The 57,671-nt window shown below is 38.1% G+C and carries 54 protein-coding genes, 2 pseudogenes, 1 riboswitch and 1 other annotated feature (1 of these 58 running past the window's edge); of the genes and pseudogenes, 23 read left to right on the top strand and 33 right to left on the bottom strand.

Annotated features, from left to right (window positions below; translation table 11 throughout):
* The 16 genes and pseudogenes from ACEN3Z_RS04580 to ACEN3Z_RS04505 all read right to left on the bottom strand — a co-directional run.
* Positions 1–380: the beginning of a glycoside hydrolase family 30 beta sandwich domain-containing protein gene (locus ACEN3Z_RS04580; RefSeq protein WP_235888748.1), read on the bottom strand. 946 nt of this gene lie to the left of the window's left edge; 380 of the gene's 1,326 nt are visible here — the first part of the coding sequence; its start codon is at positions 378–380; its stop codon lies off the left edge, out of view.
* The gene (locus ACEN3Z_RS04575) at positions 377–988 is read right to left on the bottom strand and encodes a DUF624 domain-containing protein (RefSeq protein WP_138403839.1); all 612 of its coding nucleotides are present in this window, start codon (positions 986–988) and stop codon (positions 377–379) included. The genes ACEN3Z_RS04580 and ACEN3Z_RS04575 overlap by 4 nt, the downstream gene beginning before the upstream one ends.
* 37 nt (positions 989–1,025) lie before the next feature.
* Positions 1,026–2,648 (bottom strand): sugar ABC transporter substrate-binding protein, encoded by a 1,623-nt coding sequence (locus ACEN3Z_RS04570; RefSeq protein WP_407089820.1) that lies wholly within the window; start codon positions 2,646–2,648, stop codon positions 1,026–1,028.
* A gap of 18 nt (positions 2,649–2,666) precedes the next feature.
* Entirely contained in the window at positions 2,667–3,536 is an 870-nt protein-coding gene (locus ACEN3Z_RS04565) for a carbohydrate ABC transporter permease (RefSeq protein WP_407089831.1), read from the bottom strand.
* A 29-nt stretch (positions 3,537–3,565) separates the two neighbouring features.
* Positions 3,566–4,429 (bottom strand): ABC transporter permease, encoded by an 864-nt coding sequence (locus ACEN3Z_RS04560; protein WP_407089830.1) that lies wholly within the window; start codon positions 4,427–4,429, stop codon positions 3,566–3,568.
* Between the two features lie 103 nt (positions 4,430–4,532).
* The gene (locus ACEN3Z_RS04555) at positions 4,533–5,471 is read right to left on the bottom strand and encodes an ROK family protein (protein ID WP_407089818.1); all 939 of its coding nucleotides are present in this window, start codon (positions 5,469–5,471) and stop codon (positions 4,533–4,535) included.
* 3 nt (positions 5,472–5,474) lie between these two features.
* The gene (locus ACEN3Z_RS04550; RefSeq protein ID WP_138403842.1) at positions 5,475–6,485 is read right to left on the bottom strand and encodes a LacI family DNA-binding transcriptional regulator; all 1,011 of its coding nucleotides are present in this window, start codon (positions 6,483–6,485) and stop codon (positions 5,475–5,477) included.
* Between the two features lie 178 nt (positions 6,486–6,663).
* Positions 6,664–8,808, bottom strand: a complete 2,145-nt coding sequence (locus ACEN3Z_RS04545) for a glycoside hydrolase family 3 N-terminal domain-containing protein (RefSeq protein WP_407089816.1) — start codon at positions 8,806–8,808, stop codon at positions 6,664–6,666.
* 1 nt (position 8,809) lies between these two features.
* Positions 8,810–10,249 (bottom strand): 6-phospho-beta-glucosidase, encoded by a 1,440-nt coding sequence (locus ACEN3Z_RS04540; protein WP_407089814.1) that lies wholly within the window; start codon positions 10,247–10,249, stop codon positions 8,810–8,812.
* A gap of 467 nt (positions 10,250–10,716) precedes the next feature.
* Entirely contained in the window at positions 10,717–12,009 is a 1,293-nt protein-coding gene (locus ACEN3Z_RS04535) for an FGGY family carbohydrate kinase (protein WP_407089829.1), read from the bottom strand.
* Positions 12,009–12,902, bottom strand: coding sequence for an NADP-dependent phosphogluconate dehydrogenase (locus ACEN3Z_RS04530; RefSeq protein WP_407089813.1), 894 nt, complete (start codon positions 12,900–12,902; stop codon positions 12,009–12,011). Before ACEN3Z_RS04530 ends, ACEN3Z_RS04535 begins: the two co-directional genes overlap by 1 nt.
* A gap of 10 nt (positions 12,903–12,912) precedes the next feature.
* On the bottom strand, positions 12,913–14,238 hold the full coding sequence (locus ACEN3Z_RS04525) for a 6-phospho-alpha-glucosidase (RefSeq protein WP_407089812.1): 1,326 nt from the start codon (positions 14,236–14,238) through the stop codon (positions 12,913–12,915).
* 26 nt (positions 14,239–14,264) lie between these two features.
* Positions 14,265–15,881: a PTS transporter subunit EIIC gene (locus tag ACEN3Z_RS04520; RefSeq protein WP_407089810.1), complete on the bottom strand. Its 1,617-nt coding sequence runs from the start codon at positions 15,879–15,881 to the stop codon at positions 14,265–14,267.
* A gap of 113 nt (positions 15,882–15,994) precedes the next feature.
* A complete protein-coding gene (locus tag ACEN3Z_RS04515; protein ID WP_407089809.1) occupies positions 15,995–16,726 on the bottom strand; it encodes a MurR/RpiR family transcriptional regulator in 732 nt (243 codons plus the stop codon).
* Between the two features lie 506 nt (positions 16,727–17,232).
* A pseudogene (locus tag ACEN3Z_RS04510) lies at positions 17,233–17,672 on the bottom strand ((deoxy)nucleoside triphosphate pyrophosphohydrolase).
* 337 nt (positions 17,673–18,009) lie between these two features.
* Positions 18,010–18,315: pseudogene (locus ACEN3Z_RS04505) on the bottom strand (PTS sugar transporter subunit IIC); the annotation flags it as partial.
* A gap of 87 nt (positions 18,316–18,402) precedes the next feature.
* Between ACEN3Z_RS04505 and ACEN3Z_RS04500 the strand changes: the two are divergent.
* Positions 18,403–18,567 carry a hypothetical protein gene (locus ACEN3Z_RS04500; RefSeq protein ID WP_407089808.1) on the top strand — a complete coding sequence of 55 codons (165 nt, stop codon included), beginning with the start codon at positions 18,403–18,405 and terminating at the stop codon, positions 18,565–18,567.
* 27 nt (positions 18,568–18,594) lie between these two features.
* Here ACEN3Z_RS04500 and ACEN3Z_RS04495 read toward each other — a convergent pair whose 3' ends face one another.
* The gene (locus ACEN3Z_RS04495) at positions 18,595–20,511 is read right to left on the bottom strand and encodes a heavy metal translocating P-type ATPase (protein WP_407089807.1); all 1,917 of its coding nucleotides are present in this window, start codon (positions 20,509–20,511) and stop codon (positions 18,595–18,597) included.
* 337 nt (positions 20,512–20,848) lie between these two features.
* Between ACEN3Z_RS04495 and ACEN3Z_RS04490 the strand changes: the two genes are divergently transcribed.
* The 9 genes from ACEN3Z_RS04490 (at position 20,849) to ACEN3Z_RS04450 (ending at position 29,284) form a co-directional block, all read left to right on the top strand.
* On the top strand, positions 20,849–21,688 hold the full coding sequence (locus ACEN3Z_RS04490; RefSeq protein ID WP_407089806.1) for an ABC transporter permease: 840 nt from the start codon (positions 20,849–20,851) through the stop codon (positions 21,686–21,688).
* Positions 21,681–22,460 carry an ABC transporter permease gene (locus ACEN3Z_RS04485; protein ID WP_407089805.1) on the top strand — a complete coding sequence of 260 codons (780 nt, stop codon included), beginning with the start codon at positions 21,681–21,683 and terminating at the stop codon, positions 22,458–22,460. The genes ACEN3Z_RS04490 and ACEN3Z_RS04485 overlap by 8 nt, the downstream gene beginning before the upstream one ends.
* 19 nt (positions 22,461–22,479) lie before the next feature.
* Positions 22,480–23,520, top strand: coding sequence for an ABC transporter ATP-binding protein (locus ACEN3Z_RS04480; RefSeq protein WP_407089804.1), 1,041 nt, complete (start codon positions 22,480–22,482; stop codon positions 23,518–23,520).
* A 24-nt stretch (positions 23,521–23,544) separates the two neighbouring features.
* Positions 23,545–24,612 (top strand): PotD/PotF family extracellular solute-binding protein, encoded by a 1,068-nt coding sequence (locus tag ACEN3Z_RS04475; RefSeq protein WP_197103003.1) that lies wholly within the window; start codon positions 23,545–23,547, stop codon positions 24,610–24,612.
* A gap of 79 nt (positions 24,613–24,691) precedes the next feature.
* Complete coding sequence (locus tag ACEN3Z_RS04470; RefSeq protein ID WP_407089803.1) at positions 24,692–26,404, top strand: adenine deaminase C-terminal domain-containing protein; 1,713 nt, start codon at positions 24,692–24,694, stop codon at positions 26,402–26,404.
* A gap of 2 nt (positions 26,405–26,406) precedes the next feature.
* The gene (locus ACEN3Z_RS04465) at positions 26,407–27,729 is read left to right on the top strand and encodes an amidohydrolase (protein ID WP_407089802.1); all 1,323 of its coding nucleotides are present in this window, start codon (positions 26,407–26,409) and stop codon (positions 27,727–27,729) included.
* A gap of 111 nt (positions 27,730–27,840) precedes the next feature.
* The gene (locus ACEN3Z_RS04460; RefSeq protein WP_407089801.1) at positions 27,841–28,260 is read left to right on the top strand and encodes an Rrf2 family transcriptional regulator; all 420 of its coding nucleotides are present in this window, start codon (positions 27,841–27,843) and stop codon (positions 28,258–28,260) included.
* A 64-nt stretch (positions 28,261–28,324) separates the two neighbouring features.
* Positions 28,325–28,705, top strand: coding sequence for an FAD-dependent oxidoreductase (locus ACEN3Z_RS04455; protein ID WP_407089800.1), 381 nt, complete (start codon positions 28,325–28,327; stop codon positions 28,703–28,705).
* A 12-nt stretch (positions 28,706–28,717) separates the two neighbouring features.
* Positions 28,718–29,284: a class I SAM-dependent methyltransferase gene (locus ACEN3Z_RS04450; RefSeq protein WP_407089798.1), complete on the top strand. Its 567-nt coding sequence runs from the start codon at positions 28,718–28,720 to the stop codon at positions 29,282–29,284.
* Between the two features lie 217 nt (positions 29,285–29,501).
* On the opposite strand, the gene ACEN3Z_RS04445 is transcribed toward ACEN3Z_RS04450, so the two are convergent.
* The gene (locus ACEN3Z_RS04445; RefSeq protein WP_138403861.1) at positions 29,502–29,759 is read right to left on the bottom strand and encodes a hypothetical protein; all 258 of its coding nucleotides are present in this window, start codon (positions 29,757–29,759) and stop codon (positions 29,502–29,504) included.
* 258 nt (positions 29,760–30,017) lie between these two features.
* Between ACEN3Z_RS04445 and ACEN3Z_RS04440 the strand changes: the two genes are divergently transcribed.
* Entirely contained in the window at positions 30,018–30,914 is an 897-nt protein-coding gene (locus tag ACEN3Z_RS04440) for a mechanosensitive ion channel family protein (RefSeq protein ID WP_407089797.1), read from the top strand.
* A gap of 33 nt (positions 30,915–30,947) precedes the next feature.
* Here ACEN3Z_RS04440 and ACEN3Z_RS04435 read toward each other — a convergent pair whose 3' ends face one another.
* Both ACEN3Z_RS04435 and ACEN3Z_RS04430 read right to left on the bottom strand, forming a co-directional pair.
* Positions 30,948–31,589 carry a YczE/YyaS/YitT family protein gene (locus ACEN3Z_RS04435; protein WP_407089796.1) on the bottom strand — a complete coding sequence of 214 codons (642 nt, stop codon included), beginning with the start codon at positions 31,587–31,589 and terminating at the stop codon, positions 30,948–30,950.
* Positions 31,590–31,779: 190 nt separating this feature from the next.
* Entirely contained in the window at positions 31,780–32,229 is a 450-nt protein-coding gene (locus ACEN3Z_RS04430; RefSeq protein WP_407089795.1) for a universal stress protein, read from the bottom strand.
* A gap of 205 nt (positions 32,230–32,434) precedes the next feature.
* On the opposite strand from ACEN3Z_RS04430, the gene ACEN3Z_RS04425 reads away from it, so the two are divergent.
* Positions 32,435–33,088 carry a hypothetical protein gene (locus tag ACEN3Z_RS04425; RefSeq protein WP_407089794.1) on the top strand — a complete coding sequence of 218 codons (654 nt, stop codon included), beginning with the start codon at positions 32,435–32,437 and terminating at the stop codon, positions 33,086–33,088.
* 84 nt (positions 33,089–33,172) lie between these two features.
* Here ACEN3Z_RS04425 and ACEN3Z_RS04420 read toward each other — a convergent pair whose 3' ends face one another.
* The 5 genes from ACEN3Z_RS04420 to ACEN3Z_RS04400 form a co-directional block, all read right to left on the bottom strand.
* Positions 33,173–34,648, bottom strand: a complete 1,476-nt coding sequence (locus ACEN3Z_RS04420; RefSeq protein ID WP_407089793.1) for a flavocytochrome c — start codon at positions 34,646–34,648, stop codon at positions 33,173–33,175.
* A 241-nt stretch (positions 34,649–34,889) separates the two neighbouring features.
* Complete coding sequence (locus ACEN3Z_RS04415; protein ID WP_407089792.1) at positions 34,890–36,251, bottom strand: DUF5808 domain-containing protein; 1,362 nt, start codon at positions 36,249–36,251, stop codon at positions 34,890–34,892.
* Entirely contained in the window at positions 36,248–36,631 is a 384-nt protein-coding gene (locus tag ACEN3Z_RS04410; protein WP_138403867.1) for a GntR family transcriptional regulator, read from the bottom strand. Before ACEN3Z_RS04410 ends, ACEN3Z_RS04415 begins: the two co-directional genes overlap by 4 nt.
* A gap of 114 nt (positions 36,632–36,745) precedes the next feature.
* Positions 36,746–37,504, bottom strand: a complete 759-nt coding sequence (locus tag ACEN3Z_RS04405) for a sulfite exporter TauE/SafE family protein (protein WP_138403868.1) — start codon at positions 37,502–37,504, stop codon at positions 36,746–36,748.
* A gap of 128 nt (positions 37,505–37,632) precedes the next feature.
* Entirely contained in the window at positions 37,633–39,081 is a 1,449-nt protein-coding gene (locus ACEN3Z_RS04400; protein WP_407089791.1) for a 6-phospho-beta-glucosidase, read from the bottom strand.
* A 151-nt stretch (positions 39,082–39,232) separates the two neighbouring features.
* Here ACEN3Z_RS04400 and ACEN3Z_RS04395 point away from each other — a divergent pair, with 151 nt between their 5' ends.
* The gene (locus ACEN3Z_RS04395) at positions 39,233–39,952 is read left to right on the top strand and encodes a GntR family transcriptional regulator (protein ID WP_407089790.1); all 720 of its coding nucleotides are present in this window, start codon (positions 39,233–39,235) and stop codon (positions 39,950–39,952) included.
* Positions 39,953–40,006: 54 nt separating this feature from the next.
* Here the strand turns inward: ACEN3Z_RS04395 and ACEN3Z_RS04390 are convergent, their stop codons facing one another.
* Both ACEN3Z_RS04390 and ACEN3Z_RS04385 read right to left on the bottom strand, forming a co-directional pair.
* Entirely contained in the window at positions 40,007–40,687 is a 681-nt protein-coding gene (locus ACEN3Z_RS04390) for a methionine ABC transporter permease (RefSeq protein WP_407089828.1), read from the bottom strand.
* A gap of 55 nt (positions 40,688–40,742) precedes the next feature.
* Positions 40,743–41,804, bottom strand: coding sequence for a methionine ABC transporter ATP-binding protein (locus ACEN3Z_RS04385; protein WP_138403872.1), 1,062 nt, complete (start codon positions 41,802–41,804; stop codon positions 40,743–40,745).
* 47 nt (positions 41,805–41,851) lie between these two features.
* Positions 41,852–42,111, bottom strand: a binding site (T-box leader).
* Between the two features lie 220 nt (positions 42,112–42,331).
* Here ACEN3Z_RS04385 and ACEN3Z_RS04380 point away from each other — a divergent pair.
* A complete protein-coding gene (locus tag ACEN3Z_RS04380) occupies positions 42,332–43,504 on the top strand; it encodes an aminotransferase class I/II-fold pyridoxal phosphate-dependent enzyme (RefSeq protein ID WP_407089789.1) in 1,173 nt (390 codons plus the stop codon).
* A 277-nt stretch (positions 43,505–43,781) separates the two neighbouring features.
* On the opposite strand, the gene ACEN3Z_RS04375 is transcribed toward ACEN3Z_RS04380, so the two are convergent.
* The 6 genes from ACEN3Z_RS04375 to citC form a co-directional block, all read right to left on the bottom strand.
* Positions 43,782–45,080, bottom strand: a complete 1,299-nt coding sequence (locus ACEN3Z_RS04375) for an SLC13 family permease (protein WP_407089788.1) — start codon at positions 45,078–45,080, stop codon at positions 43,782–43,784.
* Between the two features lie 169 nt (positions 45,081–45,249).
* Positions 45,250–45,783, bottom strand: a complete 534-nt coding sequence (citX, locus tag ACEN3Z_RS04370; RefSeq protein ID WP_407089787.1) for a citrate lyase holo-[acyl-carrier protein] synthase — start codon at positions 45,781–45,783, stop codon at positions 45,250–45,252.
* Positions 45,776–47,308 carry a citrate lyase subunit alpha gene (citF, locus tag ACEN3Z_RS04365; protein WP_407089786.1) on the bottom strand — a complete coding sequence of 511 codons (1,533 nt, stop codon included), beginning with the start codon at positions 47,306–47,308 and terminating at the stop codon, positions 45,776–45,778. Before citF ends, citX begins: the two co-directional genes overlap by 8 nt.
* A gap of 2 nt (positions 47,309–47,310) precedes the next feature.
* The gene (citE, locus tag ACEN3Z_RS04360; protein ID WP_138403877.1) at positions 47,311–48,198 is read right to left on the bottom strand and encodes a citrate (pro-3S)-lyase subunit beta; all 888 of its coding nucleotides are present in this window, start codon (positions 48,196–48,198) and stop codon (positions 47,311–47,313) included.
* On the bottom strand, positions 48,186–48,491 hold the full coding sequence (gene citD, locus ACEN3Z_RS04355; RefSeq protein WP_218930095.1) for a citrate lyase acyl carrier protein: 306 nt from the start codon (positions 48,489–48,491) through the stop codon (positions 48,186–48,188). The genes citE and citD overlap by 13 nt, the downstream gene beginning before the upstream one ends.
* A gap of 16 nt (positions 48,492–48,507) precedes the next feature.
* The gene (gene citC / locus ACEN3Z_RS04350; protein ID WP_407089785.1) at positions 48,508–49,503 is read right to left on the bottom strand and encodes a [citrate (pro-3S)-lyase] ligase; all 996 of its coding nucleotides are present in this window, start codon (positions 49,501–49,503) and stop codon (positions 48,508–48,510) included.
* Between the two features lie 448 nt (positions 49,504–49,951).
* Between citC and ACEN3Z_RS04345 the strand changes: the two genes are divergently transcribed.
* From ACEN3Z_RS04345 to mscL, 9 genes are all read left to right on the top strand, one after another.
* Positions 49,952–51,343 (top strand): oxaloacetate decarboxylase subunit alpha, encoded by a 1,392-nt coding sequence (locus tag ACEN3Z_RS04345; RefSeq protein WP_407089784.1) that lies wholly within the window; start codon positions 49,952–49,954, stop codon positions 51,341–51,343.
* A 32-nt stretch (positions 51,344–51,375) separates the two neighbouring features.
* Complete coding sequence (locus tag ACEN3Z_RS04340; RefSeq protein WP_138403881.1) at positions 51,376–51,672, top strand: OadG family protein; 297 nt, start codon at positions 51,376–51,378, stop codon at positions 51,670–51,672.
* 16 nt (positions 51,673–51,688) lie between these two features.
* Positions 51,689–52,048: a biotin/lipoyl-containing protein gene (locus ACEN3Z_RS04335; protein ID WP_138403882.1), complete on the top strand. Its 360-nt coding sequence runs from the start codon at positions 51,689–51,691 to the stop codon at positions 52,046–52,048.
* A 15-nt stretch (positions 52,049–52,063) separates the two neighbouring features.
* The gene (locus ACEN3Z_RS04330; protein ID WP_407089782.1) at positions 52,064–53,194 is read left to right on the top strand and encodes a sodium ion-translocating decarboxylase subunit beta; all 1,131 of its coding nucleotides are present in this window, start codon (positions 52,064–52,066) and stop codon (positions 53,192–53,194) included.
* Positions 53,195–53,402: 208 nt separating this feature from the next.
* Positions 53,403–54,107 (top strand): GntR family transcriptional regulator, encoded by a 705-nt coding sequence (locus ACEN3Z_RS04325; protein WP_407089781.1) that lies wholly within the window; start codon positions 53,403–53,405, stop codon positions 54,105–54,107.
* The gene (citG, locus tag ACEN3Z_RS04320) at positions 54,100–54,978 is read left to right on the top strand and encodes a triphosphoribosyl-dephospho-CoA synthase CitG (RefSeq protein WP_407089780.1); all 879 of its coding nucleotides are present in this window, start codon (positions 54,100–54,102) and stop codon (positions 54,976–54,978) included. The genes ACEN3Z_RS04325 and citG overlap by 8 nt, the downstream gene beginning before the upstream one ends.
* An 88-nt stretch (positions 54,979–55,066) precedes the next feature.
* Positions 55,067–55,169: riboswitch (THF riboswitch) on the top strand.
* Positions 55,170–55,209: 40 nt separating this feature from the next.
* Positions 55,210–55,764: a folate family ECF transporter S component gene (locus ACEN3Z_RS04315; protein ID WP_407089779.1), complete on the top strand. Its 555-nt coding sequence runs from the start codon at positions 55,210–55,212 to the stop codon at positions 55,762–55,764.
* Positions 55,765–55,896: 132 nt separating this feature from the next.
* Positions 55,897–57,030 (top strand): NAD(P)/FAD-dependent oxidoreductase, encoded by a 1,134-nt coding sequence (locus ACEN3Z_RS04310; RefSeq protein WP_407089778.1) that lies wholly within the window; start codon positions 55,897–55,899, stop codon positions 57,028–57,030.
* Between the two features lie 119 nt (positions 57,031–57,149).
* Positions 57,150–57,524 carry a large conductance mechanosensitive channel protein MscL gene (mscL, locus tag ACEN3Z_RS04305; RefSeq protein WP_407089777.1) on the top strand — a complete coding sequence of 125 codons (375 nt, stop codon included), beginning with the start codon at positions 57,150–57,152 and terminating at the stop codon, positions 57,522–57,524.
* The last annotated feature ends 147 nt before the right edge of the window (positions 57,525–57,671 follow it).

Below are 57,671 nucleotides of genomic sequence, written 5' to 3'. Positions count from 1 at the left end.
AAAATACTTTCCCTATCATGATCAATTGTAAACTGGGTCAACTCTAAATCCGTTTGACCCTCTTCTATATCGTTATAACTATAGATAGAGCGTGAATAATCAGATGCCCCCATTGGATTACGAACTAGCGACAAACCAATACCATCATTATCAGCAAATAAGTGTGTCATTACCTCTTCTTTATCTTTATCTGAAAGGACTTTATCGATTAAATACGCTGAACTATCTGTAAAGGACGCACCAAAGCCATCTATTTTTTGATAGGTTTGCTTTTTATTAATTTCAATTGCTATGACATCAGATGATGTATCTACATCCGACATCTCGATTGCTTTAAAGAGATGGTTTCTATCATATGATTCATATATTTTTTGTGTCAATTAAGTTCACCTTCTTCTACGGTCATTTGAAATCGGTTGATACAGTACTCGTATATCTTTACTTGAATCATCATTGGCACACTCACGCCAAAGAAAAACCAGATAAACATTAACTTAGGTAAAAATATGGGTATTAACAATGAAATAACAATACTACTCAAACTTATACAAAAGAACCCTGTGTATTTCAGTGTTAAAAACACTGCGAATTGAATATTTTTAAACAAAGCTAGATTAAAATACGCAACAGTTAAGAATGTATTCATCACAACAATGATAAAAAAGGATAAGACGAGCAGCAATAAAAATTGGATCGGTGAATCTAATGTCAGTGAAATGACACCAACAAGAAACGCTCCAAGCGCTGCATAGACTAATGCGAGCAGCGATCCCGTAAATAGATTCGCTTTAAAGCTGTTTAAAAATTCTTTCATCGTTGGGTTACTTTTATCTAATTTGAATATTAAGTGATAACCAGCACTTACGGCACTCCCCATCGTGACGATAGGGAGGCTAAATATTACGGTTAGGACGTTTATAATAAGTAAGTTATAAACTGTATTCAAAAATTGATAAACGCCACCATCTAGACTGAATATTTTTTTCATAAGTGATAACGATCCTTTCTAATTCAACCATTCTTTGTTATTCAAGACCTAATTTTTCTCGATTAAGGTTCATTTTTTCATTTCTAATATCAACAATGCCATCCCAGCCATTTTCATCTAAAAACGCTTCATAATTAGCTAGTATACTATCAAACTCATCATCACTTGAAGAACGAATTAAACTGACTAATGTTGTATTCCAATTAGTGTTAATTGCAGATAAATTACGTGCTTCTTGCGTACCCGGCTCTGCATCAATATTTTCTAATACAAAGTGAGGATAGAGTAATCCTTCTCCCCATTCACGCGGCTGAATTAATGCAGGTGTTTGCATTGAGTCGCTCCCTAATGCCTGATATTTATCATGTCCGAAGAAAATAAACTCACTTAAGCGATACTCAGTTTTATAACGTTCTGAATCATTGTCTTTAATTTCTTGTATCTCTGGAAGTAAGACAATTTTTCCTTCTTCATCATATTCAAACGTCTCGCCTTCAACACCAAATGAAGTTAGAATACCACCATATTCACTTTGTAAATATGTAAAGACTTGCATTACTTTTGCAGGATCTTCTGTTGTTTTACTAATGTAGTTAATCATCCAGCCAGTAATCCCACTTTGATTTAATTTCGGATCATTACCTTCACTATGTTGTGGTCCGTCAATAGCAATATATTCAGCGCCTGGATTCGCAGCTAACCAAGTTTGTAAAGCACCACTCAGTTGAGCAATCCCGCTGATCATAATCGTTCCATATTGTCCTGATTTTACTTTTTCATCGAAAGCCGTTCCGTCATCTGAGAAACTATCATCTGAGATATTACCATCTGAATGAACCTGTCTTAATGTTCTTAGCCAACCCAAATATTCTTCATCTAAGTTTCTATTTTTAAAACTTCCATCTTCATTAACTAAGTCAACACCCAAGAAGTCTTGGAATACGTCCCCTAATGAGCCCGTACCTTCACCTAAATCATTGAATCCTAATGGAATTAAGTCAGGGTATTCTTCACTCATTTGTTCCATTGAAGCAATAAATTCTTCTGGCGTTCCAAAGTCCGGTTCTCCCATGGCTTCATACACATCTTTTCTAATTAAAAAGTTCGTATTTGCTGGAATCATGCCACTTTCATAATCTGCTGCTGTATTCGAATAGTTTGGATAGCCGTATGTATTACCATCCTCTAGTTGGAACCAATTCAATGTATCTTCGGCAGCCACTTCATTCCAGTATGGATCGTATTTTTCTGCCAACTCGTCTAATGAATATGCCCAAGTACTTGCTTGTTTTGCAACTTGAGAGTTCGAATCAAAGACAGTCACAATATCAGCCACATCTTCACCTGAAAACATCGTATTTAAATTCGTATCGTCACCTTTAATAAAATTCACTTTAATATTTAAATCTTCTTCCATCTTTTTAGTAACTATATCTTCTCCCCATGAATCATTCCACCAATCAGCGTTTACGTACCACGTTAACTCTGTCACTTCTTCTTTTGTATCTAATTGCCATGCTGGGGTAGTGGCATCTAATTCATAACGATCTTCAGCACTGTCCGCCACGATTTCCTCACTAGAGTTGTTCCCACATGCTGCTAATAAAAAGGCTGAACCTGCCAGTAAGATACTTTTACCAATTATTTTTTTAAATGTCATTATTTTTCCTTCTTTCTATTATTCTTTAACTGCGCCGACCATCATTCCAGAAATAAAGTGTTTTTGAAGTAATGGATAAATCAGTAATATTGGAATCGTTGTTACGACAATCGTTGCTAACTGAACACCTTTTGTCGTACTTTGGGCAACTGCCGTTCCTATATTTTGCATTCCCTGAGTTTGAGATTGGACAATGATTTCGTACAATTTCATTTGTAATGGGTATAAGCTTTTATCTGTAATATAAATTCTAGCTGTCATAAAGTCATTCCATTGATTCACTCCATTAAAAAGAGCTATCGTTGCGAGTGCTGGTTTTGATAAAGGTAGGAAAATTCGTAAGAATATCTTCCAATGCCCTGCTCCATCAATCATGGCTGATTCTTCTAGAGAAGCAGGAACACTTCTAAAGAAGTTCATTAGAATAATAACGTCATAGTAACTTAAGAGTGCTGGGATAATATATACCCAAAAACTATTCAACATACCTAACTCTCTAATTAAGAGATACATCGGAATCATACCACCTGAGAAAAACATCGTTGTAATTCCCATAGCAGAATATAATTTTCTCCCTTTTAGATTTGCTTTACTCATCGCATATGCCATCATGGCACAGAAGAAGACGTGAGTGACTACGCCAATAACTGTCTTAGATATAGAGATAACAAACGCTCTAATCATAGAGCTGTCTCTGAACACTGCTTTGTAATTCTCTAATGATAGTTCATCCGGCCAAAAAACAAAACTCCCTTTTGCTAGTGCCTGTCCAGATGCGAATGATGAAATTAATACATTCCATAAAGGAATAACGATTATTATTGTGAATAACGATAATACAATAATATTAATAACATTAAACAATCGACTATCAACGTCTTTTTTCATTACTTTACTTTTCACATAATTCTCCTTTCTTACAAAACAGATGTGTTGTCATTTAATCTTTTGGTCATCTGATTCGATGCAACTAATAAAATAACCGACACGAGCGATACACCTAATCCTACAGCAGTAGCATATGAGAAGTCCCCTTGAGCAATACCCATTCGGAAAACGTATGAGTTAATTACTTCTGCTCTGACCTGGTTTTGATTATTCATTAATACCATTGTTTGGTCTAAGTTAGATCCAAGCATCCCGCTAATTGTTAAGATAAGGTTCAAGCTAATTATCCCTTTGAGCATCGGTAGCGTTATTTTTGTAATTTGTTGGAAGCGAGTTGCACCATCAATTTTAGCTGCTTCGTAATATGCCGGGTCAATTTTTGATAAGGTGGCTAAGTACAATATCGTGCCCCAACCTGTATTTTTCCAAATATCAGATAATACAGCGATCCACCAGTACTTATCCGCCGTGAGTAAGTAATTTTGATTCCTAACTTCAAAGCCTAACCCAGCAAGAATGGTATTTAATAAACCGGTTGTTGATAGCCAATTAATTAACATTCCACCAAGTACAATCCATGATAAGAAATACGGCATATAAGAAATCGTTTGAACTAGTTTTTTGAAAGGGCCTTGTCTAAGTTCAAATATTAATATTGCGAATATAATTGGCAAACCAAATCCAATGATTAGTTTTAGGAAACTAATCCCTAACGTATTAATGACTGATCCCCAGAAAAATTTATCATTTAAAATGATTTCAAAATTTTCAAACCCAACCCATTTAGCTGTACCAAAAGTATCCAAAACTGTATAACGTTGAAAAGCAATCACTAAACCGTATATCGGAATAAAGTTAAAGATAATCATAAAAATGATTCCAGGCCATACCATTGTCTGTAATTCCCACTGATCAAAGAAAGCTTGGAACCAACTCTTGATACTTTTTCTTTGTTTTTTCTTCTGTTTCACTTTCACTTCCAAAACAACATCTCCTTTATTTCGTCTTTAACTTTAATGACCGTCGAATTGGGTAGACTGCTCCAACAATCCCAGCATCATTTTTTAGCTTAGTTTGCTTTATGGGGGCAATTGTTTTACCCATCAAATACTTTACGCTATCATGTCTTTGTTCCCATCTAACCAGTTCCTTTTGTAGTCGTGTGAAGAAGTCATTGTTTTCGCTAATTCCTCCACCGATTAGAACGACCTCAGGATCAAAAATACTGATTAAATTAATGAGGCCAATCGATAAATCACGGAAGAATTGCTCAATAACCTGCTTTGCTATTGAATCTGTCATCTCTTGTTCGAAGATAATTCTGGCATCATATATATCTTCAAATTCACTATTCTCTGCTTTTTTAAACTGGTTATATCTCATACACAGTCCACCAACGATAGCAGCCCGTTGATTGATTGAAGCTGTTTCGATATTGCCCTTCTCAGGGAGTTCATCAATAATCATCCAGCCAAACTCCCCAGCCATTCCATGGTGACCGCGGTATATATCACCGTTAATCACTATTCCTCCGCCAACCCCAGTACCTAATACAACACACAAGTAGTTGTCTATACCCTGCGCATTTCCAATCCAACGCTCGGCAATTGCTGCGGCGTTCGCATCATTTTCAATCTGAATCGGTATCTGTATATGTTTTTCAAGCTCTACTTTTAAGTTTACACCATACATCGCTTTCAATGACCCTGCAGTAGTAAAGTATCCATTCTTTTCAATAATACCCGGAGCACTAATTCCAACTGCTTTAATCTCAGGTGTGCCTTCAATGTTTCTTGTGATAATATTTAGTATATCTTTAATAAAAACGTTTTTATTTTTGCTCGTAGGTATTGAGCTTTTGTTCATCACATCCCCTTCTTCGCTCACTAGACCATACTTAATACTTGTACCACCGATATCAATACCTATATACACAATTTATCCCTCTTCCGTCATTATCATTTTCACGGATTTTCCTTCGATAAGTTCTCCCTCTAATTCCAAAGACTTTCCAGGCGCATCCGTTTCAATCATGTCAACCAAATGCCTCACAGCACATTGACCTTGTAATTCTATCGGATTGTTAATCGTCGTTAATTTTGGCTCAAAGTACTCCAATAACTCAATCCCATCAAAGCCTACAACACTAAAATTATCTGGCACAGTATAACCTAAATCATACAAGCTCTTAATTGCCCCAATAGCACTCAGATCATTACCTGCTAAAAAAGCTGTTGGATAATCTACTTCTGTCTCCATAAAATATTTTATAGACTCATAAGCTGCTTGTTCTTCAAATTTCCCCTCCAGAATATAGTCAGCTCTGAATGTTATTCCAGCCTTTTTCAAGGATTTTTTATAACCTTCAAAGCGCTCATCACTATCATAGACACCCGTAAATCCTGTAATATAAGCGATTTTAGTATGTCCTTTGTTAATCAAATAGTCAGTCGCTATCTCACCTTTGTTCTGGGAATCAAAAACAACACTGCCGATTGTTTCAGCCCGGATTTTTCGATCAATGAAAACCGCTTTGATTCCTTTTTGTTTAATAAGTCCTACTTCATCTTCATTAATATAGTCTTCAAAGCCTATAATACCGTCAACAACATTCCCCATGATGCTTCGCATCACTACATCTTTATTAGAAGTAATAAACACATTGATCCCATAACCTAATTTGTCCGCCTCTTGAGCGATTGCCTCAACTAACGGACTAAAGTACGGTCCACTAATACTATTGGTATAAAAGCCTAACATCTTTGTCATTCCAGATTTCAATTGCTTACCCATTAAGTTAGGGACATAATGTAATTTATTTGCTGCTTCTAATATTTTTTTCTTTGTTTCAGGTTTTACAACATCAACACCATTAAGTGCCTTTGACACAGTTGATATTGATACACTTGCTTCTTTTGCAACATCTCGGATTGTAATTCTTTTGTCCATATTATCACCATAAAAAACGTTTTCATTTTAGTTTGAAAGAATCGATCGCTTTCTTTAATATATGTACACTATAAATAAAAACGTTTTCATTATCAAGTCTTTTATTTCTTTTGGTGCTTATGCCAGCTTTTTGAAACATACTTCTCAATGGTACAAGCTGTACCATTGAGGTAATTACTTAATCAGTTAAATGAATACTTCCTATATACATCGCTGATTGACTGTCGAAGCCTAGATATAACTTAAACTCACCTACATCCGCTCGCTGTGTCAAATCACTATGAACATAGGCTAAATCTTCTTCTGTGATGATGAATTCAATCTCTTTTTCATCTTTGGCATTCACTGTTTCTACGCTCCATTTTTTTAACTCGCGCATGGGACGCGTCACCTGTGCTACCACATCTTGTAGATAGAGTTGCACAACCGTTGATCCTTTAATGTGGCTGATATTTTTTAAATCTGCACCTACTGTTATAGCTTCAGCTCTTGTCATAGTTTCTTTTGACAGAGTGATATGCTCTAAAGTAAATTCTGAATAACTTAAGCCATGACCAAATGGATATAATGGCGTATTTAATTCATCTAAATATTGCGATATATATTTTTCATTTTTATTATCATTTTTTTTAGGTCGTCCTGTTGACATCTGTGCGTATGTATTAGGTAACTGACCAACCGACCTCGGAAAACTCATTGGAAGCTTAGCTTGTGGATTGGCGCCGCCCATGAGTATGTTGGCAAGGGCATTCCCGCCTTCACTACCTGGAAACCAAGCTTGGATGATTGCTCTAGCTTCCTCGTTAATATTGCTCAAAGCTAAAGGTCTTCCACTAAATACGATGACAATTGTTTTAGCATTTATCTTACTTATTTCTTGAATCAATCTATCTTGTTTACGTGATAATTCGATGTTTACCAAACTAGATCCTTCACCTGATTCATCACTCTTTTCACCGACAGCTATAATCACTATATCTAGTTCTTTTGCTAGTTTTTTTGCTTTCTCAATGTACTCATCTGTTATATTTTCATTTTCACTAAAGTCTAAGGTTGATAAGTTGATACTTTTACTCGCTAATCCATCTGCCAATGATATCGCTTTATCATTTTGTCCCATCCAAGACCACGCGCCCAGAATATCTTGCGAAGTCGCTTTGGGACCAATTAATCCAACATTTTGACCATTTTTTAATGGAAGTATGCCATCATTTTTTAATAAGACTATTGATTTCTCAGCGATTTTACGTGTGCTGTCTCTCAATCCATCGATTGTTTTCTTATCTAATGAATCTTTTTCTAACCCTCTATATGGATCCTCAAATAAGCCTAATGCATTTTTTAGATTGAGTACCCTTAATACCGACTCATTTAAATTGTCGAGATTTTCAGCATTAACAATTAAGTTTAAGTGACTCAAATAACTATCACTCATCATATCAATATCGACACCTGCATCAAAAGCTAGTTCTGCCGATTCATAGCCGTCTTTTGCGACCCCATGTGGTACCAACTCAGCAATACTTGCCCAGTCAGAAATAAGTACACCTTCAAAATTCAAGTCTTGCCTTAACGTTTTTTGAATAACTCGTTTATTACCCGATACAGGTATTCCTTGTATCGTGTTGAATGAAGTCATCACTAACTTAACACCGGCATCAATCGCTGCTTTAAATGCTGGTAGGTAATTCTGATACATCTCGATGTCTGAGATATCAACAGTATTATAATCACGGCCAGCTTGAGCTGCGCCGTATCCAATAAAATGCTTAACACAGGCTGCCAAGCTATTTTTATCCTTCGCTAAATCCGTCCCTTGGTATCCCTCGATAAAAGCACGTGTAAGGGCCGCCGATAATATTGGATCTTCTCCGTTGGTTTCCATAACACGTCCCCAACGCGCATCTTTTACATAATCTGCATTTGGCGAAAATGTAACATGAATCCCTGCATTTGTTCCCTCATGGGCTGACAGCCTGGCTGCTTCTTTTATTATGGCCTCATCAAAAGATGAAGCCATTGCCAAAGGAATGGGGAAGATTGTTTCATAACCATGAATGATATCTGCCATAAATAACAAAGGAATTTTCAGTCTACTTTGTTCCAGATATTCTTTCTGAATATTATATACTTGTGAGGCTTTCTGAGTACCCAATACCGAACCTACCCGTGATAATTGCTCTGAATCTAGCTCCCATTCTTTCACGGGACCAGTGATTTCCCCACCTTGTTCAAAAAAATCAGGCGTCAACTGAACTAATTGGCCAATCTTTTCATCAAGGGTCATCTCATTGAGAAGTGCCACTAAGTCAACTTGCTTCATATTAGAGAATCTCTCCATTCGTTTCGATGACCTTCTTATACCAGTCAAATGAATCCTTTTTACTTCTATTTAAAGTACCCTGACCTTCATTATCTTTATCTACATGAATGAAACCATACCTTTTTTCCATTTCACCTGAACCAAAACTCACAATATCTATAATTCCCCAAGGTGTGTAGCCTAATAAGTTTACCCCATCTTCGATAACAGCGAGCTTCATTTGTTCAATATGTGCTTTTAAGTAGTCTATCCGGTATTGATCATGTATCTGCCCATCTTCTTCCACCTTATCATATGCTCCAAAGCCATTCTCAACAATGAATAAAGGTAAGTGATAGCGTTCATATATTAGGTTCAATGTATATCGCAATCCAACCGGATCAATCTGCCATCCCCAATCACTTGCTTCTACATAAGGATTATCTAACCATCTTGCATCAGGGAAATCTCCAATAGAGAATCCTTCTGCCGTGTCAACAGTCGTCACTGTACCGGACATATAATAACTAAAGCCGATATAATCTACTGTTCCTTCTTTGAGAATGGCTCTTTCTTTCTCTGAGATATCAATCTGATAACCTTTTGCTTCCCATTCTTTCTCAACGTACTCTGGAACAAGACCACGAGCATGGACATCACTATAGAAGAATCTACGATTCATGACCTTTAATGCCGCCATCTGATCTTCAGGTTTACTTGAATAAGGATACACTGGTACGTAAGCCATCATACAGCCTATTTGAAAGTCGGGATTAATTTGACGTCCCAGTTTGACTACTTTCGCACTGGCAATAAGTTCATTCATCGCTGCCTGATAGATGATTTCTTCTTTGTTTTCCCCTTCAGTAAATAATATAGCTGAATTTGTCCAAGTGTGAACATCATGCTGTCCGTCTGCCTGATTATTGATTTCATTAAACGTCATCCAATATCTTACTTTATCTTTATATCGTGTCATCACTGTCTCAGCATAAGTTACATATAAATCAATGACTTTTTTACTTCTAAATCCACCATAATTATGATACAAGGCTAATGGAATTTCAAAGTGAGACAATGTAATAACAGGCTGTATATCATTTGCTAGTAATTCATCGAATAAATCATCATAAAATTGAAGTCCCGCTTCATTTGGTTCTGAATCATCTCCATTTGGATATATACGTGTCCAGTTAATTGATGTCCTAAATACTTTTAAGCCCATTTCTTTAAACAATTTGATATCTTCTTTATAACGATGATAAAAATCAATGGCCTCATGATTTGGATAATACTCAGAGCTTAAGACACCTTCCGTTGTAATTTTTCTATCAATTCCATTCCCACCTGCTGTCATAACATCAGCAATACTTGGGCCTTTTCCAGCTACATCCCAGGCCCCTTCAATTTGATGAGCAGCTACAGCTCCACCCCATAAGAAGTCTTTAGGTAAATTCGCCATCTGTACCATTCCTTTCTATTTAAACGCTTTCTTAAAGTATAGACATTGGCACACTTGAATCCTAGTGTTAAGTTAGATGTTGGTTGTTATTTCAACAGAAAGGATAATTATTCTATCGCGGAACAGGGTGTACCAAACTAGATAAACAAGTTATTCTTCTAAATTCACACCAACAAAAATAACTCTCACATCAACTGAACATCTGATAGTTTCTAAGCTGGCGCTGATTCGAGACTCTTTTTAATAAATATTTTTAGTTTATGATTATTACGAATTTAACTTCTATTATCTTGCTACGTTTTAAGTAGGCTTACCTCATACAATCTAAACATATTGTACGAACTATCCAATTTTCCCCAACAAAAAAACCATGTTCGTTCACCGAACATGGTTCACTCTTTAATTCACTTTAGCAACTGCTAAATATTTCTTATATAAATCACTATAATCCACCGACTCATTTGGCTTCACATGTCATACTCATTCTCAAACGGCATGCCTTTAACTACGGCAATACTTCCTAGCGTTTCCGCATTTTCAACGACTGGAATGTATAGTGTGTAACCCAACACATCCGCAAGTAATTGCGAGAATGATTCCAACTTAGTAATGCCACCGACAAGTCCGATTGAATCGAACTCAACTAGCTCTTCGAGCAATTCTACGTTGTGCTTAATATTGAATATCATCCCCAACATAATCGAAAATAATACGGATTCCCGTGTACTCACACGGGTTAAATCATAGAGATTCCCCGTCGCAAATTCATTCCAAATCGGTGCGCGTTCTCCGTTTAAATAGGGAACAAACACGGAATCAGTTGCTGGTCTAAGTCCCGCAACAGTATTTAATTCCTCAAAGGTACTATTAAACACACGGTTTGTCCAAGACAAGACATCCGCTCCATTGTTACTCGGCAAACCAATCAAGTAATGATCTGGATCAATAGCATAAGAAAAATTTTGATACGCATTGTTTAATTGTGGACTCTTATGAACGACTCGGACTGCGTGGCTTGTCCCAATCGACAAATCTGCCGCGTTGGGCAAATCTCTGAATACATAATTCGACGAGATCCCATCCGATGTTCCTACAGATACAGTGGCTTCAATATCGAACAAAGAACTCAAGGCTGGGACATTATAATTTACTGCCTCAATGCGCGGTAGCTGCTTCTCGGCATCGATTCCAAGATTATTAAGTGACTCTTTATCCCAAGTTAATGTGTCTAAATTCAACAATCCACTACTTGAGGCATTACTTAAATCAAGCACCCATTCCCCAGTCAATCGGTGGAATAAGACATCTTTTAAAGAACCGACCACGATATCTTCCTCAATCAGATCACGTAAATCCATTAACTTGAAGTAAGGATTCATACTATGATTTGGCGTACCTGTTCGTTCATACTGGTCTTCCAATTGTTTTGCGGTCATATCCTCTAATGCTTTCACACCACGTTTATCGGCCCAAGCAATCACGGAACCTACTAAGTTAAAATCATACTCCATAAGTTGAACACTATGCATCGCAGTTGTCAGTATAATTTCTAACTGCCCCACTTGATGACGCTCAATTAATTTGTTTAAGCCATCTAGAATATGTTCCCAAATTTCATCTAAGTCCATTTCAAATATATCATTTGTACTATGAATCTTTAAGTGCGGGTATTTGACTGCACCAACCACTTCATGCCCTTTGTTAAACAAGTTAATCTTTATATTCGTTGTTCCTACATCAATACTTGCTATGTGATTCATCAATATTCTTTGTGCCCTCCAAAATTATAACGCATTGCGGATATAACTTGATTTGAGAAAGCAACATCTCGAAGTGATGCATTTCGCTGCATTAGTGAAAGTGATATGACTGGTGTAGGAACTTCTTCCTGCAAGGCTTCACTGATCATCCATTTTGCTTCTCCTGATGCATGGACTTTATGTCCAAATTGACTCAACTCAACGTCCGCCACCAATTCTTCATGAATATTTGATAACAGCGCTGATTCAATGATTGAGCCATTACTCCAATTACGCGTGACTTTACTCAAGTCAAAGTCGAATTGGCTTTGTTCTTTCAATAACTCTAAGCCTTCAGCGATAGCTTGCATCATCCCATATTCAATCCCGTTGTGAACCATCTTCAAGTAATGACCACTACCAGGTTGAGGGTAAAACTCAAAACCGCCTGGTACACATAGTGATTCCAATAAAGCCAGTAACGACTCATCTGTGTCAGCCGGCCCGCCTAACATCATACACGCTCCATACATTGCACCTTCAACCCCACCAGATAAGCCGCAATCATAGTATTTAATGCCTAAGTCTGCTAACGCTTCAAAGTTCTGAATTGAATCTTTATAGAACGAATTTGAAAAATCAATAATCATATCATCTTTTTTCAATAAACTTGAAAGCTCTTTAATCGTTGCCTTTGTTGGTTGACCTGCTGGTAAAACTAAGAACACAAGATTTTTCGTTTCTTGAAAGGATTTTAAATCTGAGATGCTCTTCAAATAATTTAACCGTTCATCCATATACACGTCAGCAATTAACGGATTCACATCGAATCCGTTAATTGTCTGACCTTGCTTATTCAATTGTTTAGCAAGCGATAACCCCATCTTGCCTAATCCAATAATTGTTATTTCCATAAAGACCACCTTAGTTTAATTCTGGCCAGAAATCACCATTGGCAACAATTAAATCATCTAATACTTCACGTGCTTTTGTTGCACTTGGTATCGTTCTAGATAATGTATAAGCTTGCCACACTTTTTGATAACTTCCTTCAATAAACCCTTCAACTAATAGTTTTTCCGATGAAGCCTGTTGGAACATTAGCGCTTGTTCGAACATTGGAATCTTTCCTTGAGCTAATGGCTCTGGTCCTTTTGAACCAATAATACATGGAACTTCAACCATGACATCATCTGGGAAGTTGGCAATCGCCCCATTATTTTCAACAATCATAATCATTCGCTCATGAGTATTGAATGCGATCGCTCGCGCTAAATCCACAATAAAAGATGCGTGACTATCAATATGGAAGCCATTTTCTTTAGCTGTTCCGGCAGCAATAATTCCTTTTGCTGTATCAAAGACATCTTTTTCACGTCCAGCCATTACTTCGTTTGCACGGGTGAATTCTGGATTAGAATGTTCAACCATTTCATCTGGGAACAGATAATATTGTAGGTATGTATTTGGCAAGAAGCGTGGCTCAACAGCGAATAAATCACGTGCTTTTTTATGTGTCTCTTGCCAGCTTGGGTCAGTATGTTGCGTATCAATCTCTACTTGGTTCAAGTATCCATTCTCTTTTACATAGGCTTTAACTTGTTCTGTGTAATCCGTTCCATCTTTTCCACGGATTGATGTCCACCAACCAAAGTGGTTTAAACCAAAGTAATCTACTTCTAATTCGTCTGGTGTCATGCCTAAGATCTGAGACATACGGCGTAACGTACCAACTGGCATATCACAAATATTTAAGACTTTAGATTCCGGCTTTAAGACGCGGCACGCTTCTGCTACGATTGATGCTGGGTTGGAGTAGTTTAACATCCAGCAATCTGGTGCATACTCTTCCATTAGGTCGATTAATTCAATCATGCCACCAATACTTCGCATACCGTAAGCCATTCCACCCGGTCCACATGTTTCTTGCCCGATTAAGTCATGCTTTAACGGTATTTTTTCATCTTGTTCACGCATTGCATATTTCCCTACTCGAATGTGTGCCATACAGAAATCCATACCGGTGAAAGCTTTCTCTGGATCTGTCGTATAAGCGAAATCAATATCTGGTGCTTCTTCTTTTAACATAATATCAATCGCTTCACCTAAAATCGCTTGACGCGCTTCATCATTATCATATAGATACAATCTTTCTAAGGGGAAGCGGTCGATATTTTCAAGTAACATTTTAACAATACCTGGCGTAAATGTACTTCCGCCTCCTGCAATAACAACTGAGAATTTCTTCATAATTTAATGACGTCCTTTCCTAATGACTAATCTTTTGAACTGAAGCCTAATACTTCATCAACTGACTTTCTAATTGATCCAACTTGAACCCCGTAAACTACTTGAACATTGTTCCCTTTGACAACAACTCCACTCGCTTGAGTTTCATTCTTCAACCCAGCTTCATCAACAAGTTCAGGATCTTTTAATACCGTTCGAAGTCTTGAATAACAATTCGTGACTGATTCGATATTATCTTTTCCACCTAACAACTCAACCACAGTAACTCCGATGCTTCCACGTTCTTGAGTAGCGACATCTACATCATCTTCATGGCTAAGGTTCGTTTGCTTATCTAAATAATCTTTTTTTGAATATAATCTTGTCTCCGCTCCCTCAGTCTCACGTCCGATTGTCTTCAAGTCCATAATTTTAATTAAGAGTCTAAAGACAACAAAGTAGATGACAAAGAACACAAGTCCAACCAGGATATACATTGGCCAGCCCGTTTTTTCAATTCCTAAAGGTACGTTCATTAATAAGAAATCAATAAAACCATTAGGACCAATTGAACGGACATTGAATATGTTTAATACAACCATACTTAAGCCACTTAAAGCCGCATGCACAACATATAAAATGGGTGCGATAAACATGAATGAAAATTCAATTGGTTCAGTAACTCCAGCAATAAATGAAGTAAAGGCTGCCGGAATAAGAATAGCTTTCGCACGTTGTTTCTTATCTGGATCTGCTGTAACGTACATTGCCAGACACGCTCCGATTAGACCAAACATCTTCGAAATACCACGCGCGTCCCAGATAACGCTTTCAGATAATTGACGAATTGACGGTTCAACCATCTCAGCATAATAAATATTACGAGACCCCTCGAATACAGCTTCCCCAATTACTTCAGTCCCACCAAGTGATGAATATAAGAATGGTGTATAAACTAAGTGATGTAAGCCTGTTGGGATAAGTAATCTTTCAAGAGCACCATATACGAACAGTCCAAAGTTACCCGCATGTTGAATCCACCCACCAAGTGAATTGATACCACTTTGGAAGAACGGCCAGATGTAAGTCATCACAATCGCAAAAATAACCACGACAGGAATTAAAATTATAAATGCAAAACGTGTTCCACCATAAATATTAAAAGCATTATTGAATTCAATATCTGCATACTTGTTGAATACATATGCGATGATGACACCAAGTAGGATCCCAGCGAATACACCCATGTCTAAAACTTGAACCCCTAGAACGACACTCTGTCCAGTTCCTCTTAAAGCTTCTGGATCAGCTAATGTTCCGTTAAGTTCCATAAATTTGTTCATAGCATTAATGAAAACTAAAAATGCTAACATTGCAGTGAAACCAGCTTCACCTTTTTTAATATCAGCTAAACCAACCGCAATTCCGACACAGAATATGATACCTAAATTCTGTAGAATTGTTACTAATGATCCGGATATAATCGTTCCAAATCCGACGGTGTATGGATTATCTAGAAATGGTACTACCTCTAGTAAATTTGGATTCGTAAAGATATTCCCAATCGCAATCAACAAACCAGCTATCGGTAGAATCAAGACGGGGATGAACATCGCTTTTGAAAAACGTTGCATGACATCCATGATACTTTGCCCTTTGTTCATACATGAACCTCCTTTTTGTTTGTAAATATACTCTAACATCAAAACGCTTTCATTAATATAGGGAAGGGTTTCTTAGAAATTTTTTCCAAAAAAAAGAAAAGTCTTTCTATAATTTAGAAAGACTTTTCAATAAGATACTCTAAATAGAGTAATAACATCGAATAAAATTGTGTGGAGTTAATATTATTTCGATCCAAAAACTGATTGTCATCAATCGTAAAAGCAATATCTGATAGCTTTGCGAGTGAATTATCACTGGAGTGGGTAAATGAAATAACACCTATACCTTTCTCTTTCGCAATCTCAGCTTTAGTATTCACGAGATCTGTTTCGCCACTTTTTGAAATACAAATAATATCTGAAATACGATGTAAATTATTGAGAAATAAAGCATTTGTATCCGCTCCATTAGAGTAATAAACCAACTCGCCTTGCCCAAGTATTTTCTTATATAAATACTCTCCGATAATCCCTGAATATCCTGTTCCAATAATGTAAAGTGAACGGTCATCTTTTTTTGTCCGCTCGACAAAATCTAGTAAATTTTTTTCATTTTGTATAAATATCTTCTGAATACTCGTTGATAAGTCACCAATATAAGTATCCACTTCGCCGTCCACTGTCTTAACTTGCTGACGACTCAAGTGATAAATCATATCTGTAAATCCATCGAATCCAAGCTTCTTAGCTAATCGAAAAATTGTCGACTTAGAAGTAAACGTCTCGTCCGCTAACTTTTGAATCGTCAAATCTTTTAACAAAGTCTGATTATTGTCGATATACTTCAGGACAGTATTTTCAATATCGGTAAATTTTTTGTTCGTTGTATAATAATTATGTTTCAATATGATATCCTTTCTAAAATGTAGTAGTTTATGATTCCGTTCATTTCATCTGTCTTTATTATACATCTAATTAGTTACTGCACCAAAAGCTAAATTTGATATTAATTTACAGGTATTTTGAGAAATATATTCTTATTATTGGCATTAAATCGTTTTATTTTACAAGGTAAGTTAACCATAAGTACCAATAAAAAAACACAGTTTATCAGCTGTGGTTTTCTATCTCTACTAATTCTTCGCATCCACTCCGCCAATAATCGTAAGCCGTTTAAAATAACTAAGATGGTTGACCCTTCATGGAACACAACACCCATTGGCAAGTCGAGCGTACCAATAATAATTAATATGACGAGAATTACAATCACTGAGATTGAGAAAATGAATGATACACATTTCTCAGTCTCATCTTGTAAATTATTCAACAAAAATTCTTTTTTCTCAAGTTGATTACTAATTAACTTTGGATCATATTGCGAGCCAATTTCTTTTCGATTGATAAAGCTTTTCTAAGTGATTGTTCTAATAGGTCCATCTTGAATACCTAAACTTAGATCAAGTTGGCTTAGTTTTTCAACAGCTGGTATATCTGCTGGTGCCCAATTTAATGCTTTAATCTCTTTAGAGGCGAGCCATTTAATAGCAACATGTTCAGTCAATACTAGTTCACCAAGTTCCAAATGACAGATAAATGTTGTTAAGTTAACAGTCCAAAATCATAGGTATAACTTGCTACATCAAAGATCTCGTCACTCACTACTACTTCGATTTTTAATTCTTCAATCAATTCTCTATGAAGTGCTTCTTGAGGCGTCTCACCTTGCTCAATCTTTCCGACAGGAAATTCCCATAAATAAGGTAAGGATCTCTCTCCTCCCCGTTGAGCGCATAATATCTTTCCTTCTTTTATTAGAATAGCTCCTACCACATTAATTATCTTAGTATCCACTCACCTTATCCTTACTATTATAATGTTAATTTGCATCATTGTACTTATCATTCTATATGAAAGCGAGGAATGTATGAAGGTCGTTTTGGAATTTGGTGATAGTTTTATAGCCCAAAAAACTACCCCCGTCGAATCTCAACAGGAAGAACTCTATCAAATTTCAACTAAAACTAACTTCTAACGTCTTTTCCGACTATCCTTCCGTATCAAGTACCACCCCAAACCAATGAAGGCTAAGCCACTGACAGTACTTGCATACATATTAGGTACCGTCGGACTCAATGAGATCAGGACAAATCCTAATGCAACAAGCAGTAATTGCCACTTTGCATTCATCTTAATTCACCGTATCAGACTCAGTGTCTTCTTCGATTCGAACTCTATTGGCCGCCAAGACAAATGGTACGTAGATAAAGGAGGCAACCACTATGTTAAAGAGAGATAGTAAGGCCGCTTCAATGCTACCACCCGTCGCTAGATATGCATATAATCCTGGTGGGGTAATCCGAGGAACTGCTAACAATACGGGCGGTACCCAACCCCATGATGTTGCGAAGTAAGCGATTGTTGCCAGAACAGGTGGTGTAATTAACCATGGAATCGCAAACTGTGGATTCAATACAATTGGCATCCCGTAAGCAATTTTTATCGTTAGTTTTTTATTATAGTTTGAAAGCATTATAGATTTTGCTAAATGATTAACCCTGATTGATTATTGAAGAGAAAATGAGTGAAGGATTGGATTTGGCTTCGTAATGATGCACGAAGACAAATACGAAACAAATACCGGCCTGGTGGTATCCCACCAAGCCAAATACCTGCCCACGAATCATCGCCAGATCTCCTTTACTCTCTATTATACTCAACAGCTCCAAAAAAAGAACTACCAAAATAAATTAGTAGATCCTTCATACAAAAATATTTAAAAACTCTTCAACATTCGTAAGGCATTCAAGATCACGAGAATCGTACTTCCTTCATGCATCACCACGCCTAGGCCAATATCCATCTTACCTAAGAAGTTCAACGTTACTAAGGTGACCACTACAATCATCGAGAAGATAATGTTTTGCCATGTAATCTTATTCATCTTTTTCGTCAATCGATGCGCGTAGGCAAGTTTACTTAAGTCATTTTGCATCAGAACCAGATCCGCAACGTCCATCGCGACATCGGTTCCCTCACCCATCGCAATCCCAACATCAGCGGTAACCAAGGCCGGCGCATCATTGACGCCATCGCCCAACATCGCTGTGAGACCGTACCGCTCTTGTTGGTCTTTGACAATCGAAGCTTTATCTTCTGGCATCACATTCGCTTGAACCTCATCAACGCCAACTTTTCGACCAATCGCCTCGCCCGTTAGCTGAGCGTCTCCAGTGATCATTGTCGTATGAATGCCCGCCTCTTTAAAGTACGCCACCGCACTTTGCGCAGCTTCATTAGGTACATCCATCAAGGCAATCAGTCCAATCACCCAATCTTCGCGCCCGATATACACCACTGTCTTTCCTTCTTGAGCTAATCGTTCTTTGAGTTGATTATACTCTGGGCTAACCTTATCAAAGGAAGTTGGTTTACCAATCCGATAATGCTGATTGTTGTAAGTTGCCGACAAGCCTTGTCCTACAATGTTCTCTACCTCTAAAGACAAAGTGCCCGATCCTGGGAAATGCTTAATAATCGCTGACGCTAATGGATGATTCGATTGCTTCTCCATCGATACAACAACATCAATTAATTCTGCTTCATCAAGCTCCTCGTCATATTCAAAGTCGGTCACTTCCGGTTTCCCGTGAGTTAATGTCCCTGTCTTATCAAAGGAAACAGCCTTAAGATCCGCTAACTTGGATAAATATTCCCCACCTTTAACTAGAACACCTTTTCTAGACAGATTCGATATCGTAGCTAACGTCGTTGGAATCGCACTGGCGGCGAGTGCACAAGGTGACACCGCAATGAGATACACCATCCCACGGTACCAACTCATCTCCCAAGTCCAATCAAAGACGAAGGGCCCTGACAAGATGACAAAGGGGAATAAGAATAAAACAAATGAAACGTATTTAGGCTCCAGACGTTGAATCAAGGTCGCTGTCTTCGTGAGACTACTTTGCGATTCATTCACCATCTCCAGAATTTTAGCAAAAACCGTCTCAGAGCTATCTTTTGTCACTTGCATTGTAAAACTACCCGATTCATTCATCGTACTCGCAAATACTTCATCACCGACCGTTTTTTCTTTAGGAATACTCTCACCGTTAATCGATGATTCATCCACTGAACTCGTTCCTTGAAGAATAATACCGTCGGTCGGAATTTGATCGCCATTTAATACTTGTAATGTATCGCCCACTTTGACCTCTTCAACGGAAACTAAGTGTGTCTCACCATTTTCAAGCACTAACCGTGCCTCAGTGGGGTTCATCTCAAGTAAATTCGTAATTTCCTTCTTACTTTTCCCATCGACATAACTTTCTAAGAAATGTGCTCCGGCAAAGATGACAATTAATAAGGCACCCTCTTCACTATTGCCAATGAGAACAGCACCCAAAGTAGCGAGCGCCATCAAGAAATGAATGTTAGGCATGAAGCGTTTCAACTTCAAAGTATTAGAGATGGTGTCGCCAACACCTTCCATAATGACATGGTAACCTGCCGTTACGATTGATGCCAAGAAAGCGCTAGTAGCAAGTAAGTTATTATTTGTAAATTCGAAATAGAGCCCCACAAAGAAAGCAATTAACCCGATAAAATACAAGACAACCGGTAATTTACCATGATGTTGATGTTCATGCTCAGTGTGAGCCTCGTGATTATGTTCTTTTATTTGATTCATCACTGCCAACTCCTTTACGTTAAGTGTAATGATTACGCTTCATATGAAAAATAAATCATATGTTAGTTATATAATACATGAACATTCACTGATATAGCAAGTGGAATGAGGTCTTAGTTTTCTCTAAGATTCCAAGACAACTAAGCCCATCCAATCCGATGGCTGTCAATATGAAACTAACATTTGATAAAAGTAAATTCTCTCTGGCTTACTCTTTATCTAAAACACGAACATTCATCATTTTAGCTCTTTTGATTATTCGTCATCTATTGTCATATTCTCCCTAGAAGTTATACTCTTTCAGTAGAGTATTTTACTTTTTAAGGAGGAATTATTTTTGTCTTCTAAACACATCCCGTACATTGTGATTACACCGGGATTCATATTGTTAGTTGTCTTTCTAGTCATGCCTTTGTTATCCATTATTTGGCCGACATTTTATGATGGCGCTTTTACCTTTGAATCCTATGCGTCATTTTTCTCAAGTAGTTTCAATTTGAGTATTCTATGGCGGACCGTTAAGCTGTCTTTAATCGTCACCTTATTCACAATTATCTTAGGTTTGCCAACGGCTTATTACATCTCTCGCACAGGCAAGAAGTGGCGTTCGCTCTTGATGGGCTTCGTTCTCTTTCCATTATTAACGAATTCTGTTGTGAGAAGTTTTGCTTGGATTAATATTTTAGGTACAAATGGGATTGTGAATCAATTCTTACTGAATACTGGGCTGATCTCGCAACCATTGAAGTTATTGTACACAGAGTTTGCGATTGTGATTGGTTCAATCTATCTTTTCTTGCCATTAATGATTACGACTTTAGTGGGAATTTTAGAGAACATTGATACTGAAATGATTGAAGCAGCTGAGACACTGGGAGCGAATCCGCTTGTTGCCTTCGTTAAAATAATCTGGCCCTTAAGTATTCCTGGTGTCATTGTGGGAAGTATCTTAGTGTTCACTGGGACCTTTACCGCTTATACGACGCCACAATTACTAGGTGGGAATCAGAATATGATGATGTCAACTTTCCTCTATCAACAAGCAATGTCTTTAGGTAATTGGCAAAGTGCTGGCGTGATTGCTTTGATTATGATTGTCACAACGATCCTTGTCATGAATGTCTTTAATGCCATTGCGAATATGGTTGACCGTAGAGGAGGCGATCTTAATGCGTAAACAATTTGGCTTGAAACTCTTTGTCATTCCTGTTTTTCTATTTCTATTTATTCCCTTATTCATTATCATTGTGACCTCTTTTGGTGAGAAGCCAACGATTCAATTCCCGATTGAAGGTTTTACCTTAGATTGGTATGCGAATGTCTTTACAACGGGTGGCTTTCTAACGAGCTTTTGGTTGAGCTTGCGTATTTCATTTCTGGCGACGCTCTTAGCCTTAATTATTGGTGTCCCCGCTGCTTATGCCTTGTCGCGTTATGAATTTCCCGGTCGTACACGGTTGAAGAGTTTCTTCCTGTCCCCGACGATTATTCCTGGGGTGGTTGTTGGTTTTGCTTTGTTTCAGTTTATTGTGATTCGGATGCAAATTCCAATTTTCATTGGTTTGCTTTTAGGACATTTCTTAATTAGCTTGCCTTACATTATTCGCGTCGTGGGTTCAAGTTTAGAGCAATTAGATATGTCCCTTGAAGAAGCAAGTTGGACTTTAGGTTGTACACGTTTGGAAGCCTTCTTTAAGATCGTTTTACCTAATATTACTTCAGGTATTTACGCTGCTTTTATGTTGGCCTTTATTAATTCATTCAACAACATACCGGTGTCACAATTTTTAACGGGCCCGGGCTTTACAGCCTTACCTACGAACTTAATGGGTTATATCGAATATAACTATGATCCAACAGTTTCGGCATTATCTGTTCTGTTAATGCTACTGACAATTATCTTAATGATTATTATTGAGAAGACTTTAGGTCTCGCTTCAATATCTTAATAAGGAGGACGCCAATACAATGGCTTTTGTTAATTTGAATGACATTCGCGTCAGTTATGACGGGAAGACAGATATATTAAAAGATTTAAACCTCTCCATCGAAAACGGAGAACTTGTGTCACTGCTCGGTCCATCGGGTTGTGGAAAGACAACAACTTTGCGTGTCATTGCTGGATTAATTGATCCTAATGATGGGCAGTTTACAGTGGATAACGAAGATTTGACTGCTACACCCGTACATAAACGCCAATTCGGAATGGTCTTCCAGTCTTACGCCCTGTTCCCGCATTTAACGATTTTTGAAAATGTGGCCTTCGGTTTAAAAATGCAAAAAGTAGACAAACAGACGATTAAAGAAAAAGTCACTGCCATGCTTGAAGTGACTGGCTTAGCTGACTTTGCTGACCGTTATCCTAAACAGTTATCCGGTGGGCAAAGACAACGGGTTGCTTTAGCTCGCGCTTTAGTTATTGAGCCGAAGTTATTATTACTAGATGAGCCTTTGAGTAACTTAGACGCTAAATTACGTGTCTCTATGCGTATGGAAATCAAACGAATTCAAAGACAATTAGGTATTACAACTGTCTTTGTTACCCATGATCAAGAAGAGTGTTTCTCAATCTCAGATAAAGTAGCTGTTATGAACAACGGAGTCATTGAACAATACGCAACACCTGAGGAGATTTATCATTCTCCTAAAACAGAGTTCGTTGCTCGTTTTATTGGCTTTGAGAATTTTATTAATCTTACAAAACAAGCAAGCGGCGCTTACGTTACTGATAACGGTACCGCGATTCATACAACTCAAGCGGACTTAGACCGAGCAGAAGTGAAGGCAACAATTCGCCCAGATGATATTCTAATCATTGACCATACAATTTCTGAAGAGAATACAATTGTTGGTAAGATTTTAGTTCGGACATTCTTAGGTAAAAGTTACCAATACGAAGTGGAGACTCCGGTTGGTAAGTTAATTGTCAATGATGACTCACAAACTCTGTATCAAAGTGGCGATCAAGTTACTCTTTATCTAACACCAGAAAAATTAATTTTAGTTTAAAACATTCTTAAAGGAGAATATATAATGAAAATTATTAAAACATCTGTATTAGCTTTAACATCAGTTATGGTCCTTGCGGCTTGTGGTAATTCAGACACGGCTTCTACTTCAGACACAGCATCTGCTCAAGATAATGGTGAATTAATTGTCTCGACGTTTGCGATTTCAGAAGATGTGATTCAATCTGACGTCTTTGCTCCATTTACTGAAGCAGAAGGCATTAATATTACGCACGAAGTTGGGAATTCAAGCGAACGCTTTACAAAATTACAAAACAACCCACACTCAACCATTGACGTCATTGAACTATCTCAAAACAACGCAGCTTCAGGGGTTGCGGAAGGAATGTTCGAGCCTTTAGACGAAGAAAAAGTACCGAATTTAGCTTTATTAGTAGACGGTGCCCAAGATGCTGTGGATTCAGCTGGAGCGCCTTATACAATGAATAGTATCGGAATTATCTACAATGAAGAAGCGGCTGGCATGACTATCGATGAGTGGTCTGATTTATGGGATCCTGCTTTAGAAGGTAAGATTTCGATTCCAGATATTACAACAACGTTTGGTCCAGCGATGTTACACGTTGCAAGTGATCACGCAGGTGTTGATATTACAACTGATAATGGTGAAGCGGCTTTCCAAGCTTTAACAGACTTAAAACCAAACATTACAAAAACTTATACAAAATCATCTGACTTAGCGAACCTTTTCCAATCTGGTGAAATTGTTGCAGCCGTTGTTGGTGACTTTGCTTACCCAATTATTTCTGAAGCAAACCCAGATGTGCAATTCATTGTCCCTGAATCTGGAACTTATGCAAACTTCAATACTTTAAACGTCGTTGCTTCTTCAGAAAATAAAGAAGCGGCTTATGCTTTCATTAACTGGAAACTCAGTGAAGAATTACAAACACAAACAGCCAGCTCATTAAATGAAGCCCCAACAAATGCGGACGTTGAATTAGACGAAGAAACAGCTGCTAATAAAACTTACGGTGATGTTGCTCAACGCGCCAAAGCCATTGACTTTACTTTTGTTAACGAGAACTTAGACGAGTGGATTAACACTTGGAATGAATTGATGAACCAATAGTCTTTAGCTCACTTTTGAAAAGATGAAATTTCGGGGAGTCACCTGAAGTTTCATCTTTTTCTCATTGTTCTTGAAAGGATTGAATAAATTGATTGATTTACTCATTGAAAATGGGCAAGTATTTAATGCCTTCTTAAAATGCTTTGAAAGAAAAAATATCGCGATTATTAACGACCGTTTCTACTATATTAAAGAGACTGATTTGCGTTATTTAAATCCGAAAGAGATTGTGGATGCCTCGGATAAATTTATTGTTCCAGGTTTGATTGATATTCACATGCATATTGAAAGCTCGATGATTCCCCCATCAACCTTCTCTGGAGCTGCCCTGTCTCATGGAGTGACAACAGTGGTTGCGGACTCTCATGAGATCGCGAACGTCTTTGGCATTGAAGGTATCTATGCGTTTATGGCACAAGACACGGTAATGGATATCTTCTACGCGATTCCTTCATCGGTTCCGTCGACGGTTCCCGAACGCGAAACAACAGGCGGAATGATCGGTGTCGCTGAAGTGAGGGAGTTATTGGAACATCCAAAAGTAATTGCTTTAGGCGAAGCTATGAACTTTAAAGGTATTACCTCTGAACCAGATTCACTGATTCGAAATATTCTACAAACAGTGCAGAAGAACAAGCCTTTCATGCCTCTCGAAGGCCACATTCCCCGCGTTGAAGGTGAGGACTTAGCTAAGTTTATGTATGCCGGTTTAAACGCCGACCATACCCACCAATCTCCTGAATCCATACTAGAAAAGGTTGGGAGCGGGATTTTTATTGAGTTGCAAAAGAAATCACTAACAAAAGAGAATATTGCGGTAATTAATGAACATCAGCTCTTTGAACATGTCGCTTTAATTACTGATGATATTATGCCTGATGACTTGTTAGAGGGACATTTGAACGCCAACTTGCGTCTTGGTATTCAGGAAGGCTTAGACCCGGTCGATGCCATTTATATGAGTACATACACGCCGGCGCGCCGGATGGGCTTTCAAGACCGTGGTGCCATTGCGAGTGGGTTAAAAGCGGACTTTATTCTGTTGAATGATTTGGATACTTTCGAGATTGACTGCGTTTATAAAGATGGCCGTTTAGTTCATCGAGCCGGTGATGCCTTGGCTTTTGATCAAGAGGCTTTAGACTTTCCAAGCCACTTCTATTCGTCTGTTAACTGTGCTGAACTCACCCTCGATGATTTACGAATTCCGGTGCGTGAAGATGTGTCTGAAGTGATGTGTAATGTGATTCAAATTCAATCTGTCGGGACCTTTACCGAACATGTGAAGCGACCGGTTAAAGTGAAGAATGGCTATTTGGATTGGGAAGGTAGCGGCTTGTCATTAATTATTGTTCAAGAACGATATGGGAAAAATAGACAAGTTGGTTATGGGCTCGTAGAAGGCGCATTGAGTGACAAAGGTGCTGTCGCAACGACTTGGGCACATGATCATCATAATTTAATGGTCATGGGAACATCAAGTGAAGATATCTTACAGGCGCAACGCGAAGTTTTACGTCTGAATGGGGCTTATGTTGTTGCGCAAGGCGGAGAAGTTGTCGCAACTTGTCCCCTGCCGATTGGTGGAATCATAAGCGATAAAGCATTACCTGAGATTGGTCGCGATTTAAAAGCGGTGCGCCAGGCTATGATTCATTTAGGATATGACAATACAAATGAAATTATGTCTTTTTCTACGTTATCCCTTCCAGTGTCGCCTCAAATTAAAATCACAGACTTTGGTATGATGGATGTACATACACATCAACTGATTCCATTAATGGAGGATTAAGCATGAAAACATTAATCAAAAACATTCATTTAATTACCTTGGACGCACAATTTACACAATTCGAAGACGCCTTTTTAATGATTGACGGTACGCAAATTGTGGGCTTTGGCGACGCTAGTCAAGCTCCTTCTGAGGCGGATTTCGATACAGTGATTGACGGAAATGGTGCCATAGCTATGCCAGGTATGGTGAATACCCACACGCATGTAGGAATGATTCCTTTTAGATCGCTTGGAGACGACACACCCGACCGGTTAACGCGCTTCTTATTTCCTTTAGAACATGAATGTATGACGAAAGAATTAGCCTACCATAGTGCTAAATATGCCATTGCAGAAATGCAACTTGCTGGCGTAACAACTTTTTTTGATATGTATTATTTTGAAGAAGAAATTGCAGTAGCAACAGATGAAATGCATGCTCGCGCGATATTGGGCGAATCTGTCATCGATAAAAGTCCGGACAGTGAGATTGAATTTGGTGGCTTAGCTTATAGCGAAGATTTTATTCCACGTTGGTTAAATCACGACCGCATTACCCCTGCAGTTGCGCCTCACGCGCCTTATACCAATACGGATGAGTCGCTCATTGCTGCGAGTGAATTGGCTCGCAAATATTATATTCCTTTCTCCATTCACCTGAGTGAAATGACTTTTGAGATGGATAAATACCGTGAAGAGTATGGTCAAACACCCGTTGAATATTTAAGTCAGCTCGGCGTATTAGATGAGAAAACCTTGGCTGCTCATTGTATATTCGTGGCTGATTCGGATATCGCCTTAATGAAAGAAAAGCAAGTTTCAGTCGCGCATTGTATCGGCGCGAATACGAAATCAGCTAAAGGCGTGGCACCACTCTCTTCAATGTTAGAGGCCGGTTTAGCTGTCGGATTAGGGACGGATGGACCGAGTAGTGGCAACACGCTCGATTTATTCACACAAATGCGGATGGTGGCGAATTTTCATAAGACGCATACAGGAAACCGTGCTGCCTTCCCTGCACGAGAGATTGTTCGCTTAGCTACATTGGGTGGGGCTGAAGCGATTGGGATGTCAGACTCAATCGGATCGATTGAAGTTGGGAAAAAAGCTGATATTGTGTTAATTGAAACTGATTCGGTGAATATGTTCCCAATCTTCGATGTTTACAGTGCTTTGGTTTACTCTGCGAATGCTTCAAATGTGAGTCATGTCTTTATTGATGGGAAGTTAGTTGTGGAAGATAAGAAACTAGTCTTGGCTTCTATTTCTGATTTGCGCGGGAATTTAGCTAAGGAAATGATTTATTTCACTGAAAAAGCGTTGGAGTTTAGTGAAGATTTATAATTTAGCAGGAACTATTTTTATAGTTCCTATTATTTTTTTCTTGCTTTTGTTTTTTATTTCCTTTATATTTAATTCCAGACAAATTGAGTCTTTAATTAAGGAGGCCATGTTATGAAATATTCAAAAGCAACGAATTACGCCCTGCATTCGATGGTTCATTTAGCTATGGAGTCGGATCGTGAAGCGGTTCGGGTTGAGGATTTGGCTAGTCGCCAACATCTGTCGCCGAGCTATTTGTCTAAGATTTTGACTAAATTATCTAAAGCCGGGCTTATTACGTCAACACCTGGGGTTAATGGCGGCTACCAATTACTTGGATCACCTGATTCATGTTCATTTTTAGATATTATTCAAGCTGTCGAGGGACAGGAAGCCATGTTAAATTGTACGATGACTCATGAAAGTACGCATCATCACGAATGTTTAATTGAAAATGCGATTTCTGAGGCTGAAGTTAAGATGCAGGAAGTTTTGGCGCAGAAGACTATCGGAGACATTTTAAAAGAAGTGCACGCAAGACAACAGCATTAGGCTAATATTGAAATAATTATTAACCAACTGGACTGATGACTTAGTTGTTGCTACTAATGGATTGGTGGTCTTTGATTCAGAACAAAAAGCACTCTTAGAGGGAAATAACATTCGACTTATCGAAGATACGATTCGTGAATTAAAGGGTTCTGACGGGCAACTTGAGAGTGTCCATTTTGAAGGTGGTGAGATTCTTGAGCGTACGGGAGGTTTTATTACGACAGAATTAAAACACCCGATGCCATTTATTGAGCAACTGGATCTGGAAGTGAGTGAAGCTGGCTTTGTTGTGACGAATATGATGGGACAGACAAATATCCCAGGCATCTATGCTGCTGGTGAAATTACGGGTCCTTCTCAGCTCATCGTCTCTGCCAGTCAAGGTCATATGGCCGGTATTGGTATTATCGCCCAAGCAAGTCAAGCGAATTTTAATCGCATTTAAGGAGAGAATTGAATGAATCATATACACAAATTTAACCAACTAGCATCGCATTACGACTCATCAAATAATATTAAAATGGCTGAGCTCGCAACTGAAGCCATCCGCCCTTTTCTAAATGATGAGCGCTCGGAAAAAGTGGTCGACTTAGGCTGCGGAACCGGCTTAGTCGGCTTGGAATTACTTGAGGACGTGGATTCAATGTTATTTGTGGACGGGTCTGAGAAAATGCTGGAACAAGTCGAGTTGAAACTTGCTGAGAAATCCGCACACAATGCATCGGTTCGCTTGATGGATTTTGAAAAAGGTATTCAACTTCCCGAAAAAGTCGATACGATAATTATGTCACTTGTCTTGCACCACATTCCTAATTATCAAGCATTGTTAGCGTCGCTACTTGAACAGTTGAATGAAGACGGCCGATTATTACTGATTGAAATGGGTAAACAAGGTCATGGACACGGCTTTGACATGAATCAGTTGGCTGAAGAAGTTCAGACAGCAGGCTTTGGGAATGTAGAAGCAGATATGTTCTTTGAAAATCAAGAAAGCTCGCGCTTTTTATTGCGCGCGACTAAATAATAGATGAAATCCACCTCAAATTGATGATTTGAGGTGGGTTTTTTGGTTTTCGGGGCGTCGTGTGGTGGCACGACGCTCCGTATTTTCGTTTGCGGTACGTCGTGAGTGAGCTCGACACTACGCATTTGAATTTGCGGTACGTCGTGGGCGATCACGACACCACGGAAACAGATTTGCGGTCCATCGCGCTGAGTCACGATGAACCGCAAGGTCATTTTTAACCAATAATATAGATACTTACTGCTGATATAATACAGAACACTCCTAGAATGGTCATCGCAATTGAAGTGAGGTTCCATTTTTTGTCGTTTTTATAATAAATTTCCCAGGCAGTATAGAGTTGTGGGATTGAAACAGCAAAAAGTAGTAGTGAAGTGAAGATATGCCTTGATATGAGGTCATTCATTTGTGCAATAAATGCTCCAATGATGATAACAGCACTGATACCTCGTGTAATTGAATTTAGATTGTTCACTTGTCTCACCTCTTTGCTTTCATTCTAACATAAACTGAAAATAATGAGGTGAGACACTGTGAACACTTACTTACGCGTCTAATTTGAAATGCTTATTAAATTTAACCTATAATGAATGTAAGGCAAACATAATTAAGTTGGCTTTGCAGGGCGTCGTGAGTGAGCACGACGCTACGGAAATTGACTTGCAGTACGTCGCGCCTCGTCACGACGCCCCGCAAGCCCAACAAATAAACATTTAAGGAAAGGAGTTGACTAATGTCTTATTTAAGAAATGCGATTAATAATATTTTTTCTTCATTTGATTTTCAAGGTTTGCTAGAAGATGGACTTAGCGCTATCTTCCGGATCGTATTGACCGTCGCTGCTTTATGGCTTGTACGGGTGTTAGTTGAGAAAATTATTACAACTTACTTTGAAAACACAAAGCGCTTTAAGTTTTATAATTTTTCAAGAAACAATACGATTCAACGACTATTGCTGAATATCGTTCTTTATACATTTTACTTCTTCGTTGGTTACAGCGTACTTTCAATACTTGGCATTCCAGTGGGAACTTTAGTTGCTGGAGCTGGGATTGCGAGTTTGTCGGTTGGTTTAGGAGCGAAGGATTTAGTTTCAGATTTGGTGAATGGTTTGTTTATCTTGATTGAACACCAATTTGATGTGGGTGATCACATCGCCATTAACGGTTATGAAGGGCGCATTTACAGTATTGGGGTGCGAACTACGGTGATTCGCGATTATAACGGGATTCATCATTTTATACCCAATGGAAATATTCAAGAATTGTCAAATCTGTCGCGCGAAGCAGTCCGAATTGATTTGGATTTATTGATTCCCACAGATATTAACTTTGCGGCCTATGAAGAGTTACTTAAAGACACTTACCGTCAAGTCATCGAGTCCGATGATCAAATTAATGACACGACGGAATTTATTGGCTTGATGAAAGACAAACACGGACGACTCATCTATAAAATACGGATTTGGGTTAAAGACGCTGATGATGTGGTTGACGTCGAGGGACGTTATTACAAGTTATTCGCCGATGCTTTAAATGAAGCAGGCCATCCAATTCCAATGAGTGAATTGTCACGCATGAATACAATGGTTCAAGTTGAGAAAGAAAATGCAGATGATATATTTTCTTAAAAGCAAAAGACGCCTGAGATAGGCGTCTTATTTTTATGCTTTTTCTTCGACTTTATCGGATAGTTTACTTGTGAAACGGTTGGAAAAGAAATCAATCAACGGACCAGCCAGGAAACCAGTGATGAAGGTTGAAACGCCAACTGGACCCCCAAGAATCCACGCAGTAATTACAACAATTATATCTTGAATCATTCTGACAGTTTTGTAACTCGCTGAAACGCGGTCAGTGATGACTGGCGCTATCGCATCATAGGGTGATACCCCAAGATCAGCGTCCATATATAAAGCGACACCGAAAGTAAAGATTAAAATCGCGACCACTGTAATTAAAAGCTGAACGATAAAGGCAAACTGAGTTGGGTCTATGAATGACTCTAACATGCTGATAAAGAATTCAATCATGTAACCAACAAGCACTAAGTTAAAAATCGTCCCCCAGCCAATAATCTTCCGGTCAAAAAACAAAATAATTGCCAAAATCGCAGCATTGACAAATAACTGATAATTCCCCAAAGTAAAGCCAAGTAACTCACTCGCACCTGTGTTAATCGCAGTGAATGGATCCAAGCCCATATTCATTGTTTGGCTCAATGCAGCCCCAAAACTGATGAGGGTAATACCCATTAAAGACATTAACGCCTTCCATATAAATTCTTTCCCATTTATTGAAAACATAAATAGCTCCTTAAAATTTAGTTTTATCTCTATTCCTTAAGGTTAATACAATTGGAGGTAAATATGCAACTGATTCGATTATAAGTGCTGTTACAATTCAAAAAAATGCCTACTAAATCTTTAGATCTAGTAGGCATTATTGACTATTTAAATACACTGTTCAGATCCTTTCTCAACATCATGTGTCAATTTATTCACTTTCTTTTGGTCTTACTACTAATACGTCACACGATGCATGACGAATAACATTTTCCGATACAGATCCCATAAAGAATCTTTCAACGGCACCCATACCTCTCGCACCCATGACAATTAAATCAATATTCTCGCGTTTTGGAATATCTTCAGCAATGACATATTTTGGAGATCCCATCTCAAGGATTGTCTCAACATCTGTTAAGCCACGCCCTGTCGCTAAATCCTTCGCATCGCTCATCACACGGTTACCTAGGTCTCTTAATGCATCCCTAAAATGAATATCCGAACTTGATGTCGCTTGGATTGCTCGTGTATCTAATACATGTAAAATAAATAGTTTGGCATTATTCCGTTCAGCAATTGCTACGGCTTTATTCAAAGCCAACTCAGCGCCTTCAGATCCATCTGTCGCAACTAATATGCGTTGATACTCATGTAACATTTTACACACCTCCTGTATGTCTTATATATTTATTATAACACATAATGAATGCGCTTACTTAAGAGAAGCTTAATATTTCTATAAAATGGATATTATTTTAGATAGTGACTTGTTTATAGTAGAATTTAGTTAAAAGGAGGAGAGATGTGTCAAAGAATTGTGGCAATTTCAAACTCGAGCGCATTTTAGAAAGAGGGATTCAAATATGAAAAACAACGCACTCAAACGTATTCTAGCGTCCATTCTATTCGCTGCGGTACTATTTGCCGGCTTTAGCTCTGCAGTAACCGCTGAAGAAGCAACTGAAAGTGTTGATACTAGCAACTACGCACCTGGTTTATTCTATCCCTATTATGATCACATAGGAGTTGGCATGGAATTTGCGCCTTTTACCTTAACTTTAGATTATGAACCTGATGAAGACGGGATTTACCAAGTCAGTCGTGCCAATACAGGTAATACTGTCTCTTATGTCTATCAATTGACTGAAGATGGTGTCATCGAATTAGCTTACTACCCAAATTCGTACGAAGGCGAAGACTTCCGTTATCACGAAGACTCCCTAGATGAGCAAGTCGCGACATTCTTCCCAGCAGAGTTAGCGGCTGGAGACACATTTACAAGAGGTTACCGCGATGAACTAGAGTTTACAGTCACGGATATTCTCGCTGAACATGAAGTTGAGGGTGAAACGTATCATGATGTCTTAGTGATTGAATCGGTTATGCCAGAGGGTGAGGTACAACGATACTACTACGCCCCTGAAATTGGTGAAATCGCTTCTGAATATATCTTTGATGACGAAGGAAATGCTATTACCACTGCATTGAGTGAATATGGAGAAGTTCCAGTTGAATAATTTGTATGAGTCAATTGCAAATAAACAAGGGGGCTGACAGTTAATCATTGTCGGCCCCCTTGTTAAAGTTTTATAGATCGGATTTTAGTTTACGAATAACGCACTCTGCTCTCCTGCTTGGCGACCAAAGATAATTATATCAGCTATAGCATTTCCGCCAATGCGATTTGATCCGTGAACACCACCACTTGCTTCACCAGCTGCATATAAACCAGTAATTGCTTCATCAGCTTCATTTAATACTTGAGCGTTTGTGTTAATTTTTACCCCGCCCATTGTATGGTGAATTCCTGGCGCAATTTTTATTGCGTAAAAAGGCGCTTCTTCTAATGCAATCTCCATACCCGTTGTTCTTCCAAAGTTATCATCAGTTCCGTTTGCTACACTATCATTCCAAATCGATAGAGTTTGACTCAATACTTCTGGATCCAATTCTATAGTAGTAGCTAATTCCTCAATAGTATCTCCAACTTTAACCAAGCCCATTGATTCATACTGATCTATGGCTTTCACTCGCCCTCTTAGTGCTTGGTCGAAAATTACGTAAGCAGATGAATCTGTTTGAGATAAGATTGCTTGTGACACTGCATCACGTGTATCTAATTCATTAAAAAATCTCTCGCCCTCTTTATTAACCAAAATAGCACCTTCACCTCGTACTGCTTCAGTAATTAAATATGATGTCTCTTGCTCAACTGTTGGGTGAATTTGTATTTGATCCATATCTACTAACTGAGCGCCAACTTCTTGGGCCATTACTAAGCCATCTCCGGTCGCTCCTTCGTGATTCGTCGTAACAAATCCTTCTAAATCCGGATTATTATCTGTAACCATTTCTAAGTTACCGCCAAAACCACCCGTTGCAATAATTACAGCTTTTGCATTCACTTGATGTTCATTACCTTCAATATTAACTTGGACACCAGTGACTACTCCGTCTTCTTCTAGTATTTCAGTGACATTGGCATTTACGAAAGTTGGAATTTCACGTTCAAATACATTTCGTTGTAAGCCGTCCACTAGATATCCTCCAATTGCTGATCCATCTTCAGGACGATGAGCTCTTGGTACACTCATACCTCCTGTAGTGGTAATACTACTTAAATTGATACCCATAGAGTCTAACCACTCTATTGCTGAAGCAGAATTATCTACTAAATAATGAACTAACTCTTCATCGTTTGTATCGTGTCCGCCTGCCATTGTCTCTTCAAAAAACAATTCATTTGAATCTTCTATACCTTCAGCTTCTTGGAACTTAGATTCAGATGCATTCATTCCAGCTGATGATTTCAGAGTATTTCCACCTAATATTGGCATTTTTTCGAATATGGCCACATTTGATCCAGCATCTTTGGCAGCAATTGCTGCAGCCATTCCTCCTCCACCAGCACCAATAACTATGACATCATATGATTCTGCTAAATCATCTGGGTGTGTAAAGTCTGCTGTGACTTCCGATGCTCCAGATTCTGCATCTGTTTCGCTATCTTGTGCACTAACGTTCAAACTACCTACTATACTGCTTAATACTAAACCCATAATCAATGCTGACTTCATTATCTTACAAACGAACTTCATACTTTAACCCCTTTGTGCTTTAATACACATATTATACATATTAATGAAAGTCATTTCAATATATTGAATAAATAAATTTTATAACTTATGTCGGAATATTTCGGTTTTCCGTCCTAATGTGTATTTTTTTGATTAAATCTGCAGTCCTTTTCAATTCGAATGCGCATTAAACACATCTAAAAAAATAAACCAAACACCTTTAAGTGCTTGGTTCGTTTTACTACTGATTCATTTCCCATTGTTCTACTAATGCTTGATACACGGCTTCAGTCTCTGCTTGCGTCGTTTGGTTAAAGATCAACCACCCTGGTGACTCCCCGTCATTAAACTGAATATCGATGTGGTAAGGATGACTGTCATAGATGAAGAGTTCTACTGGTCCGTAACCCTCTAAGTTAAAATGACCAAAGCGTTTCTCCATTCCACCAAAACCATTTGTGCGTGAGCCTTCTAACGGACCTTCATTTAATTCAATCGATTCGATTTGGTCATAGGCCACTTCAAGTCCGTACATCGGTGCTTCGACGGCAACCGTATCTGCTTGGATTGAAACATCATATTCTGACAGACTCATCATCAGAACGAGCCCAATAATACCGACGACTAAGATTCCGAGGATCGCCATGATGACCTTTCCAGCTGGATGAGCGACATTAATTGTCGTACCCATTCCGGATATACGTTTAGGCACGAATAATCTGAAATCATTTGGATTATAGTAGGCACCCCATTTATACTGGCCTTCTTCTTCAGGCATTTGCCATTCCGCTTGATCAAAAAATGTTGCTTGGAGGTCTTTATTTTTCTGAGTTGTTCGGGCCATTAAAGCAACAATGGCTAGTAAGAACACACCCAATAATAGGATTAGCCACAGATCCGATGGATTAAAGAGAATGAGCGCTGTGAAAGCAATAAAGAAGATATTGACCATTAAACTCATCTCCAAGTAACTCACCGCATTATTTCTTTCAAAATGACGCATGTAAGCTTGGGTCACTTCACTATCTTTGGACACAAACGGCGTCTTACTGCTAATCACCATATCATAAGACAAGGGTATCACGATGAGCGTTAGCGGTACAAGGATTAAAGGCAGAAGGAAACTTCCTGAACTTTGAGCGACCCATGCCATGATTACTGGCACCCAACTCAGTAACCAAATGAGCCATGCCCATTTCTTACTTGGCGCTGCTTTTCCTTTTTCTCGGGTCACACTGATATCGACCACGCGTTTTTGTGTTTCATATATCCAACCCTTTTCCTGCTTTAAGACCATGAATTTTCTTTGCCAAATTGATACTGGCACATAAGATAAGACAAAATAACTAAATAATATGAGTATCCACATAAAATCTCGCAACCCTTGGAATAGATCCAAACTCACCAAGAATGACAAGCCAATAAAGACGGCTCCTATAATTAGTTGAGTCACTCTAAACTGGCGTTGTAATGTCTTAACTTCATCTGTTTCAGCATGTTCTGGCGCAAAAGACAGGCCAAATATTTTGAAATTTTGGTAACTGACGGCGTAATTCATCATCATTACAAAGACTAGGATTAGAATAATCGTCATTAAAATCATTGATTCTCTCTCCCTTCAATTAAATTTTCTAACATCGACACGACTTTTTCTTTAAGAGCTTGATTGTCCTCCGTCTTGGCTAAGCCTTCTGCCAAAGTCACTTCCAGTCGGTTTAAATACTCACTTTCAATCATATCGTCTGGATTCTCTCGCACTTTTGTTCCAACCCGACGGTCCACTACAATAATACCTTCCCGCTTCAAGGTTTGATAAGCCTTGTTCACCGTCATTGGATTGACGCCCAAATCTTGAGCCAGTTGCCTTGCGCTTGGTAAATTTTCTCCGTATTTTAAATCCCCGCGGCCGACTCCTAACACAACTTGATCGCGAATTTGTTGGTATATCGGTGTTTCCGCTGATAAATCTATCTCCATTAACATGTTCTCACCCCTTCGATTCCATCTCCATTACCTGTATTACATCATATAATACACAATATACACTTGTCAATCAAAAAAATAGAGCGTTTAATTAAAAACGCCCCATCTAAATGATTAAATCGCTTGGATAAAGTTACCAATATTAACTGCACCTAGAATTAGAATCATAATAAAAATATAAGTTCTAAATTTGTCAGTGTCTATTTTGTTGTAAATTTTTCTTCCGATATACATGGCTAAAGCAACGACTGGAACTGAAAAGGCGAAGTAAATAGCCACATCCCAATTCCAAAAGCCACTTAAAGCATGACCGGAAATAACAAATACGCTCGAGATCAAGAAATGAGATTGAACTGTTCCGAGAAACTGACGTGGCGTCCAATCACGGGCCGCAGCATAAAGTACCACTGGAATACCGTTCATATTGTAGGCACTCCCTAACATACCGCCTAGAAATCCGAATGGATAAGAGTAATTTGGATTTTCAAATTTTGCTTGTAAGTAATCTCGACGCGCGGGTGAGGCCGTGAGTGAATACATTGAATAAATCACTAAGACACTCCCTAAAATCAAGTTAATCACTGACTGTTCTGCAAAGCGAACTAGAATCAGTCCAACCGGAATCCCGATGATTGTTGCGAGTGTTAATTTCTTAATCACGACTGGATCTTTATCTTTCCAACCTCTTTGAATTGACATTAACGCAGTTGTCATCCCAGTCAGACCAATTAATGACACCGATACTGAAAATGGAATCGGTAGTAGCGCTAATAATGGCATACTTACAACTGAGTCCCCAAAACCAAAGGTTGCACGCATGAGTGAGCCTAAAAAGACCGCTCCAACAACCATTAAAATTAGAGTATAATCCATCAAATAACCTCTTTCACTTAAATTTCAACTCTTTGAGTGTAGCATAGACTAAAGGGGGCGTCTATTAAGGAAAGGGGCATTTAGACAACAAAAAGCCCGAACACCCCCCATGTTCGAGCCTTCTTAAATTAAGCTTCTAAATCTTCACCATTTGTTGCGATAACTTTTTTGTACCACTCAAATGAATCTTTTTTCGAACGGTCGAGAGTTCCGTTCCCTTCGTTATCACGGTCAACATAAATCATTCCGTAACGTTTTTTCATTTCACCGGTAGTAAATGAAACTAAGTCAATAATTCCCCAAGGAGTGTAACCCATTAATTCAACGCCATCATAATCGACTGCTTTGATTAACTCTTCGATATGGCCTTTTAAGTAGTTAATACGCTCTGGGTCATGGATGCTGTCGTCTTCTTCAACCGTGTCTATAGCTCCAAAACCATTTTCAACGATGAATAAAGGAACTTGATAACGATCCCACAAGCGATTTAATACATAACGTAAACCAACAGGGTCAATTGTCCAGCCCCAATCACTAGCTGATAAGTAAGGATTGTCAACTTGATAAGGAATCTTACCATGAACGTTTGCTTCCTCATCTTCACCTTGCCCGCTATTAATATCAACCGCATTCGACATGTAGTAACTGAACCCTAGATAATCAACGGTTCCATTAGCTAAAATATCTGCGTCACCGTCTTTCATTGGAATATTCAGGCCTTCACGTTCGAATTCTTTTAGAGCATAATTTGGATAGTAACCATTTACTTGAACATCTGGGAAGAAGTAACGTAGACGCATTGATTCTTCAGCAAGCATCACGTTTTTAGGGTCTGAATTGATTGGATAGATTGGAATATGAGAAACCATTGCGCCAATTTCAAAATCCGGATTAATTTCTTTACCAATCGCAACAGCTTTTGCACTTGCTAAAAGAACATTATGCGCAGTTGTATACATGACTTCTTTAGGATTCTCGCCTTCTTTAACTTGAACCCCGACGTTCGTCCATAAGAAGATTGGATTCGAATAATCCATCATGTTATTAATTTCATTGAAAGTCATCCAATATTTTACTTTATCTTTATAACGGTTAAATACAACTTCAGCGAATTTTACAAAGAAATCAATGACTTTACGGTTTCTAAATCCACCATATTCATGAGCCAAATGCAGCGGCATTTCAAAGTGAGTTAAGGTAATCACCGGTTCGATATCATGCTTTAATAACTCATCGAAAAGATCATCATAAAATTGTAGACCTTCTTCATTCGGTTCTGCTTCGTCACCTTTTGGAAAAATACGCGTCCAGTTAATTGACGTACGGAGCGCTTTTAAGCCCATCTCAGCGAATAACGCCACATCTTCTTTATAACGATGATAGAAATCAATCGCTTCGTGGTTTGGATAGTATTTACCGGCTTCAACGGTTTCTGTAATTTCACGCGGTTGTCCGTTCGCACCTGCGGTCATTATATCCGCAACGCTCGGCCCTTTACCACCTGCATTCCAGCCACCCTCTAATTGATGGGCAGCTACTGCCCCGCCCCATAAGAAATCTTTTGGTAATTTACTCATAAATATATCCTCCTCATTCTTTGTCAATCTTCATATTTTTAAAATATTGATCAGTACAGGTATAATTTTAATTATACCTGTACACTTTGTCAAGTTAAAGCTTCTATGATATATTAATGAGGACAAACAAACTAAGTAAAGGACTAATAACATGCTTAAATATGAATATACAGCAAAAGAAATAATTAAATATATAGAAGCTAATAATTTAAAGCAAGGTGATAAATTACCTAGCTTAGATGAATTAGTTTCCAAATTTGAAGTAAGTAAGAACACTGTCATTAAAGCCTTGGATGAGTTAGAAAGCCACGGATTAATTTATCAAGTAAGAGGGAGTGGTATTTTTGTTCGAGGACGTAGACATAAAGGCTATATTAACCTTATGGAGATTCAAGGTTTTGACAGCATGTTGCGCGAATTCGATATAACATCCACTGTCTTAGAGTTAAAAGAAGTCATCCCGTCTGAAACCGTTCAGGCACATCTACAAATCGACGCTAATCAACCAGTTTATTACTTGAAGCGACTCCGTTATATCGAGGGACGCATCTTTTGTATTGAAGAATCTTACTTTGATAAAAATATCGTCATGTATTTGAATGAACAAATCGCAAAAGATTCCGTCTTTAATTACTTAACGAACAATCTAAAACTGCAAATCAGTTTCTTAGACCATTACCTCAGAGTTGGTAAGTTAAACCAACAAAATGCCGTTTACTTAGAATTACAAGAAGGCGACCCAGGTATTCAAGTCGAATCGATCTTTTACTTGGCTAATGGTGTGCCATTTGATTATTCAAAAATCATCTACCATTATGAAGAGTCACAGTTCTTTATTCAAGGAAATAGCTACTCCAACTTAATGAACTAAAAAAGAGCAGGCATCTTAGAATCATTGATTCTAAGATGCCTGCTCTCGCTATATTTAATGTTCAGTCTTTCGGATTAACAAGTTAAAGATTAATTGTGTAATAAAAACGATAATTAAGATCAACACAGTTGCGACTAGGATAACGTCCATACGACTACGTTGGTAACCTCTCGCAATAGCCATCGTACCTAATCCACCCCCACCAACAGTTCCGGCCATCGCTGTTAAACCAATGACGTTAATAACGGTTGAGGCACTTACACGTAATAAAGCTGTTAACCCTTCGCGTAAATAAACACGCGTAATAATATCAAAACTTGATGATCCCATGGCTTCAGCAGCTTCAACTACCCCTGGATTAACCTCTAATAAGGCAATCTCAACTTGACGAGCAAAGAATGGAATCGTACTTACAATAATTGGAATTGTTGCAGCTGTTGGTCCAATCGTTGTTCCAACAATCGCTCTTGTTACATTTATTAATAAGGCCAGTAAAATAATAAATGGAATTGATCGGAAGATATTCACCAGTGAATCTAAGACCTTATAAACGACTTTATTCTCTAAAATCCCATTGAAACCAGTCACTGTCATAATAATACCCAGTATCAAACCGATTAAACCACCGATTCCAATAGATACGAGCATCATATAAACTGTTTCCCAAATGGCTTCCACAAATTCTTCTCTTAATTCCCAGGCATATGGAATGTGTGTTTCTAAAAATGTAACAATACCTGACGACACTTCTTTCGAACTACTTCCAATTGTTAAGACTAATTCGCTCATGTTATCCCTCCCTCTTCACGTATTCTTTTACTAAATCATTAAATCTTTGTGTGCTGACATCACTATTTTCAAGATGCTCAATCACTTTATCAACATTCTCTGATGTCCCTTCGACTGCGATTAACATATTCCCAATCGGTGTATTTTGTAAAATTTCCACATGTCCGTAAAGGATATTGACGTTTACATCAAATTCGCGTACTAAGTTACTTAAGATGGGTTTCGTTGTTTCATCTCCAACGTAACTCAAGCGAATAATCTCACCATTCTCATCAATGTTTTGAATCATTGGATGCGTGAGGACTAAACCGATTTCTTGGTCAAAATGCGTGGCTGTATTAATAAATTCTTTTGTTAATGATTTTTGAGGATTTGTGAACATATCAACGATTGAACCTTGTTCTAATACATGCCCGTCTTCCATAACAGCTACGCGATGACATAGGTCTTTGACTACAGACATCTCATGTGTAATAATCACGATGGTTAAACCTAATTGTTCGTTTAATTTGCGTAATAAATCTAGGATTGACGATGTTGTCTTGGGATCCAAAGCACTTGTTGCTTCATCACATAAAAGAACGTCTGGATCATTCGCTAAGGCACGCGCAATCGCGACACGTTGTTTTTGACCTCCAGATAATTGACTTGGATAATTATCTGTCTTCTCTTCTAAACCAACGAGATCTAATAACTCAGCCACTTTATGAGCGACCTCATCTTTACTTAAGCCACTTCCTTTTAACGGAAAAGCGACATTATCAAAAATTGTACGCGAATCCATTAAGTTAAAATGTTGGAAAATCATTCCAATCTTTTTACGCGCTCCACGTAATTCTTTCTTACTTAATTTTTGCATTTCTTGTCCATTTACCGTAACCGTTCCTTGTGTGGGTGGCTGTAGTAAGTTAATCGTACGTACTAAGGTACTTTTACCTGCCCCACTGTAGCCAACAATTCCGAATATTTCACCGCGATCAACTGTAATATTCACGTCTTTAACCGCCGTGACAACTTTGTCATCATTACTAAAAATAACATCGATATCTTTTAGTTCAATCAATTTTTTATCCTCCTATCTATACAAAAAAAGCACATTCATCTCTTTAAAAAAAGGACGAATGTGCATAAAAAGTTCGTGGTACCACCTTAATTCGCCAAACCATTACTAGCCTAGCCTCATACAGTACAAATCTCTAAGAAAATATTTATACTGCGACGATGTTAACGGTTGTTTCCGTTCATTCTTACTTATCTTCAGAATGACCGCTCCATGGCCATGTTCACAAGCTATCTCTTTACTCACTTTCACCATCTGCGAGCTCTCTTTGAAAGATGTCACTTCTTACTTACCATTTCATAGCGTTTAGTATTTTTTTATCTGTGTGTAAGCATATCTAAAAATGAGAATAATGTCAATGCACTTTATGTAATTCTCATAATCAAAAACAGCAAAAACTACAACACTTAAAACGCACACTATCACTTCAATCTTCCTAAATTTTAATAATTATGGTATTATGAGGTTGTTATTAAGATTAAAATCAGATGAGTTTATTCTATACAATGCAATACGTAGGAGGAATATATATGACAAAAAGAAATACAAAAGAAACGTTAAAATCTATTAAACCGAGTCCGATTCGTGCCTTTAATGATAAAATTTCAGGTATCGAAGGCTTAATTAAATTAACCTTAGGTGAACCAGATTTTCCAACACCTCGTTTCATTAAAGATGCAGCAATTCAATCTATCGATAAAAGTTTTAACGGATACAGCCATTCAAAAGGGTTAGCTGAATTACGTGAAACGATTAGCGGTTATTTAAAACGTAAGTACGACCTAGATTACCGTGCTGAAGATCAAATTATTGTAACCGTGGGTGCGACTGAAGCAATTTTCGTTTCACTATATGCATTACTAAACCCTGGTGATAAAGTTGTTGCCGCTGCGCCGAACTATGCGGTTTACAAAACTCAAGTAAACTTAACTGGTGGGGAATTTGTACCGGTAGACGTAACAGAAGATGACTTCATCTTAACGCCAGAACGCTTAGACAAAGTGTTGACTGAAGATAAAGACATTAAAGTCTTATTAATGAACCACCCATCAAACCCAACAGGACATACTTATACAGCTGAGCAAATCGAAGGCCTTGCTGAAGTCGTTAAAAAACATGATATTTGGGTGATTTCAGATGAAATCTATGCAGAGTTAACTTACAAAGGCAAACACGTCTCAGTAGCTAAATATCTTCCAGAACACACGATTTTAATCAATGGTGCATCTAAATCGCATTCTATGACTGGATGGCGTATGGGGATTGTTGCGGGGCCTGCAGATGTCTTAAAACAAATTTTTGTTATTCATCAAGGTGCAATCAATGCGCCAACAACGCAAGCACAATTTGCTGGACTTGCTGCTTACTCAGAAGAAGGAGACGCAGCCATTGAAGAAATGCGCTTAGAATACAAGATCCGTCGTGATTACTTATTGGGCCGATTCCGCGATATGGGCTTCGATGTCTCAACACCGAATGGTGCCTTCTATCTATTCATCAAGATTCCAGATTGGTTTGAAGGCGACGACATGGACTTCTGTCTTAAAGTTGCTCACGAAGCAAAAGTTGGTCTAGTGCCTGGTCAAGCATTCGGTGAAGCTGGTAAAAACTACTTCCGTCTAAGTTATGCTGCAAATCTAGAAAACCTAGAAACAGCCGTTGACCGTATTGAAGCTTTTGTTGAAGAAAATAAACTTAAATAAGTATAGTGATAATTATCAACACCTCCAAGTGATGCTTGGAGGTGTTCTTTGTATTGGTTAATCAGTGGTTAAGTAGAAGAATTATTATTTATTCTTCCGGTTAAACCGATTAAATGGAAGAATATTTTATTATTGTTCTGGTTAAAGTGATTAAATGGAACAATTCTCGCCTATTCTTCCAGTTACCACCCGAATCTTTAAAAATCTGCAAAGAAAAAACACACAGCGGACTGTGTGTTTTTATTGTTAATGAAAAACGGTTTGTTGCTTTGTGGCTCTAGAATTGCACTACACCTAAGAGTGTTGCAGCTATTAATGTAATGATACTTGCTGCCCACATAATTGGTAAGTTTGCTTTAATATGCTCACCAATGGTTGTACCAGCCAATGATACCCCAACGTAGTTGGCAGCAACTGTTGGACTGATGTAAGTACCATAAGTACCTGTAATTAAGAATGTAGCAGCAACTGTCGATGCTGAAATTCCGAATGGCTCTACAATTCCGATTACAATTGGAAGTAATGCGAAGTAGAACGCGTCTGTACCAAGAACCATCATTAATGGTACTGAGAATAATGCTAAGAACCAGTGTGTGTGTGGTGCGATAAATTCTGGTAATGCGTTAATAATTGTTGTAGCCATTGCTTCAACCATTCCAGAACCTTCGATAACACCAATAAAGATACCTACGGCGAATAATGTCATCGTCATAACGATAGCGTTATTACCATATTCTTGGATCTTCTTACCTTGTTCTTTCACTGATCTAAAGTTACCTAAGATTGCGAATGCGTATGCAACCATGAAGATAAAGTGCATTGGTAAACCAGTATCGATAAATAATAGAGCTAACATAATTAATGTTACAACTAAGTTATAGATGTAAAGACCTTTGCTTGTTTTTGGTTCTGCGTCAGCAGTATCTGCTAAGTCAGCAATATTAATGTTTCCATCAACACCTGAACCTTCACGTTTACGACGTGAGTTAATCACAGCATTCACGATTGCTAATAAGAACATTACAATTACAGCTGGGAAGATGAATGAATAAAGTTCAGAAACCTCTACCCCTGCTACAGAAGCTGCACGAATTGTTGGTCCACCCCAAGGGATAATATTCATCGCTGACATTAGTCCAACAACTGTTCCTAAGAATACTACTGGACGAACGCCTAACTTATCCATAATTGGTTTAAATGCTGGAATTACGATTAAGTAAGTTGAAGCACCACTACCATCTAAGTGAGATGCAACAGCAACTAGTAAAATAGCGATAAAGATCGCAGTAATTTTGTTACCAACTTTACTAATTACAAAGTCCACTAACGGGTCGAATAATCCCTGTTCTGACATTAATGTAAAGAACGAGATCGAGAATAAGAACAGCACTGCTGTATTTAAGATAGATGCTAACCCATCGTTAACATATAAACTTATATCCGCAATACTTGCTCCAGAAACTACTACTGCGATCAGTGGTAAAATGATGAAAGCCATCGGTGGAGACATTTTCTCTCCGATTAAGACAAACATCAATATGATTATGAGTATAAAACCTATTATTGCTAAATTCATTTTTTCCTCCTATATATATATTATTTTGTGAAACTTCCCCCAAACACTCATTAAGAAACCGTTTACAGTTACATTCTAATATAGTAATCCTATTAAAACAATATGCGCACTGTCTTTTAACTGTTCTTTACATGTGTATTTCTTCACATAAAACCCAATAGACAATCACTTATCCTAAAAGGATATTTGCGATTGCTTCTTGTGATTCTTCAATTGAGTGTTTGCGAGAACGAGCACATTCTTTAGCTGGACGGTCGCAAATATAACATTGACGCTTTCCTACTCCAACCTCTTCACGCTTCAAACTGCTTAATTTTCCGTCTTCTAATTTAACAACATCTAAATCAAAGACACGGCCTTTTGAATGCGTTTCTTCAAGTGCCACCATTCTTTTTTTCAATTCAATACTATCAATATCCACAAAGAAATATGCTTCTGGCCCAGTTGGCAAGTTCAAATCTTCTGAAAACTGAACCGTCACATCGTCTAACTTTGCTTTTATTTCCGTCAGCATTTCTTCAAAGACACCCACTAGATAAAGAGATGTTTTAATATTACCTGGTATATTCAAAGTGACAGATAATAATGAACCCGGAGAATGTTGATTAATAATCTGGGTCTGTCTGAATGCACGTTTTTCACGCGCATCCAGCATCTCCATTAAACTCACTTCCGGGCCATTAAATACTTCATCCTTATACATTGCGAACAACGTCGATCATCGTACCATCACGGTATTGAATTAAAGCAACGTCTTTCTCTCCATATTCAATTGGTTGAGGTGTTCCTACTATTGCGTAAGCTTTCTCTTTTAATTCTTCAATTGTAAATTGTGGAATATCAACGTTCTTGAAATGTTCTACTAAATCTTGACGTTGTGGATTAATGGCAATACCAATTTCAGTAACAACTACGTCAACACTTGATCCTGGTGTAATGACTGTGTTAACTTGCTCAACAACAGTCGGTATTCTTCCTCGAACTAACGGTGAGATAACTAATGACATCTTACTTGCTGATGCTGTATCTGGGTGACCACCAATGGCTCCACGAATTACTCCGTCTGATCCAGTAACAACGTTAACATTGAATTCTGTATCGATTTCAAGTGCCGATAAAATACATACATCCAACTGGTTGATCGCAGCCCCTTTAAATAATGGGGAAGCGTAGAAAATCGCGTCAATTTCCGTATGCTCAGGATTACGTCCTAATGATTCTCCTGATGGTGCATCGAAGTCTTGAACATCAATTAATTTATCTACTAAACCTTCTTCATGTAGCTCCACCATTGCATTTGTAATACCACCTAAAGCAAAGCTAGCAGTGATATTTTCTTTAATCATATCTTCACGTAAGTAACGAGATACAGCTAATGATGCACCACCTGTACCTGTTTGGAATGAGAATTCATCTTTAAAGTATGGTGAGTTCGTAATCACTTGGTTAGCGTATTTTGCGATAACTAATTCTTTAGGGTTTTGCGTGAATCGAGTTGCCCCCTTAGCAATCCCTGAAGGATTTCCGATAGCATCAACTTCAACAACATAGTCAACATCTGTTTGAGGAATGCTAATTGGTGTATTTGGATAAGGCATTAATGAGTCTGTAATGGCTACAACGTTGTCTGCATATCTTGCATCCACTTTCGCGTAACCTAATGAGCCACAAATTGCTTTACCTTTAGTACCATTTATATTTCCATAGGCATCTGAACTTGGCGCACCTATGAAGGCAACATCAATTTTGATTTCGCCTGATGCAATTGCTTGTGCACGTCCACCATGAGAACGTAGTACAACTGGGTTTTTCATAATTCCGTCTGAAACTGCTGCTCCGACTTTATCACGTAAACCGCTTGATGTAATGTTTGTGACTACACCATTTTTAATGTGTTCGATTAATGGCTCATGAACGTTAGCAATTGAACTTGGTGCAATCGTTAAATCTTTAATTCCCATTGCTCCAATCTCATCCATGACCATGTTTAATACATAGTCACCTTCACGGAAGTGGTGGTGGAAAGAAATTGTCATACCGTCTTTAAGTCCTGTTTTTTCAATCGCTTCACGTAAGCTACCTACTAATTTGTCATCACCTAGTTTAATAGGATTGATTTTACGGATAGTCTCTTCATATTGTGTGCTGTATTTAGATTCTTCTCCATAAGCACCGTATTGATCAACAATATGTTGTGGAATATCGCGACCGACTGTATTCTTAACCATAATTATAGTTCCTCCTCTGTAATGATATTCGCTGCTTTAGCTAAAGCAATCACACGCTCAGCACGTTCAACGATTGGCTTATCAACCATTTTTCCGTTAACAGAGATAACCCCTGAACCTTTTTCTTCAGCTTCTTGAATTGCCCAAATAATTTCTTTTGCATTGTCAATTTCTTTTTGTGTTGGTGCGTATTCATCATGAACAATTGGAATTTGACGAGGGTTGATAATTGATTTTCCATCGAAACCTAATTGTTTAATACGTTGTACTTCATTTCTGAAGCCTTCTTCGTTATCTACGTCTGAATAAACAGTATCTAAAGCTGCAATACCTGCATCTCTCGCTGCATGTAGAATGAAGCTACGTGCGAAGAATAATTCTTCTCCAGTGGCACTTCTTTCAGTCTTCATGTTTGTCACGTAGTCTTCTGCTCCTAGAGCGATACCGATTAAGCGGTCTGACGCGTGAGCAATCTCACGTACATTTAAAATACCTGTAGCTGATTCGATCGCAGCCATAATATTTGTTGTACCCACTTCGATGCCGTTTTCTCTCTCAACTCGTTCGATAACAGCTTCGACGTCTTTGATTTCTTGTGCATTTTCAGTTTTTGGTAAACGAATCACGTTCACGCCACCTAATACTGATGCTTCGATATCCTGATCTCCACCAGCTTTTAAATCGTTAATACGAACAACCGTTTCAACGTTACTATAGTCGATATTTTTTAATGCATTATGTACTAACATACGTGCAGTATCTTTCTCGTTCAATGATACTGCATCTTCTAAATCAAACATTACTGCATCTGAGCCGTATAGAGGCGCATCTCTAAGCATTGCTGCGTTAGCACCAGGCACAAACATCATCGTTCTTCTTAAACGCTCCATGTTGCAATCTCCTTCCAGTTAAATGTAGTTTCATCAGCAGCGCGATAAACAGCTGCAATTGTTCTTGCTTGAACGGTACAATCTAATGCACCTTGGTCAACAGCAGTTACTTTTGCGTTTTCCACTCCAAGTTTTTCTAAAGTTTCTTTGATGACTTTACGGATTTGTGCTCCGAATTGTTTCTCTACACTACTTTCTAGTTCAATCACGATACCATTATCTGATTGGGCCACAGTGACCATAATGTCAGATGACTCTACCGTCCCTGCGACACCATTTTGTTTAATTTCCATCTTTTTCACCTCAAATTTATTTTTTGTTTTGAATATAGTCGTACGTTGTACTTGGAACTAAGTTTTTAATGCTTTCTGGATGACCTTCCGAAAGTGCTTGACGTACTTTCGTTGCACTAATCACTTCACCTTCTACTTCTAATCTTGGAATAATTTCTAATTCCAAATCATCTTGAAAAACTTCGCTCATACTTTCGTTATAAATCTCTGTTACGCGTGAATAGGGCTCTTTACCGACGAGGCGGTGTCTGATATTAAGAATCGGAGCCACTCTTTCTTTAAATAACGTAGCATCAACCGTTGCTTGAATTCGTGCGACACTTTCTTGAGCACGATCTCGCAAGAAGTACGATGGGAATGTTGCCGAAGAGACCATATAATCATTCGTTGGTAAGACAATGATATTTGTCATGTCAGCGGTTGCACGTTTTACCAACATCATCCGCTCCTCATCATTAAATTCAGAACGATCTTCAGACAGAACGAATACATACACGTAATCACTTCGTTTGGCTGTTTCTTCAATTAAGTGAAGGTGTCCTTTAGTAATCGGGTTGGCGTTCATAACGACTGCGCCATTGTTTCCTTCTTTTTTATGATTACTTAACATAGATAAGTAATCTTCAAAATTAGGATGACCAAATTCCATGAAGGTAACATTCGACGTCTCTACAATCTTATTAAAGCCTAGTGATTTAAAGTAAACACTATTCTTTGGACATGTATAGACGAAATAATGATTTGAGCCATTACTTCTTAGTTGATCCATTAGATGGACAACAATATCCGTCAGAAAGTTTTCTGATTGATAGTCTGAATGAACGGCTACACATTTAATAACGTTGCCAGCATATGAACCAGTAGCAACGAGATCATCACCTTTATAAATACCGACTGTATAATCGGTCTGTTCCTGAGTGCTTAAGTTGGAAGTTTCTAATAAATCTTCCCAATCTTTGCGTGCACTTTGGCTTCGATGAATCCATAAACGTTTCGTTGTATACACTATCATCTTCCTTTTTTATTGACTAAAAGTTCTATTGCCTGCCCCAAACCAATATTGTATGAAGAAAATCATTTATTTCTTCATTCCACTATTTATTATATATTAATTTTATTAATCGTGTTGTTTTTCCCCTGTATTTTATAATTCTAATCCTTATGCTGCCTAACATGTTAACGTTATCAGTCGATTAGAATGTTATTATGATGTAAATATTATGACAGAATCACCTATAGTATTGTTGGATTAAATTTACTTCTTCTATATAAAGCCGTTTTAATCAGCAATCTATTTAAGGTCTTTTAGAGTTATATTTAATCCTGTTTTTATTTTATGCAAAAATTTATACGCAAAAAAACACCATTAGAACAGTATTTTCCCAAAAAAGAATTTCATTCCAAGGTGTTTTCGCTTACAATAAAGATAAATATAACTTATGAGAAAGGTTGATATATATATGGTTGAAGTACGTATTAATGAAACCGTCTTGAGAGATGCGCATCAAAGTTTGATGGCAACGCGCATGTCGACAGAAGATATGCTTCCAATTATTGAGAAAATGGACTCGGCGGGATATTACGCACTTGAATGTTGGGGGGGTGCAACTTATGACTCAGCGATTCGTTTCTTAGATGAGAATCCATGGGAACGACTACGCGAAATTCGTAAACGTACGCCGAATACGAAATTGATGATGTTACTTAGAGGTCAAAACTTAATCGGCTACCGTCACTATGCTGATGATGTTGTTGATAAGTTTATTCAAAAGGCTGTTGAGAACGGCATTGATATCTTCCGAATCTTCGATGCGTTAAACGATTCACGTAATGTTCGCGCTTCACTTGAAGCAGTTAAGAAATACGGTGCACATGCACAATTAGCAATTGCATATACAACAAGTGATGTTCATACCGTTGAGTATTACACAAAACTAGCAAAAGAATACAACGATATGGGTGCTGACTCAATCTGTATTAAAGACATGGCTGGTATCTTAACTCCGGCTGTTACTCGTGAATTAATTCCAGCGATTAAAGCTGTGATTGATGTGCCATTAAACTTACACACGCACGCAACAAGTGGTGTGTCACAAATGACTTACTTAGCTGCTGTTGAGAATGGCGTTGATATTATTGATACAGCGATTTCTCCATTAGCTGAAGGAACAAGTCAACCACCTACTGAATCAATGGCATTAACATTAGAAGAATTAAATATTAATACACACTTAAACATTGATACTTTAGAAGAAATTGCGGACTACTTTAAAGGCATTCGTGATAAATATTTAGCAGACGGAACATTAGACAGTAAAATGATGTTCGCTGATCCTAAAGCTTTAATTTACCAAGTTCCTGGTGGTATGTTATCGAACTTAAACTCACAACTCCGCCAAGCAGGTGCTTTAGATAAATACGATGCTGTACTTAACGAAGTTCCTTCTGTTCGTGAGGACATGGGCTTCCCACCACTTGTAACACCCTTGAGTCAAATGGTTGGAACACAAGCGGTATTCAACGTCTTAGCTGGAGAACGCTACAAGATGGTGCCTAACGAAATTAAGGACTACTTAAAAGGCTTATATGGTAAATCTCCTGCACCAGTGGATGAGGAATTCCGTCGCTCAATTATCGGTGACGCAGAAGTCATCGAAACGCGTCCAGCAGATCGTTTAGATCCAGAGTTCGAAAAACTTAAAGCTGAATTAGGCGACCTAGGTAAAAATGATGAAGACGTATTAACTTATACTTTATTCCCACAAGTGGGTCAGCAATACCTAGAAAGAAAATATCAACCTAAACCAGTAGCTGGAGAAACAATTAAGATTCAAGCACGCTACGGTCAATAAAGAGTCGATGAACGAAGGAGGAATTTAATTAGATGGAATCAATCAGTATTATGGACGGTTTGATGTTAACTATCGTTTCCATGCTTACAGTATTTTCAGTACTACTAGTTCTTTGGGGACTAACAGAAATGATTGCAAAGTTTGTTAACGGAAGTGATAAAGCCGAACCTGCACCTGCAGCAGCTAAACCAGCACCTGCAGTAAACACAAACAACTTAGCACCAAACAAAAAGCATCAACAAGTTGCTGAATTAGTCGCTTTAGCATTAGCGTCTGAAGATGAGCCAAACAAAAAGTTAGAAATCCAAGAATCAAAACGAATTAAATAATCGGAGGATATAAATCATGAAAAAATACGAAATCGAAATTAATAATGAAGTATACCGCGTATCGGTAAAAGAATTACCTGCTGATGCAGATATGTCAACGGGTCAAACAGCTGCTCCTGCTACTCAAGAAACACAAAGTGCTCCAGCACCTGCTGCAGCATCAGGCGGAACAGAAATTAACGCACCAATGTCTGGAACTATCTTAAAAGTTGCTGTCACACCAGGTCAATCAGTTGCTCAAGGGGATACATTAATCGTCTTAGAAGCTATGAAGATGGAGAACGAAATTGTTGCTCCTGCTGATGGTGTTGTTGGTTCAATTAGTGTCAGTCAAGGTGACAGTGTACAATCTGATCAATTACTACTGACTATATAGGAGGTATTCGTTTACATGTTAGACACAATCAATGAACTTATACAAACTTCCGGGTTTTTAAGTATAACTATACAGGAAATTATCGTCATTATGTTGGCTTTGGTTTTAATCTTTTTAGCCGTTTCTAAAAACTATGAACCATATTTATTAATTCCAATTGGATTCGGTATGTTACTAGCTAACTTACCTCTGACGGGATTAATGGATCCTGCTACTGCAACAGAGAATGGTGGATTGCTTCATTACTTATATCAAGGGGTCGGGCTCGGAATATTCCCACCACTGATCTTCCTCTGTTTAGGAGCATCTACTGACTTTGGTCCGCTTATTGCGAATCCAAAAACATTATTATTAGGTGGAGCTGCTCAATTCGGTATCTTCGCTGCATTCTTCGGTGCATTAGCCTTAGGTATGACGCCAAGTGAATCTGCTGCGATTGGTATTATTGGGGGAGCAGATGGCCCAACAGCTATCTATATTTCTTCTCAATTAGCTGAGCATATCTTGCCAACAATTGCGATTGCTGCTTACTCATACATGGCGCTTGTTCCAATTATTCAACCGCCAATTATGCGTGCGTTAACAACTGAAAAAGAAAGAACAACTGTTATGACGCAAGCACGTCCAGTATCACAAAAGGAAAAAATCATTTTCCCAATCGTTGTTACTTTATTCGTGAGTTTACTAATTCCTTCAGCAGCATCATTAGTTGGGATGTTAATGTTAGGAAACTTAATTCGTGAAAGTAAAGTTGTACCGTTAATCACAACAACTTTAGAGAATTCAATGATGTATATCGTTACAATTCTTTTAGGTATTTCAGTAGGTGCTTCAGCAGATGCCGCTACATTACTATCATTTGATACAATCAAAATTATTTTCTTAGGTCTATTCGCCTTTGCTATTGGTACGACAAGTGGTGTCCTTATGGGTAAACTTATGTACAAACTAACAAATGGTAAAGTGAATCCCTTAATTGGTTCTGCAGGTGTTTCTGCTGTACCGATGGCTGCACGTGTTGCACAGTCTGAAGGGATTAAAGCAAACCCTAATAACTACTTATTAATGCACGCAATGGGACCAAACGTAGCTGGAGTTATCGGATCAGCTGTTGCAGCTGGTATCTTACTAAGCTTCTTTGGATAATCAATGTAACAAATGTGTTTATAACGAAGGTATACTTTTAACAAAGTGCACCTTCGTTTTTTTAGTATTTTGTATTTATGTATGTTGAATTGAAGCTATTACCATAGCTTATTGAATTTCAACTCAAATAAGTATACAATTCAAGTGCATTGTTTAATGACACATTTTGTCCTTTGAAAAGAGTAATATATAATTTAGGAGGTATACAATGGATTCTACAGTTGAAGCCGTTAAGGCAAATTTAGATATCAATTCCAATCAAACGTTAAAAGTTTCTGTCTATCATGCATTTAAGCGTACCATTATCTTAGGTGAAATTCCCGCAGGTGAGCGTATTAATGAATCCGTTTTCTCAGAAGAAATGAACATTAGTCGAACTCCTATTCGCTATGCGCTCGAACAACTCTTAAAAGAAGAACTGGTTGAGCATGTTCCGGGTATCGGGATGATTGTTAGAGGGATTAGTATTAAAGATGCATATGAAATTTATGATATTCGTAAAGCACTCGACACACTTGCCTTTACGAAAGCTATGCACCTGATGACCGAGGAGGATTTCGATGAACTTGAGCGCCATTTACAAAGCGGGGATAGCATTCAGACAAAAGAATCTGATGACCGAATTGATAACCTAATTAATAATTTCTCTGGGTTTAATGCTTATGTTTATGAAAAGTCACAGATGCGTCGTCTACTGAAAATTATTGATGAGCTGCAAGCCTATCTCGTTTACTTTAGAGAATTATCCATTCGTTCAGAAGTTCGCAGTAAAATTGCACTAGAAGAGCACTTCTTAATCTTAAGAGGGATGCGAAAGAAAGATGTTGAAACAATGACCATGCTTATTCATGAGCATCTCGATCATTCATTGAAGTTTATTATTGAAGATATGGAGAATCGTAATATTGGATAATGTACACTCAATCCATCATCGCATTCCCCGTCTCGCAACGAAAGCTTTGATGTATGAGGTTTCTTTATCACCTAAACCAGGTTTAGTGGATCGTTTCAATAATGGTTCGCATCGAGATATGAACTATTACACGTTTATTGATAGCGTAATGTCTTTTGAACCTTTCTTTAAGCAGTATTATGACTTAGGGAGAAGTTTGCATCAAACAGAAGATTTAAGTGAATTATTTAACGGCTCAAGACGTATTGGGATTAATGCGGAAATCGCTATGTTTGAAGCAACGCATGGTATTAATACTCATAAAGGTGCTAACTTTTCATTCGCCCTTTTACTTGTAGCTGTAGGTTATATTATTGAGCGTAAGCAGTTATCGACTTGGTCAGCTTCTCATACAACCGAAGCGTTTCAATTGATTCGTTTAATGACCAAAGATATCTTACTGAAAGATTTTGATGATGTGCATACAAGAGAAAAACTATCTCATGGCGAGAGATTGTATATTGAACATGGCATTACGGGGATTCGTGGCGAAGCAGTTAGTGGCTACCCTATCTTACAAGATGTGTTGATGCCCTATTTACGTAGTTTAGATGATCCAATACTAGAACATAATTTATTAAAAGCATTGCTACTCATCATGGGACACATTGAAGACGGCAATATTATTCACCGGGGTGGGTTCGAAGCTTGGGAAACCATTAAGATGGAAGCACTTACTTTATTTAATGATCCTAATGAGCCGAGCGAATTTCTAGAAGCGCTGCACGAATATGACCAAGTGATGATTGAACGACATCTGAGTCCTGGTGGAGCGGCGGATGCTTTAGCTTTAGGTATCTTCTTGTCTCTATTAGAACAAGCAGATTTTTAATACAGCGCCCTTCTTCCTTAGTGAGCTATATTTTCTAACAAAAATACAGTATAATGAAGATATAATTGGAAACAATTAAATAAAGGATAACAGAGTAAAAAATAAGCGTGAAGTGTTCTTAGATGGGATGTTGCTAAGAAACGAAACTTGGTTCACTGAACTAGGTGCGATTTATTTTTGCATTCGCTGCATATCACTGTGTGGCTCTCTGTGAAAGAGGAGAGTATTTATATGAACAAGAAGGTAGACGTCGAGCAGAACATTAGACCAAGGAAAGTTACAACGTCGCAGTTAACTTTAATGGCGGTTATGATCGCCGCAAGGATTGTCTTAAGTTTCATTCCGTCTTTAAATTTCGGTAACTTAGCTGAAATCGGCCTTGGCTTTGTCGGTACAGCTTTTAGTGGGATTTTATTTGGTCCCTTTTTCGCTTTGCTCGTTTCAACAGTGACAGACTTAATCACTTTTTTCATTAGTGGGAGTGGGTTCTTTTTCCCTGGCTTCACGTTAAGTGCCGCTTTAGGTGGATGGATTTACGGCTGGGTTCTATGGCGTAAGCCAATCAGTTGGAAACGTGTGTTTGTTGCGGTTTTACTCGTGACATTAATTATCAATTTAGGTTTGAATTCCGTGTGGATTCGCATGATGTATGGCCGAGCATGGGCTGCTTTCATGCCAATGAGAATTGTTAAAAATCTTATCTCATTACCAATTAACACGATTATATTAACGTTCCTATTCAAGTCACCAACCATCGAAAAACTCATTAGAAAATATCAATTTTAAAAACATTCAATAAAAACCCTCTGTCTAGCGTGCGAGCCCAGTGATTACTGGCACGTTGGACAGAGATTTTTTGTTTTTTTACATAAAAATCCTTTATAATATAGGGAACAAGTAATCAGGAAAGGTGATAGTATGGTTAAAAAAATTGCAATTATTGGTGGGGGTATTGTCGGTTCAACGGCGGCTTACTATTTAGCGCGGTCTGGTCACACAGTCACAGTCTTTGACCACGGAGTTGGCCAAGCTACGCGCGCTTCTGCAGGTATTATCTGCCCTTGGTTCTCTTTACGTCGGAATAAGCCTTGGTACTTTCTAGTATCTAAAGGGGCTGAGTTTTATCATCAGTTTATGCAAGATTTGAAAGATGATGGTTATAATACAGACGCTATCTATCAAATCGATGGTGCGATCATGATTCGAAATACAGATAAACGCGTTCAAAAAGACCTTGATCAAGCAGAAGCGAAACAAGAAGCTTCACCTTCAATTGGAGAAGTTAAGAAACTTTCAACAGAAGATATCTCGGATTATTTACCTTCAATTGAATCGGATCATCCAGCGACGTGGGTTGAAGGTGGGGGTCGCGTTCATGGTGATGCCCTTATTGATACACTTCACCAAGCAATTCAAGACTTAGGTGGGAAAATCATTCGTGAAAAAGCCCAACTTAAGAAAGAAAGTGGGGATATCTACATTTCTACCCCTTCGGTGGCTAAGCATAATTTTGACCGCTTACTTCTTTCTCCTGGTCCTGGTTTAACAAACATATTAGAACCTCTAGGATACAAGGTTGATATTCGCGCTCAAAAGGGTCAACTCTTTGTGCTTAAAAATACTGACTGGATTGACCAGCATTGGCCAGTGATCATGCCTCCAGGACAAAGTGATATCATCCCATTCAATAATGGTGAAATTATCATTGGTGCAACACACGAAGATGACCAAGGCGACAACTTAGATGTTGATGAAGCTGTGCTACATGAATTACGAGATGAAGCTAGAAAATGGATGCCAAGTGTTGATGACCATGACATCGTTGAATCTAAAGTAGGAACACGGGCGCATACGTCAGATTTCTCAGTGCTTGTTGGTGTAGTACCAGACTTAGACAATGTCTGGGCAGTCAGTGGCTTAGGATCATCTGGTCTAACAAGTGGGCCATTCTTAGGCTATCAGTGGGCAAAACTCGTTGAAACTGATGCTTGGGACATTGATAAAGAGGCTTTTCCGATTGAAAAATACATTCAAGCAAATGACGCTCAATAGTCAGCTCACCCTGCCAAGATAAGTAATTCTTATAATCACATGATTAGAGTTTTAATTGAAAACGTGGTATATTTGAATTAGCAATTTATTTTATTATTATCCTTGAGGAGGATGTTCTTATGTGGAAAGAGTTTAAAGGCTTTATTGCGAACGACAGCATTATCACTATGGCAACCGGTATTATTATGGGTTCTGCATTTACTGCAATTGTTAATTCATTAGTTAACGATATTTTCATGCCGATTATTGTGGCAGTCACAGGTCAAGCAGATGTATCCGGTGTTGCTATTTCAATTGGTAACACTGAATTAGCTGTTGGGTTATTCTTACAAGCTATTATTAACTTTATCTTAGTGGCTTTATTCTTATACTTAACACTTAAAGCGTTAGAGAAAGTACAAAATAAAAAAATCGTTGCTCCAGACGAAGAACCTGCTGGACCAACTGAAACTGAATTATTAGAAGAAATTTTAGGAGAATTACGTAAAAAATAATTCTTTAGACATTAAAACTCACCTGAATAATTCATAGTTTTACTAATAGTCTTTCCTAACATTGATTTAATAGTCTTTAAAGTAATCTGCTTCATCACCCATTAGGTGATGAAAAAAGACCCCCTTTCTGATATGGTTAATTCACCA

The sequence above is a fragment of the Ruoffia sp. FAM 26254 genome (assembly GCF_045528545.1).
GTDB lineage: Bacteria > Bacillota > Bacilli > Lactobacillales > Aerococcaceae > Ruoffia > Ruoffia halotolerans.
This window is presented reverse-complemented; position numbering and strand designations above follow the sequence as displayed.

Excerpts from the sequence above, each read along its gene's own strand:
- ACEN3Z_RS04405 (WP_138403868.1), bottom strand. The coding sequence starts at position 37,504 with ATGGATTATACTCTAATTTTAATGGTTGTTGGAGCGGTCTTTTTAGGC.
- ACEN3Z_RS04425 (WP_407089794.1), top strand. The coding sequence starts at position 32,435 with ATGAAAAACAACGCACTCAAACGTATTCTAGCGTCCATTCTATTCGCT.
- ACEN3Z_RS04460 (WP_407089801.1), top strand. The coding sequence starts at position 27,841 with ATGAAATATTCAAAAGCAACGAATTACGCCCTGCATTCGATGGTTCAT.
- ACEN3Z_RS04420 (WP_407089793.1), bottom strand. The coding sequence starts at position 34,648 with ATGAAGTCAGCATTGATTATGGGTTTAGTATTAAGCAGTATAGTAGGT.
- citE (WP_138403877.1), bottom strand. The coding sequence starts at position 48,198 with ATGGAGCGTTTAAGAAGAACGATGATGTTTGTGCCTGGTGCTAACGCA.
- citC (WP_407089785.1), bottom strand. The coding sequence starts at position 49,503 with ATGATAGTGTATACAACGAAACGTTTATGGATTCATCGAAGCCAAAGT.
- ACEN3Z_RS04430 (WP_407089795.1), bottom strand. The coding sequence starts at position 32,229 with ATGTTACATGAGTATCAACGCATATTAGTTGCGACAGATGGATCTGAA.
- ACEN3Z_RS04410 (WP_138403867.1), bottom strand. The coding sequence starts at position 36,631 with ATGTTAATGGAGATAGATTTATCAGCGGAAACACCGATATACCAACAA.
- ACEN3Z_RS04485 (WP_407089805.1), top strand. The coding sequence starts at position 21,681 with ATGCGTAAACAATTTGGCTTGAAACTCTTTGTCATTCCTGTTTTTCTA.
- ACEN3Z_RS04530 (WP_407089813.1), bottom strand. The coding sequence starts at position 12,902 with ATGGAAATAACAATTATTGGATTAGGCAAGATGGGGTTATCGCTTGCT.
- ACEN3Z_RS04415 (WP_407089792.1), bottom strand. The coding sequence starts at position 36,251 with ATGATTTTAATGACGATTATTCTAATCCTAGTCTTTGTAATGATGATG.
- ACEN3Z_RS04315 (WP_407089779.1), top strand. The coding sequence starts at position 55,210 with ATGAACAAGAAGGTAGACGTCGAGCAGAACATTAGACCAAGGAAAGTT.
- ACEN3Z_RS04575 (WP_138403839.1), bottom strand. The coding sequence starts at position 988 with ATGAAAAAAATATTCAGTCTAGATGGTGGCGTTTATCAATTTTTGAAT.
- ACEN3Z_RS04545 (WP_407089816.1), bottom strand. The coding sequence starts at position 8,808 with ATGAAGCAAGTTGACTTAGTGGCACTTCTCAATGAGATGACCCTTGAT.
- ACEN3Z_RS04535 (WP_407089829.1), bottom strand. The coding sequence starts at position 12,009 with ATGAATCACATAGCAAGTATTGATGTAGGAACAACGAATATAAAGATT.
- citD (WP_218930095.1), bottom strand. The coding sequence starts at position 48,491 with ATGGAAATTAAACAAAATGGTGTCGCAGGGACGGTAGAGTCATCTGAC.
- citF (WP_407089786.1), bottom strand. The coding sequence starts at position 47,308 with ATGGTTAAGAATACAGTCGGTCGCGATATTCCACAACATATTGTTGAT.
- ACEN3Z_RS04480 (WP_407089804.1), top strand. The coding sequence starts at position 22,480 with ATGGCTTTTGTTAATTTGAATGACATTCGCGTCAGTTATGACGGGAAG.
- ACEN3Z_RS04450 (WP_407089798.1), top strand. The coding sequence starts at position 28,718 with ATGAATCATATACACAAATTTAACCAACTAGCATCGCATTACGACTCA.
- ACEN3Z_RS04335 (WP_138403882.1), top strand. The coding sequence starts at position 51,689 with ATGAAAAAATACGAAATCGAAATTAATAATGAAGTATACCGCGTATCG.
- ACEN3Z_RS04380 (WP_407089789.1), top strand. The coding sequence starts at position 42,332 with ATGACAAAAAGAAATACAAAAGAAACGTTAAAATCTATTAAACCGAGT.
- mscL (WP_407089777.1), top strand. The coding sequence starts at position 57,150 with ATGTGGAAAGAGTTTAAAGGCTTTATTGCGAACGACAGCATTATCACT.
- ACEN3Z_RS04565 (WP_407089831.1), bottom strand. The coding sequence starts at position 3,536 with ATGAAAAAAGACGTTGATAGTCGATTGTTTAATGTTATTAATATTATT.
- ACEN3Z_RS04345 (WP_407089784.1), top strand. The coding sequence starts at position 49,952 with ATGGTTGAAGTACGTATTAATGAAACCGTCTTGAGAGATGCGCATCAA.
- ACEN3Z_RS04395 (WP_407089790.1), top strand. The coding sequence starts at position 39,233 with ATGCTTAAATATGAATATACAGCAAAAGAAATAATTAAATATATAGAA.
- ACEN3Z_RS04465 (WP_407089802.1), top strand. The coding sequence starts at position 26,407 with ATGAAAACATTAATCAAAAACATTCATTTAATTACCTTGGACGCACAA.
- ACEN3Z_RS04400 (WP_407089791.1), bottom strand. The coding sequence starts at position 39,081 with ATGAGTAAATTACCAAAAGATTTCTTATGGGGCGGGGCAGTAGCTGCC.
- citX (WP_407089787.1), bottom strand. The coding sequence starts at position 45,783 with ATGTATAAGGATGAAGTATTTAATGGCCCGGAAGTGAGTTTAATGGAG.
- ACEN3Z_RS04330 (WP_407089782.1), top strand. The coding sequence starts at position 52,064 with ATGTTAGACACAATCAATGAACTTATACAAACTTCCGGGTTTTTAAGT.
- ACEN3Z_RS04310 (WP_407089778.1), top strand. The coding sequence starts at position 55,897 with ATGGTTAAAAAAATTGCAATTATTGGTGGGGGTATTGTCGGTTCAACG.
- ACEN3Z_RS04525 (WP_407089812.1), bottom strand. The coding sequence starts at position 14,238 with ATGAAGAAATTCTCAGTTGTTATTGCAGGAGGCGGAAGTACATTTACG.
- ACEN3Z_RS04340 (WP_138403881.1), top strand. The coding sequence starts at position 51,376 with ATGGAATCAATCAGTATTATGGACGGTTTGATGTTAACTATCGTTTCC.
- ACEN3Z_RS04375 (WP_407089788.1), bottom strand. The coding sequence starts at position 45,080 with ATGAATTTAGCAATAATAGGTTTTATACTCATAATCATATTGATGTTT.
- ACEN3Z_RS04560 (WP_407089830.1), bottom strand. The coding sequence starts at position 4,429 with ATGGTATGGCCTGGAATCATTTTTATGATTATCTTTAACTTTATTCCG.
- ACEN3Z_RS04540 (WP_407089814.1), bottom strand. The coding sequence starts at position 10,249 with ATGGCGAATTTACCTAAAGACTTCTTATGGGGTGGAGCTGTAGCTGCT.
- ACEN3Z_RS04520 (WP_407089810.1), bottom strand. The coding sequence starts at position 15,881 with ATGAACAAAGGGCAAAGTATCATGGATGTCATGCAACGTTTTTCAAAA.
- ACEN3Z_RS04440 (WP_407089797.1), top strand. The coding sequence starts at position 30,018 with ATGTCTTATTTAAGAAATGCGATTAATAATATTTTTTCTTCATTTGAT.
- ACEN3Z_RS04570 (WP_407089820.1), bottom strand. The coding sequence starts at position 2,648 with ATGACATTTAAAAAAATAATTGGTAAAAGTATCTTACTGGCAGGTTCA.
- ACEN3Z_RS04495 (WP_407089807.1), bottom strand. The coding sequence starts at position 20,511 with ATGAATCAAATAAAAGAACATAATCACGAGGCTCACACTGAGCATGAA.
- ACEN3Z_RS04325 (WP_407089781.1), top strand. The coding sequence starts at position 53,403 with ATGGATTCTACAGTTGAAGCCGTTAAGGCAAATTTAGATATCAATTCC.
- ACEN3Z_RS04550 (WP_138403842.1), bottom strand. The coding sequence starts at position 6,485 with ATGGACAAAAGAATTACAATCCGAGATGTTGCAAAAGAAGCAAGTGTA.
- ACEN3Z_RS04475 (WP_197103003.1), top strand. The coding sequence starts at position 23,545 with ATGAAAATTATTAAAACATCTGTATTAGCTTTAACATCAGTTATGGTC.
- ACEN3Z_RS04435 (WP_407089796.1), bottom strand. The coding sequence starts at position 31,589 with ATGTTTTCAATAAATGGGAAAGAATTTATATGGAAGGCGTTAATGTCT.